Annotated in this window: 52 protein-coding genes (1 of these 52 running past the window's edge); 25 read left to right on the top strand and 27 right to left on the bottom strand. The window is 39.2% G+C overall.

Annotated features, from left to right (window positions below):
- Positions 1-31: 31 nt before the first annotated feature.
- Both CXF76_RS19120 and CXF76_RS19125 read right to left on the bottom strand, forming a co-directional pair.
- A complete protein-coding gene (locus tag CXF76_RS19120; protein WP_007583576.1) occupies positions 32-775 on the bottom strand; it encodes a zinc-dependent metalloprotease family protein in 744 nt (247 codons plus the stop codon).
- A 126-nt stretch (positions 776-901) separates the two neighbouring features.
- Positions 902-1,606: a hypothetical protein gene (locus tag CXF76_RS19125; protein WP_024591510.1), complete on the bottom strand. Its 705-nt coding sequence runs from the start codon at positions 1,604-1,606 to the stop codon at positions 902-904.
- A 379-nt stretch (positions 1,607-1,985) separates the two neighbouring features.
- Between CXF76_RS19125 and CXF76_RS19130 the strand changes: the two genes are divergently transcribed.
- Positions 1,986-3,143 carry a benzoate/H(+) symporter BenE family transporter gene (locus tag CXF76_RS19130; RefSeq protein ID WP_024591511.1) on the top strand — a complete coding sequence of 386 codons (1,158 nt, stop codon included), beginning with the start codon at positions 1,986-1,988 and terminating at the stop codon, positions 3,141-3,143.
- Between the two features lie 137 nt (positions 3,144-3,280).
- Here the strand turns inward: CXF76_RS19130 and CXF76_RS19135 are convergent, their stop codons facing one another.
- The 5 genes from CXF76_RS19135 to CXF76_RS19155 all read right to left on the bottom strand — a co-directional run bounded on the left by CXF76_RS19135 (position 3,281) and on the right by CXF76_RS19155 (position 7,515).
- Positions 3,281-4,330: a DUF2955 domain-containing protein gene (locus tag CXF76_RS19135; RefSeq protein ID WP_024591512.1), complete on the bottom strand. Its 1,050-nt coding sequence runs from the start codon at positions 4,328-4,330 to the stop codon at positions 3,281-3,283.
- Between the two features lie 10 nt (positions 4,331-4,340).
- A complete protein-coding gene (locus CXF76_RS19140) occupies positions 4,341-5,405 on the bottom strand; it encodes an HlyD family secretion protein (protein WP_024591513.1) in 1,065 nt (354 codons plus the stop codon).
- A gap of 8 nt (positions 5,406-5,413) precedes the next feature.
- Positions 5,414-5,881 carry a MarR family transcriptional regulator gene (locus CXF76_RS19145; RefSeq protein WP_101164380.1) on the bottom strand — a complete coding sequence of 156 codons (468 nt, stop codon included), beginning with the start codon at positions 5,879-5,881 and terminating at the stop codon, positions 5,414-5,416.
- A gap of 133 nt (positions 5,882-6,014) precedes the next feature.
- Positions 6,015-6,899: a spermidine synthase gene (locus CXF76_RS19150; RefSeq protein WP_101164381.1), complete on the bottom strand. Its 885-nt coding sequence runs from the start codon at positions 6,897-6,899 to the stop codon at positions 6,015-6,017.
- Positions 6,892-7,515 carry a fused MFS/spermidine synthase gene (locus CXF76_RS19155; protein ID WP_010555216.1) on the bottom strand — a complete coding sequence of 208 codons (624 nt, stop codon included), beginning with the start codon at positions 7,513-7,515 and terminating at the stop codon, positions 6,892-6,894. The genes CXF76_RS19150 and CXF76_RS19155 overlap by 8 nt, the downstream gene beginning before the upstream one ends.
- Positions 7,516-7,790: 275 nt before the next feature.
- On the opposite strand from CXF76_RS19155, the gene CXF76_RS19160 reads away from it, so the two are divergent.
- The 11 genes from CXF76_RS19160 to CXF76_RS19210 all read left to right on the top strand — a co-directional run bounded on the left by CXF76_RS19160 (position 7,791) and on the right by CXF76_RS19210 (position 16,266).
- Positions 7,791-8,444, top strand: coding sequence for a thermostable hemolysin (locus CXF76_RS19160; RefSeq protein ID WP_024591515.1), 654 nt, complete (start codon positions 7,791-7,793; stop codon positions 8,442-8,444).
- Positions 8,441-9,910, top strand: coding sequence for an AMP-binding protein (locus CXF76_RS19165; protein ID WP_101164382.1), 1,470 nt, complete (start codon positions 8,441-8,443; stop codon positions 9,908-9,910). The genes CXF76_RS19160 and CXF76_RS19165 overlap by 4 nt, the downstream gene beginning before the upstream one ends.
- Positions 9,903-10,592 (top strand): TenA family transcriptional regulator, encoded by a 690-nt coding sequence (locus CXF76_RS19170; protein WP_024591517.1) that lies wholly within the window; start codon positions 9,903-9,905, stop codon positions 10,590-10,592. The genes CXF76_RS19165 and CXF76_RS19170 overlap by 8 nt, the downstream gene beginning before the upstream one ends.
- Positions 10,589-11,359, top strand: coding sequence for an SDR family oxidoreductase (locus CXF76_RS19175; RefSeq protein ID WP_024591518.1), 771 nt, complete (start codon positions 10,589-10,591; stop codon positions 11,357-11,359). Before CXF76_RS19170 ends, CXF76_RS19175 begins: the two co-directional genes overlap by 4 nt.
- 21 nt (positions 11,360-11,380) lie before the next feature.
- Positions 11,381-12,028 (top strand): tetratricopeptide repeat protein, encoded by a 648-nt coding sequence (locus CXF76_RS19180; RefSeq protein WP_024591519.1) that lies wholly within the window; start codon positions 11,381-11,383, stop codon positions 12,026-12,028.
- Positions 12,029-12,035: 7 nt separating this feature from the next.
- A complete protein-coding gene (locus tag CXF76_RS19185) occupies positions 12,036-12,695 on the top strand; it encodes a response regulator (RefSeq protein WP_007376647.1) in 660 nt (219 codons plus the stop codon).
- Between the two features lie 26 nt (positions 12,696-12,721).
- Entirely contained in the window at positions 12,722-14,035 is a 1,314-nt protein-coding gene (locus CXF76_RS19190) for an ATP-binding protein (RefSeq protein WP_101164383.1), read from the top strand.
- A complete protein-coding gene (locus CXF76_RS19195; protein WP_024591521.1) occupies positions 14,028-14,381 on the top strand; it encodes a cupredoxin domain-containing protein in 354 nt (117 codons plus the stop codon). The genes CXF76_RS19190 and CXF76_RS19195 overlap by 8 nt, the downstream gene beginning before the upstream one ends.
- The gene (locus CXF76_RS19200; RefSeq protein WP_024591522.1) at positions 14,368-15,108 is read left to right on the top strand and encodes a hypothetical protein; all 741 of its coding nucleotides are present in this window, start codon (positions 14,368-14,370) and stop codon (positions 15,106-15,108) included. The genes CXF76_RS19195 and CXF76_RS19200 overlap by 14 nt, the downstream gene beginning before the upstream one ends.
- Positions 15,105-15,821 (top strand): hypothetical protein, encoded by a 717-nt coding sequence (locus CXF76_RS19205; protein WP_024591523.1) that lies wholly within the window; start codon positions 15,105-15,107, stop codon positions 15,819-15,821. Before CXF76_RS19200 ends, CXF76_RS19205 begins: the two co-directional genes overlap by 4 nt.
- A gap of 235 nt (positions 15,822-16,056) precedes the next feature.
- Positions 16,057-16,266 (top strand): cold-shock protein, encoded by a 210-nt coding sequence (locus CXF76_RS19210; protein ID WP_002959120.1) that lies wholly within the window; start codon positions 16,057-16,059, stop codon positions 16,264-16,266.
- Between the two features lie 866 nt (positions 16,267-17,132).
- On the opposite strand, the gene CXF76_RS19215 is transcribed toward CXF76_RS19210, so the two are convergent.
- The 3 genes from CXF76_RS19215 to udk all read right to left on the bottom strand — a co-directional run bounded on the left by CXF76_RS19215 (position 17,133) and on the right by udk (position 20,026).
- Positions 17,133-17,843, bottom strand: a complete 711-nt coding sequence (locus CXF76_RS19215; protein ID WP_024591524.1) for a substrate-binding periplasmic protein — start codon at positions 17,841-17,843, stop codon at positions 17,133-17,135.
- 306 nt (positions 17,844-18,149) lie between these two features.
- On the bottom strand, positions 18,150-19,376 hold the full coding sequence (locus tag CXF76_RS19220; protein WP_101164384.1) for a NupC/NupG family nucleoside CNT transporter: 1,227 nt from the start codon (positions 19,374-19,376) through the stop codon (positions 18,150-18,152).
- A gap of 17 nt (positions 19,377-19,393) precedes the next feature.
- On the bottom strand, positions 19,394-20,026 hold the full coding sequence (gene udk / locus CXF76_RS19225; protein WP_007583533.1) for a uridine kinase: 633 nt from the start codon (positions 20,024-20,026) through the stop codon (positions 19,394-19,396).
- Between the two features lie 192 nt (positions 20,027-20,218).
- On the opposite strand from udk, the gene CXF76_RS19230 reads away from it, so the two are divergent.
- Positions 20,219-21,451, top strand: a complete 1,233-nt coding sequence (locus CXF76_RS19230) for a phosphopentomutase (protein WP_010555228.1) — start codon at positions 20,219-20,221, stop codon at positions 21,449-21,451.
- Positions 21,451-22,155 (top strand): purine-nucleoside phosphorylase, encoded by a 705-nt coding sequence (deoD, locus tag CXF76_RS19235; protein ID WP_002959109.1) that lies wholly within the window; start codon positions 21,451-21,453, stop codon positions 22,153-22,155. Before CXF76_RS19230 ends, deoD begins: the two co-directional genes overlap by 1 nt.
- Before the next feature lie 922 nt (positions 22,156-23,077).
- On the opposite strand, the gene CXF76_RS19240 is transcribed toward deoD, so the two are convergent.
- A complete protein-coding gene (locus CXF76_RS19240) occupies positions 23,078-23,968 on the bottom strand; it encodes a tetratricopeptide repeat protein (RefSeq protein WP_007583526.1) in 891 nt (296 codons plus the stop codon).
- Positions 23,969-25,139: 1,171 nt separating this feature from the next.
- Between CXF76_RS19240 and katG the strand changes: the two genes are divergently transcribed.
- Complete coding sequence (gene katG, locus CXF76_RS19250; RefSeq protein WP_101164385.1) at positions 25,140-27,320, top strand: catalase/peroxidase HPI; 2,181 nt, start codon at positions 25,140-25,142, stop codon at positions 27,318-27,320.
- Between the two features lie 162 nt (positions 27,321-27,482).
- Here katG and CXF76_RS19255 read toward each other — a convergent pair whose 3' ends face one another.
- A complete protein-coding gene (locus CXF76_RS19255) occupies positions 27,483-28,055 on the bottom strand; it encodes a hypothetical protein (RefSeq protein ID WP_010555231.1) in 573 nt (190 codons plus the stop codon).
- Between the two features lie 192 nt (positions 28,056-28,247).
- On the opposite strand from CXF76_RS19255, the gene arfB reads away from it, so the two are divergent.
- Complete coding sequence (arfB, locus tag CXF76_RS19260; RefSeq protein WP_007583522.1) at positions 28,248-28,661, top strand: alternative ribosome rescue aminoacyl-tRNA hydrolase ArfB; 414 nt, start codon at positions 28,248-28,250, stop codon at positions 28,659-28,661.
- Positions 28,662-28,790: 129 nt separating this feature from the next.
- Here arfB and eat read toward each other — a convergent pair whose 3' ends face one another.
- From eat to CXF76_RS19275, 3 genes are read right to left on the bottom strand one after another with little or no spacing between them, the layout of a single operon-like run.
- Positions 28,791-30,197, bottom strand: coding sequence for an ethanolamine permease (gene eat, locus CXF76_RS19265; RefSeq protein ID WP_101164386.1), 1,407 nt, complete (start codon positions 30,195-30,197; stop codon positions 28,791-28,793).
- Between the two features lie 59 nt (positions 30,198-30,256).
- Positions 30,257-31,144, bottom strand: coding sequence for an ethanolamine ammonia-lyase subunit EutC (gene eutC, locus CXF76_RS19270; protein ID WP_101164387.1), 888 nt, complete (start codon positions 31,142-31,144; stop codon positions 30,257-30,259).
- Complete coding sequence (locus CXF76_RS19275) at positions 31,141-32,547, bottom strand: ethanolamine ammonia-lyase subunit EutB (RefSeq protein ID WP_101164388.1); 1,407 nt, start codon at positions 32,545-32,547, stop codon at positions 31,141-31,143. Before CXF76_RS19275 ends, eutC begins: the two co-directional genes overlap by 4 nt.
- A 220-nt stretch (positions 32,548-32,767) precedes the next feature.
- Between CXF76_RS19275 and CXF76_RS19280 the strand changes: the two genes are divergently transcribed.
- Positions 32,768-33,724: a helix-turn-helix domain-containing protein gene (locus CXF76_RS19280; RefSeq protein WP_101164389.1), complete on the top strand. Its 957-nt coding sequence runs from the start codon at positions 32,768-32,770 to the stop codon at positions 33,722-33,724.
- A 70-nt stretch (positions 33,725-33,794) separates the two neighbouring features.
- Here CXF76_RS19280 and CXF76_RS19285 read toward each other — a convergent pair whose 3' ends face one another.
- From CXF76_RS19285 to CXF76_RS19300, 4 genes are all read right to left on the bottom strand, one after another.
- A complete protein-coding gene (locus CXF76_RS19285) occupies positions 33,795-34,778 on the bottom strand; it encodes an IS110 family transposase (protein ID WP_101164390.1) in 984 nt (327 codons plus the stop codon).
- Positions 34,779-35,771: 993 nt separating this feature from the next.
- A complete protein-coding gene (gene arfA, locus CXF76_RS19290) occupies positions 35,772-35,972 on the bottom strand; it encodes a ribosome alternative rescue factor ArfA (RefSeq protein WP_024591136.1) in 201 nt (66 codons plus the stop codon).
- 205 nt (positions 35,973-36,177) lie between these two features.
- Positions 36,178-38,718: a TonB-dependent receptor plug domain-containing protein gene (locus tag CXF76_RS19295; RefSeq protein WP_101164391.1), complete on the bottom strand. Its 2,541-nt coding sequence runs from the start codon at positions 38,716-38,718 to the stop codon at positions 36,178-36,180.
- A gap of 253 nt (positions 38,719-38,971) precedes the next feature.
- Complete coding sequence (locus CXF76_RS19300) at positions 38,972-39,925, bottom strand: sensor histidine kinase (RefSeq protein ID WP_101164392.1); 954 nt, start codon at positions 39,923-39,925, stop codon at positions 38,972-38,974.
- Between the two features lie 200 nt (positions 39,926-40,125).
- On the opposite strand from CXF76_RS19300, the gene CXF76_RS19305 reads away from it, so the two are divergent.
- Together CXF76_RS19305 and hemH are read left to right on the top strand one after the other, a co-directional pair.
- On the top strand, positions 40,126-41,454 hold the full coding sequence (locus tag CXF76_RS19305; RefSeq protein WP_101164393.1) for an HD domain-containing phosphohydrolase: 1,329 nt from the start codon (positions 40,126-40,128) through the stop codon (positions 41,452-41,454).
- 74 nt (positions 41,455-41,528) lie between these two features.
- Positions 41,529-42,548, top strand: coding sequence for a ferrochelatase (gene hemH, locus CXF76_RS19310; RefSeq protein WP_007583511.1), 1,020 nt, complete (start codon positions 41,529-41,531; stop codon positions 42,546-42,548).
- 558 nt (positions 42,549-43,106) lie between these two features.
- On the opposite strand, the gene CXF76_RS19315 is transcribed toward hemH, so the two are convergent.
- The 6 genes from CXF76_RS19315 to CXF76_RS19340 form a co-directional block, all read right to left on the bottom strand.
- Positions 43,107-43,427, bottom strand: a complete 321-nt coding sequence (locus CXF76_RS19315) for a hypothetical protein (protein ID WP_010555512.1) — start codon at positions 43,425-43,427, stop codon at positions 43,107-43,109.
- 9 nt (positions 43,428-43,436) lie between these two features.
- Complete coding sequence (locus tag CXF76_RS19320) at positions 43,437-44,180, bottom strand: nuclear transport factor 2 family protein (RefSeq protein ID WP_101164394.1); 744 nt, start codon at positions 44,178-44,180, stop codon at positions 43,437-43,439.
- A gap of 251 nt (positions 44,181-44,431) precedes the next feature.
- A complete protein-coding gene (locus tag CXF76_RS19325) occupies positions 44,432-45,175 on the bottom strand; it encodes a ferredoxin--NADP reductase (RefSeq protein ID WP_101164395.1) in 744 nt (247 codons plus the stop codon).
- Between the two features lie 640 nt (positions 45,176-45,815).
- The gene (locus CXF76_RS19330) at positions 45,816-47,414 is read right to left on the bottom strand and encodes an ABC-F family ATPase (protein ID WP_010555514.1); all 1,599 of its coding nucleotides are present in this window, start codon (positions 47,412-47,414) and stop codon (positions 45,816-45,818) included.
- 292 nt (positions 47,415-47,706) lie between these two features.
- Positions 47,707-48,447: a substrate-binding periplasmic protein gene (locus tag CXF76_RS19335; RefSeq protein ID WP_101164396.1), complete on the bottom strand. Its 741-nt coding sequence runs from the start codon at positions 48,445-48,447 to the stop codon at positions 47,707-47,709.
- 13 nt (positions 48,448-48,460) lie between these two features.
- Positions 48,461-49,201 (bottom strand): substrate-binding periplasmic protein, encoded by a 741-nt coding sequence (locus CXF76_RS19340; RefSeq protein ID WP_101164397.1) that lies wholly within the window; start codon positions 49,199-49,201, stop codon positions 48,461-48,463.
- A gap of 196 nt (positions 49,202-49,397) precedes the next feature.
- Between CXF76_RS19340 and CXF76_RS19345 the strand changes: the two genes are divergently transcribed.
- Positions 49,398-50,642: a UPF0149 family protein gene (locus tag CXF76_RS19345; protein WP_024591147.1), complete on the top strand. Its 1,245-nt coding sequence runs from the start codon at positions 49,398-49,400 to the stop codon at positions 50,640-50,642.
- 196 nt (positions 50,643-50,838) lie between these two features.
- Here CXF76_RS19345 and CXF76_RS19350 read toward each other — a convergent pair whose 3' ends face one another.
- Positions 50,839-51,138, bottom strand: a complete 300-nt coding sequence (locus tag CXF76_RS19350; RefSeq protein WP_024591148.1) for a helix-turn-helix domain-containing protein — start codon at positions 51,136-51,138, stop codon at positions 50,839-50,841.
- A 32-nt stretch (positions 51,139-51,170) separates the two neighbouring features.
- On the opposite strand from CXF76_RS19350, the gene CXF76_RS20875 reads away from it, so the two are divergent.
- The 5 genes from CXF76_RS20875 to CXF76_RS19370 all read left to right on the top strand — a co-directional run bounded on the left by CXF76_RS20875 (position 51,171) and on the right by CXF76_RS19370 (position 57,407).
- Positions 51,171-51,293 carry a hypothetical protein gene (locus tag CXF76_RS20875; RefSeq protein WP_269801307.1) on the top strand — a complete coding sequence of 41 codons (123 nt, stop codon included), beginning with the start codon at positions 51,171-51,173 and terminating at the stop codon, positions 51,291-51,293.
- A 141-nt stretch (positions 51,294-51,434) separates the two neighbouring features.
- Positions 51,435-52,031 carry a class I SAM-dependent methyltransferase gene (locus CXF76_RS19355; RefSeq protein ID WP_101164398.1) on the top strand — a complete coding sequence of 199 codons (597 nt, stop codon included), beginning with the start codon at positions 51,435-51,437 and terminating at the stop codon, positions 52,029-52,031.
- Positions 51,992-53,176, top strand: coding sequence for an HNH endonuclease (locus tag CXF76_RS19360; RefSeq protein ID WP_232785139.1), 1,185 nt, complete (start codon positions 51,992-51,994; stop codon positions 53,174-53,176). Before CXF76_RS19355 ends, CXF76_RS19360 begins: the two co-directional genes overlap by 40 nt.
- 1,844 nt (positions 53,177-55,020) lie before the next feature.
- Complete coding sequence (locus CXF76_RS19365; RefSeq protein ID WP_101164399.1) at positions 55,021-56,520, top strand: ParB/Srx family N-terminal domain-containing protein; 1,500 nt, start codon at positions 55,021-55,023, stop codon at positions 56,518-56,520.
- Positions 56,520-57,407, top strand: a complete 888-nt coding sequence (locus tag CXF76_RS19370) for a DNA adenine methylase (protein WP_101164400.1) — start codon at positions 56,520-56,522, stop codon at positions 57,405-57,407. The genes CXF76_RS19365 and CXF76_RS19370 overlap by 1 nt, the downstream gene beginning before the upstream one ends.
- A gap of 70 nt (positions 57,408-57,477) precedes the next feature.
- Here the strand turns inward: CXF76_RS19370 and CXF76_RS19375 are convergent, their stop codons facing one another.
- A protein-coding gene (locus CXF76_RS19375; RefSeq protein WP_101164401.1) for an AAA family ATPase crosses the window boundary here: on the bottom strand, positions 57,478-57,671 show its 3' portion. The gene runs 1,372 nt beyond the window's last position; the window shows 194 of its 1,566 coding nt (coding positions 1,373-1,566); its start codon lies off the right edge, out of view; its stop codon occupies positions 57,478-57,480.

A 57,671-nucleotide genomic window follows, 5' to 3' on the forward strand; every position in this document is an offset into this window, starting at 1 on the left:
GGCTATTTAGCCCACTTTTTTATTGGGCAGCTTATTTAAAGTTAGCAATACTTGTTTTTGTAGCAGTAACTGTGCGAATTGCATGCGCTTGGTTTGTGATACCAAATGCAATACCGTTTACGCTCCAGCCAGGGTTAGAGAAGTAATCGTACTGAGTAGCGCTACCGTAAACGTGCGGGTAAGCCATTATACTTGCAAACTCGTTTTGTACGCCGTGACCCATGCCATCTACATATACACCGCCAGACGTATCACCTTGTTTGCGTGAATGCGCTAAACCTTGGTTATGACCAAGTTCGTGTACAAATGTAGTTGCACCACAATCAATTGCAGTGATTGAGTACATACGGCTGCTCATTGAGCTGTATAGATTGCCATTAGTGCCTTGGCCAACCCATGCTAAACCACATGAAATAAGCCCATTGCCAGCACTTTGACCAGTACCTAATACGGCAATCATGTCGGCTTTCCAATCGCTGCGTAAACCATCTACGTAGCTGCTATTTGTAACCGAATCTAACCAATCCTCAGACGGCGTTACTGCATAGTCACCTAAGTTTTGTTTGCCAGCTAAGCGTAGTGTTATATCAACGCCATTTTGGCTATATACCTGATTACTAAAAGCAATTAGTTGATTTATTTTAGTGTCAATATTGCTAGTTGCAGCAGCTGATTGGTCGGTATATAAAATACCGATATCGATTGTTTCTGCTTGTGCAACACTTGCTGCACATAATGCCGCAGCCAGTGCGGTTGTTGTGATTACTTTTTTCATTATTGTATTTCCTTACTCTTGTTGTGGTTGGAACTTGTTTTTAACTTGGTTGAGCTCATAAAAAGCAGACACACTAAAGTTGCCTTATAGTGCGGCTTTAGTTGTTTTTTATATTTTGATTATTGGTTAGCCATCAATTTTTGGTGCAAATATATCGATGCTTTTATCTGATTTGGGTTTTGGTGCGGTTACATCATGCTCTATGTGGCTTTTATATAAATCGCGTTTTGCTGCAATCCATCCGTACTTACCTTTACTTTCGAATACATAATTGCCAGAAGGCGCAGTAAATTGACCATATACGGCATCTTTACCTACCGTTAAAACGGTATTATGCATGCGGCCATCAACACCCACTATTTTGCCAAATATGCTCTTATCGCCATTTTCAGACTCAATCACATTAGTCACTTCTGCGGTGAATGTTTCGGCTGTTTGCGGAATAGCTAAATCAAAATTTTCGCCAGTTTCTAAAGCCTGTAAAGAATTTAAATCAAACTCAATGTAGGCTTCGTTATGTAAGTCGGTAGGTAAAACTTTTGCGTTTATAAGCACTTGCTTTGCTTTGTCGGATAGGCGATTTACGGCATCAAATTCTTCAAACGGTAAGCTGTTGTCAGGGGCAACAATAGGTTTAACGGTAATTGGATCTTTACTCATATCAATAGGTGCAGGGGGATGTGTATTGCGCGTTTTTTGTAAATCAATAGGAACAAAATCAATAGCAACAGGCGCGATAGGTTCGCCCGTTTCATCTGCATTAAAAAATAGCCCATAAACTGCAAATGCCGATAATGGTATAGCAATTAGTAAGACGACAGATCTCTTCATTTGTTTCTCTTTTAGTGTTTTTGGTTAACTGTTTGTTACGTTTTATATTATTAAATGGATTAGATCAAGATAATAAATGTAACCGAAAAGAATTAATTCTAAATTTCATAATTCCTTATAAAATATAAGGATATTTATTTTTGGTATGTTTTTCACTCTTTTTAGTATTGGTTTTTTGTAGGGTTTATGCGGCCTTTGGCGCGTTTGTGGGTACTTGTTTGTTTAGTTAAATACAATGGTTAAAAGTGACTTTTTGACGTTAATTACAATGAAAAATAAAAAGTGAATTTTTTTCACTCTTTGTAAACTAATCGCTAATTGCAATGCATTTATCGGGCACGTATGTTGTGTGCTGCATAAATGGCATTACGAGGGATTTATGAAGGTGTCTGATCAGTTGCTTAACCGAATTACAGCAGGGCTTGTGGCTGTAATTATTGGTTTTTCGAGTTCCATTGCATTGATTTATCAGGTGGTGATAACCCTTGGAGGCACGCCCGATTTAGTAGCTAGTTGGATTTTAATGCTTGGTTTAGTGATGGGCACAACGTCAATAGGTTTGTCGTACTATTACAAAGTGCCTGTTTTAATTGCGTGGTCTACCACGGGGGCTGCATTACTGATTTCAAGTGCACAAGGGTATAACTTAAACGAGGCTATTGGCGCGTTTATGCTCAGTGCATTGCTCGTTTTTTTGTCGGGGGTGACGGGCTGGTTTGAAAAAATAATGAACCGTATTCCAAGTGAGCTTGCGTGCGCCATGTTGGCCGGCGTACTTGTTACCTTTGGTATCGATGTGTTTAATTTTATGAACGACATGCCTTTAGTGATTGGCTTAATGGTTGTTATGTACTTTATTGGTAAACGCTTTTTTGCCCGTTTTGCTATGTTAAGTGTGCTTATTATAGGTGTACTACTCGCTTGGCAAATGGGCCATATTGATACCAGCGCACTGCACTGGAAAATGAGCGAATTTGCTTATATTGAACCCGTTTTTCACTTGCAAGCATGCATTAGCATAGGTTTACCACTTTATATAGTTACCATGACCTCGCAAAATTTACCGGGTATTGCTGTTTTAAAAGCGCATAAATATAAAGCGCCTATATCTGCATCTCTTAATGTGACTGGTTTTGTAAATATGCTTACCGCCCCGTTTGGAGCTTATTCTATTAATTTAGCCGCTATTACTGCTGCTATTTGTATGAGTGATGAAGCGGATGAAAATCATGATAAACGTTATTGGGCGAGTATAGCGGCGGGCGCATTTTATATTTTAATGGCGCTGTGCGCGGCTACATTAGTTGGGTTGGTAGCAAGTTTACCGCAGGCACTTATTTTAGCTTTGGCGGGCATTGCGCTATTTGGCACCATTGCTAATAGTTTGCAGCAAGCCCTTAGTAGTACTAAATATACGGAGGCCGCAATTGTTACTTTTTTAGTAACTGCATCTAACTTAACATTGCTCTCAGTGGGGTCTGCCTTTTGGGGGATTATAGCAGGTGTGCTTACGCTCCTTATCACCCAAAAAGACTAAAAGCTTTATTGTGTACAAAGAGCCGCTGGTGAGTATTTAAAACAAAATTATAGTTTATTTATATCATTAAAATAGCTTAACTAAGCTTATAAAAAAGGCTGCAATTGCAGCCTTTAGTTTTATAAAACAAGATTTACCTAATCAAAAGTATGATGGCGAGTTACACTAAACCGATTAAGTATATGGTGCATAACATATACAACGCACAAACTTAATATTATAGCCACCGATACCGAGCTAAACCGGTACATTGCGCTATAAACAAGATCTTGGCCTGGCCCGAGTGAGTTCCCAAATAAAATACCGAATGTAGTCAGCACACCAAAACCAATACCAGGTATGCCTCCGCCTAAAATATGAAAACGCGCAAAAAGAAACGAAAGTATCCATAAAATAGCCATCGGAAAAAGTAAAAAATCAGAGTGACTATACAAAAATAGTTGCGATAGTAACGCTGCATTACACCCTATAAGCGTTCCAATTGCTCGCTGCCAACCAGCCATACCTGCGGCTTTCCAGCACAATGAAAACAAAATAAGCACAGAAGCTGCCTGCGCAGATATTGAGTCTTGTAAATCAAGAACCTGAAAAACCACAAAAGAGAGCGTAGCCACGGTTGAGCATAACAATACCTCATGGCGAATACTTTCTTTTGCTTTAGCTGGCATTACTCGCCCGGGCCTTGCGGTTACATCAGGAAATAGGCCATGCATTAATGCTCCAATAACAACGGTTAAAAATATAGCCAAACCATTAGTTAAAATTAACGGATAAATACTACTTCCTTCATCAACATAGCTCGAAAAATGTAGCTGAATAGAAAGGCTGATCACGCCTAAAGCGCCAAATAAAAAGGCGCTGCCGCTACTCATTTGGTGAAATAAAAAGCAGAAAACACCAAACACTAACAATGTCATAACGACTGGCAAGTGAGAAAATAATCCCTGCATTATTAGCACTATAAGCGCGCTAAATGCAGCAGATGCTATAAATTGATTTATAAGCCCACGACTTAACGTAGGTACCATGCCCAATATCAACATAGGATAAACGGTAAAAAATATACCATTTGGCCAGTTCATTAATTTACTAATAGTAAAGCCAAGGGTGCATCCACCTGCAATGCGTAGTGCTTGGCGAAGGCCATTAGAGTCTAATTGTGGGCCTTGGCTAACAATTTGAGTCATAAAACCTCCATTAATAAATGTAGTGTAACCAGCTAATAAACCTAATTTGTGCAGAGCCAAACCATTGCCCAATTGTCGATTCGGGTAATAATTGTACTGTTGCACGTGACCCGCTTGGCATGTTTGCTATTAAGTCTTGATGATTTACGAGCTTTAAATGAATGCGTTGACGTTGTGCATCGCGTACCCAACGATTGCTGGTTTCTGTTGTACTTAGTAAACCATTTGCACTAAGTTGACCATTGCTAACACCTGCTTCAAATGTTTCTAGTATTGCGTCGTAAACTTCACCTGGGCGGCTATCAAATACTACGCGCGCTTGAGTGCCTTGCTTCATATTTGAGAGTGACTTTTCTCTAAAGTCAGCAACTAAATCGGCTTTCTTAGCGACAATAGCTAATAATGGGCTGCCTGCAACAGCGTACGCGCCGTCTAATAATTGTAAGTTAGCAACTACGCCGTCACTTAGTGCACGTACTTGCGTGTAGGATAAATTTAACTCAGCTTGCGCTAACTGGTTAGCAGCATGACGCATAGCTAAGTTTTTATTACCTGAGTCACCTCTAGCTAAAACTGCTTCAGCTAACTGCGCTTCTAGAGCCGCAACATTTGCTTTACTGGCTTCAAAATTAGCACGAATGCTTTCAAGCTCTTGCTCCGATATAGACTTTTGAGTATAGAGTTTTTCGCCTCTGCTTTTTAATAGCTTTTGCTCATGCTGCTTAGCATTTGCGGCACTAATTTGTGCTTCAAGGGCTTTAACATTGGTATCAAGACGCTTATTTTGTAATTTGGCATCATCAAGCGCGAGTTGAGCTTGCTCTTTGGCTAAATTATATGGGCCTTCATCGATACTAAATAATATATCGCCCGCTTTAACTGATTGGTTATTATTAACTTGCACACTAGTGACTCGGCCACTAATTTGCGGTGATATTTGCACAACAGGGTGGTATACACGTGCCTGTGGTGTCACAGGCAAAACCATATCGGCCACTAAATAGTAAATAAATACTAAGATAAACCCTATGAGAGAAAACCTTACATAGCGTGCAAACTTTTGATCCGGTGTCATTTTTAGCCTTACTTATTAACTTGAATACATTTAAGGGCGTTTTGCTCTATTTTGATCAAACCAAATGCAATGGCATCTAGCTGCTCAACAGATAAACCGTTGTATAACTGATTTTTTATATCGGAAATGGTCTCTTGCAATGAGTGTAAAATGGCATCACTTTGCTCAGTAAAATAGAGTCTTTTACTGCGTTTATCATGTTTGTCTACACGGCGAACGATTAACGATTGCTCCTCTAATTGCTTAAGCGTGCGAGTCAGTGAAGGCATTTCTATCCCTAAGCTATTAGCAAGTTCAAGTTGTGTTAGTCCCTCACCACGCATATTTATATGCATTAGTGCAGTCCAGCGCGACTGAGTAAGTCCCAAAGGCTCAACAGCAATGGTTACTGCTTCGCGGCATAAGCGATGAACTCGGCCCATATTACCGATAACTGTTAAATCGAGCGTCTCGTGAAAAGGTTTTTGTGTAGGCATAGCCATCCCAACATAGTTAGCAAGCTAACTATTTTATCATTACTTAGCTTGCTAAGTAAATATGCGTAGGTGCGGGAAGTGGCAAAATATTTGCTAAACCTCACCTGTAAAAAATGGTGAGGTTTAGGGGATTTTAAAAGTTAAGTAAATTAGCTGGGGAGTATTGATCGGTAAGTACTTTTGTATCTGCAGGCCAATCTTGGCCGTCTTTAGTAAAGTGCATAAGCTGGCTAATCGCTTTTATATCTACACCGTATTTTACTAATTTAGGGGCGAGAGCATTAACACGCGTGTTAATTTGCGCTTCGCTCGGTATTGATTTAAGCCCCGCTAAAATAATACGGTTGCTGCTATTTTCGCGGCTTACATTTATAAAGTCGCCAAATACAGCGTGGTAAGTTGCCGACTCATGCTCATAAAGTTTACTACTTGAAAACGTATTTGCGGCAATAACGCCACCATCGGCTAATACGCTTTGTACTTCTTCAAAAAACTCTTTAGTGAGCAAATGCTCCGGAATATAGTCACCGTTAAACGCATCCAAAATAATCCAATCGTACTTTTGCTTTTTAATAGCGGCGCGCTTTATAAAAATACGGCCATCTTGCACGCTTGATGTCACTAAGTCGTTTTCTATAAAGTTAAAGTAATCGCGTGCAACTTTAGTTACTGCAGGATCTATTTCAACATTATGAATTTTTGCAGTGGGGTATAGCTCATGAATAACGTTAGAAAGCGTACCGCCACCCAATCCTATAATAAGTACACTTTTAGGGTTGTCGGCTACTAAAAGACTCGCAAACGTCAATTTTGTGTAATTAAAAACAAGTTTGTCGGGATTGCTTTTATACATGCAACTTTGGCTTGTTTGGCTACTTTTAGTATTAAATTTAAGGCAACGTAAGTCGCTCGTTTCTTCAACAATAATATTGCGATAAAGCGAGCGTTCTTCATGAATAACCTTACTAAACGCAGAACCTGACAATACAATTAATGGCAGTAGCAAATATTTAAGCATGAGCAAGCCCCTTATTATTAGCCAAGGTATTAATAGCAATCGCTACTAAACCCAGTGACCCAAGCGTTAAAGCAAAGGCGCTAATAATTGTATTTACGTCAAACGCGAGTACAAAGTAAAAAGAGGTAATTATAGTACCCAGGGCACTGCCAAGCGTACTTACAAAGTATAAACGCCCAGCCACTTGGCCGCTTTTATCGCTATCTGTTACCAGTAAGCGCACAGAGTAGGGCGAGATCATGCCTAAAATAACGGTAGGTATAAAAAATAAAGCAGTTGACGCTAAGAGCGAGCCGTAGCGGCTATCTTCAATATGGGTAAATATAAATTCCATTATAGGCTGCGAAAATAATGTAATAGGAACAACCATAATGCTGGCAATTAAAAATATTAAACCATATTTGGTAAGGGATGCATTTTTAGTGCTGAGTTTACCACCAAGTAAATACCCAAAAGATAAACTAAGCATAAACACAGTAATTATACTGCCCCAAATATGCACGCTACTGCCAAAAAAGGGGGCAAGAATTCTCCCACCTAAAAGCTCAATGCCCATTATGCAAAAGCCGCTGCAAAAAGCTAAAAAGTAAATTAACGCGTTTGTTTTTATGCTCATGTAATTATCGTTATGTAACTTAAGTAGAACACTATACTAACGTGATGAATACAAAGCTGCTAGGGTAATAATTAACCTAAGTTTAATTTTAAAAAAGAAGTTTTGTTATAGCAATTTGTTAGTTAGTTGAATTCTGATCTATTTAGCCTGCCTAGGCCCTCGCGATTTAACACTTAAGACGCTTTTTCATTTAAATTAAATTTCTTAAGTTTTCTTTAAGTTTCACTCGTTAAGTTTAAACCCTGAAATATAAACAGGTTTAAATGAGCGAGCTTATGCAATTAGCCCACACTTCTACATCATTAGGTTTAACACAAAATAACAGTCAGTTTATTAGTGCTCGTATTGATGATGTGCATCGAAAAAATCTCGAAAATACAGTGAAAGAAGGTTTTTTAGTTGCGTATAACGCTAAGCTTACTTCTTTTATGCCACTACTTTGCCAATACGTTACCGAGCAAGGAAAGTGCACGTTAGGGCTAAGGCAAGCAACTTCGCCATTGTTTATTGAGCAATATTTAGCATCACCCGTTGAAGATTTTTTAGATGAGAGCATTTCTCGCAATAAAATTTTTGAACTTGGTAATCTCTGCTCTACAAATCGAAGAGCAACACTTGCACATTTTATTATTGTTAACGAAGCTCTGCAAAGTGTGGGGGCAAAACATTTAGTGTTTTGTGCAACCAACAAAGTGCGTGCTTTATTGCGCTTACTTGGTGTTACGTGTACTGAAATTGCACTTGCGAGCAGTTTTGTAGTTGAGAACCCATTAAAGTGGGGCAGCTATTACGCCAACCAACCAACAGTATGCATTGTGAGCCTAGAGCAAGCTCACCAACAAGTACTAAATACCCCAATGCTTTATAGTTTGATGCAGCAAAACCACTCAAATATCAATTCTTTGGTAAATGCATTGGTGAACGTATGAATTACTATAATACACATTCAGTATCGCCATTAATTATTGCCCATAATAAAGAGCAAACACTTGAAATTAACGGTGATGAGTTTAACCAGCAAATACAAAAAGTAGTAAAAATACTACAAAGCTTTAACGGCAAATGTGTCGCTTATAAGCTCGATAATACGCCAGCTTGGCTTGTTATTGATGCCGCTACTGCAGTTTCTAATAAAGTGGCTGTGCCAATTGCTCACTTTTTTAGTGAACAACAAACTCAATATGTACTAGCGCAATGCGGCGCACATTTATTTATTAGCGACACGCTAAACCCTTTACTTGGGGAGCCGACTGCATCGATTACTATGTTTGAGTTTTACACGTTATATATTTACGAAATTGTTGTAGTTAAACCCGTCAGTTATTTTCCAGAAACTCAAAAAGTAACGTTTACATCAGGATCGACTGGGCAACCAAAAGGCGTGTGTTTATCTGCAAAGAGCCAAATGCAGGTAGCTCAATCTCTGTGCGATAAGATTAATATTAAAAAGCCTGTTCATTTATGTTTATTGCCGCTTGCTGTATTGCTTGAAAATATAGCCGGTGTGTATGCCCCCTTAAAAAGTGGCGGTACAGTGCATTTAATGCCGTTAAATGAATTAGGATTTGTTGGAACTGTATTAAAACAACCCGCACAGCTTATAGCTGCTATTGATAAAGTTAAGCCAAATACGCTTATTTTAGTGCCTGAACTATTAGCATGCTTAGTTGCTTTTGCAGAAGATGGGTGGCAACCGCCTAGTTCGTTACAGTTTATTGCAGTAGGTGGTGCGCTTGTCAGCGAAATGCTATTAACCAAAGCGCGTAGCTTAAATTTACCGGTATACCAAGGTTATGGGCTTTCTGAGGCGGCATCTGTAGTTAGTTTAAATACGCCCACAAACGATAACCTTCACAGTGCAGGCTCTGTGTTACCTCATATTCAAACCAAAATTGAAAATGGCCAGCTTTTTATAAAAGGCGATTTGTTTTTAGGTTACTTAAATCATCAACCTCACGACAAAAACCAGTGGTATGCAACCGGTGATCTGGTCGATCAGCATCAAAATACCTTATTTATTAAAGGCCGCCTAAAAAACCTAATTATTACCAGCATGGGGCGAAATATCAGTGCCGAGTGGCCTGAATCACTATTACTAAGTCAAAGCGGTATTTTACAAGCGGTTGTGTTTGGTGAAGGTCGACCTTTTTTAACCGCCATTATTTATGCCGATTCAAAGCTAAGTAACCCGGTGTTAGAGCAATACATTAACGCAATTAATAAACAACTACCCGACTATGCACGAATTCAAAAATGGCATCGTTTAACTGCCCCATTAAGTGTGCAACAAGGATTATTAACCACAAATAATCGTCCAAAACGAGATGCCATAAGTAAGCAGTACCATGCTGTGTTTGATCAATTTTACCGACTTGGAGAAGTAATTAATGAGTGATTTTTTTAACACCCTCAAAGAGCAAACTAAACAAGAGCAAAACTACTTGCTTGCAGCGCCTATTATTCAGCGTGTTTTTAAAGGCGAAGCATCACTTGAAGAATACGCCTCGTTTTTAGCGCAAGCATACCACCATGTTAAACACACAGTGCCATTAATGATGTCGGTTGGTGCACGATTAACCGACAATCAAGAATGGCTGCGCGAAGCAGTCGCAGAATACATTGAAGAAGAGATAGGTCATCAAGAGTGGGTACTTAATGATATTGCAGCCTGTGGTTTTGACAAAGAAACAGTTCGTCGCAGTCAGCCGCAATATGCTACGGAAATGATGGTGTCGTATGCGTACGACTCCATTACACGTAAAAATCCATTGAGCTTTTTTGGCATGGTGCATGTGCTTGAAGGCACTTCTATAGCGCTTGCTGATGGTGCGGCTTCAAACATTGCAAATGCTGTGGGCTTACCTAAAAAAGCATTTAGTTATTTAACCTCTCACGGCGCACTTGACATAGAGCATGTAAAGTTTTTTGAAAACCTAATGAACCAAATAACAGATGAGGCGGATCAGCAAGCCATACTACATGGTGCAAAGCGCTTTTATCGTTTATACGGCGATATATTTCGTGGACTCGATGACGAACCGTTTTTTAAAGCAAGTGCACAAGGTAAATTGGCATGAGTAGCGCTTTATGTGTGTTAACCGGCGCAACAGGCGGAATAGGGCAAGCTATTGCTAAAGCTCTACATGCAAAAGGGTGGAAGTTACTGCTTGTAGGGCGAAATACGCAAGCCCTTGAGGAGCTCAGTAGTGCATGCTCAGACAGTGAAATATTTGCTGGCGATTTAACCGACGATACAACACGCATTAACTTAGCAATAAAAGCCAAGCAACTCGGTGGCGTTAAGTTACTTATTAACAATGCCGGTATAAATACAATGCAAAGCTTAGAGCACACAAGTAATGAGCAAATAGATAATATGCTCGTTACTAATTTGTCGGTGCCTATTAAATTATGCCAGCTATTTTTAGGGCAGTTACACTATACCAAAGGCACCATTGTTAACGTGGGCTCATCGTTTGGCAGCATTGGTTACCCGTTTCAAACACTTTATTGCGCCAGTAAATTTGGTTTACGTGGTTTTACAGAAGCATTATCACGTGAGTTGAATGGTTCAGGCGTTAAAGTGACCTATTTAGCGCCTAGAGCAACAGATACATCCATTAATAGCAGTAAAGCGCGTGCAATGAATAAAGAACTCGGTAATAAAATGGACTCACCAGAATTAGTTGCTCAAGAGTTATTAGTGCTTATAAATTCGAATCAAACAAGGCGTTTTATTGGTTTTCCTGAAAAATTATTTGCACGCATAAATGGCGCATTCCCAAGCGTTGTTGATAACGCTATTGCAAAACAACTTCCTAAAATTAAACGTTTTTTAGGTTAACAAACACACAAGGGCAAAATTATGTATAAATTTACACTCGCATTTTATTTAGTACTAACAACTGTATTTGCAACCGCAGTACACGCAGATGAAACACAAGACTTAACCTCTATTCAACAAAAGTGGGCAATTGCTAACTACGAACTTGAAGATGATGCGCAAATAGATGCGTTTACACAGCTAAGTGAGCAAAGTGCATTGTTTGTTAAAAACTACCCAAACTCGGCACAAACACATATTTGGAATGGTATTGTGTTAGCCAGTTTTGCAGGCGCAAAAGGCGGGTTGGGTGCACTTGGTTTAGCAAAAGAGGCAAAAACGTCACTCGAAAATGCACTCTCAATTGATGGCACTGCACTAAATGGCTCAGCTTACGCAAGCCTTGCAACGCTTTACAGTAAAGTACCTGGTTGGCCAATTGGTTTTGGTGATGACGACAAAGCTGAAAAATTATTTAAACAAGCGCTCGCTTTTAATCTCGAAGGCATTGATACTAATTACTTATACGGTGAATACTTGTATGACGAAGGCGATTATAAACAAGCTAAAGCACGACTACTTGTAGCACAAGCCGCGGGCATTCGTGATACTCGTGCAAAAGCAGATAAATATCGCCAACAAGCAATAAGCCAGCTATTGGTAAAAGTAGATAAAAAACTAAAAAGATAAACACATAATGCATTTATTACTCGTTGAGGACGATCATTTAGTGGCGCAAGGGCTTATTCGCTCTTTGCGTCAAGAGGGCTACAGCGTAGAGCATAGTGGCACAGTAAAACACGCCTTAGAGTGCCTTTCTAGTGGTGAAATTGAGCTTGTTATTCTCGATTTAGGATTACCTGATGGCGACGGTTCGCAAGTTTTAAAGCATATTAAAGCGCAAAAAAAAGTTATTCCGGTGGTTATTTTAACTGCTCGCGGCAGTATTGATGACAAAGTCCAAGGGCTTGACATGGGCGCTGACGATTACCTTGCGAAGCCGTTTGATCCTGCTGAGTTATTTGCTCGACTACGTGTAGCAAGTCGACGTGTTAATCAAACTCAATCTAGTTTGTTACAATACGGAGAAGTCGTAATAGACAGCTCAGCGCATACGGTGACAGTTAGTGGGAAATCACTTACATTGCCGCGTAAAGAATACATGCTTTTAAAAGCGCTGATGGAAAATCAGGGAAGGGTGCAATCAAAACAACAACTCGAAAACAAACTTTACCAATGGGGTGAAGAAGTTGGCTCTAATGCCATAGAGGTGCATATTCATCATCTTCGTAAAAAATTCCCTAGCGATTTTATTAAAACCTTACGTGGCATTGGCTACGTGGTTGGTAAGCGTTAGGGTGTGTTTATCTTTCGGGGTTGAAAATGTCTATTCGTAAACGTCTGACCTTAATTTTACTTTCAATGATGGTGCTTACTTGCTTTTTGGCATTAGTAAAAGGCTATCAAAAAAGCATGCACCACGGCGAAAACTTGCTTGATAATGAACTTAAAATAGTCGCTGGCGTTTTAATTGAACAACCATTAGCACTAAGCACAAATGCAGTACAAGTAAGCAATAATAGTGCTCAGTTGTTGTATCAAATTTGGCAAAATAATAGTTTACTTAGTGGCTCATCGAGTTTATCAAATAACCAAATTAGTTTTAGCGAGGGCTTTCAAACTGCCAATGTAGCCGGGCAGCGCATGCGAGTGTTTGTGATGAGAAAAAATACCCGTAAAGTCATCGTTGCTGAGCCTATGTCAAAGCGGTTTGAATTAGCTGAAGCCGTTATTTTATCTGCAATGTTACCTATGTTATGGGCTGTCCCTCTGCTTGCTATTTTTATAAGTTTTTTTGTTAAATACGCATTAGCCCCTCTTACCCGACTATCTAAGCAGTTGGCTACTCGCCAAGCAAACGACTTTACGCCAATTAACTGGCAGGTAACCGACGAAGAAATTAAACCTGTTATTAATCGTTTAAACGATTTATTTAAACGAGTAGAAACCGCTTACTTACGAGAGCGCTTTTTTGCTTCAGATGCAGCTCACGAATTACGTACCCCGCTCAGTAGCTTAAAAATTAATGTACACAATTTAGCTAGTAAGCAAAGCAACTCGCAAAACCATCAAGAACTCCAAGCAATGTCACAAGGCATTAATCGCTTAAGTAATATTGTTGAACAAATGCTAATTTTAGGGCGCACTCAGCCTGAGCAATGGCAGAGGCAGTTTAGCGAGCAGTCATTGCTAGCGATTACTCAGCAAGTTGTATCGGAGCAATACGACAAAATAGACGGAAAAAATCAAACGATTAGCCTCGAAGGTGATGATTTTGTAATTAATGGTGATGAATTTACATTAACCACACTCATCGCTAATTTACTTAGCAATGCCATAAAATACACACCTGATAATGGTCAAATTATAATTAAATTAGCGTCAAGTAATAACGGCTTTAGTTGGCAAATTGATGATTCTGGTGCGGGCATGACCGAAGAGCAAAAAGAGCGAATATTTAATCGCTTTTATCGCGTGGGTGGCGATCAACATCCATCAGGCGAGCAAGGTGCGGGTTTAGGTATGGCGATTGTTCAACACATAATTGCTATTTATGGCGCAAGTATTCATTTAGCGAATAGCCCTTTAGGCGGACTAACCGTTAAGGTTACTTTTACAGGAGTAAAAAGTGACTAAACGTTTATTTAATCAATGTCTTTGTTGTTTGCTATTTTTGTCGTTTAACGCGGCGAGTAAAGAGTACCTTATTATTTTAAAAGATCATTTGTTTTATCCCTCGCAAATAATTATTCCCGCAAATAAAAAAGTAAAACTATTGATAGAAAACCAAGATAGTACACCAGAAGAGTTTGATAGCTTTGATCTAAACAGAGAAAAAGTACTCTACCCAAATCGTAAAAGTATTATTTATATAGGACCGCTAAGTAAAGGGCATTACGAGTTTTTTGGTGAGTTTTCGCCAAATACAGCAAGGGGCGTTGTTATAGTTAGCGATGAAGGGGCGCAGCATGCTAATAACTAGTTTAGTCATGAGCCTTAATCAATTACTACCTGTGGCTATTTTATTAGTGCTACTGCAAGTAGTTAAAAAACAAAGCTCTTTAAAAATAGGGTCTGCTTTAGTAATAGGCGCGGTAATGTCGTTTTTGTACATGCAAAGTGCGTCGTGGGTGAGCCAGTGGTTTGAACACCAAGGGTTAGAGTACTCACAAATAGGGCTATGTATCACTATATTTATTGCTGTATTGGTATTTGCACTAAAGCAAAAGTCAGCGGCATTTTATATCGCAGTTATAAGCACAATAACGCTCTATTTAAGCCACTATATTATTTACCTCACCAGTTTTTGGCAAAATAATGATGCAGGGCAAAGCTTATTTATTGGCACTTTATTAGGTGTTGGAATTTGTTTAAGTTTTAGCGTATTGCTGTACTTTTTAATGAATGCAATTAAGCACCGTTTTGGTATGTATCCGCTTTTTACTTTGCTTGCTTTTAACAGCGCGGCTAAATTATTAGTTGCACTGGATTTAGCGAGTCAAATAGATTTAATTACAAACACCTCAACAGTGTGGGATTTACGTGATTTGTTAAACGAAAACTCTGAGCTCGGCCGTGTACTGCGTGCTCTTGTTGGTTACGAGGCCACTCCTGATTTAATGAGTGTACTTATATATAGTACAAGCAGCGTGTTATTTTTATTACTTTGTTATGTTATTTCGGCTTCAATAACTAAGGAACGTGTATGAAAGCACTCAACCTATATTTAGCGCTTAGTTTTACCGCTCTTTGTTTGTTGGTATTCTCAATCCAAGCAAAGGCCGATGGTATTGTTGTTGATAAGGTATATCACCCCTATGTTTTGCCTTTTGAGCGTGAATTTGAGTGGCGATTAGTGTCGCACCAAACAGATAGTGGCAACATACTAGCGCAGCGTTTGGGTGGCGGTGGTGCTATTAACGATACAATGGCACTCGAAGGCTATTTAGTTGGTGAGCGAGACGACAACGGCGACTTTGGATTAGAAGCTTATGAGCTTGAGCTACGTTGGCAATTAATTGAACAAGGTAAATTATGGGCTGATTGGGGCGCGTTATTTGAGCTTGAAAAAAAACATAACGAAGATGTGTATGAGGCAACTTCGGGTTTTGTGATCGAAAAAGAGTTTGGTAAAACAAGCTTAACTATGAATGCCTTTTTAGTGTACGAGTGGGGGCAAGACATTAAAAATGAATGGGAAAGTGAGTTTAGAGCACAATATCGCTATCGATATCGCTCTGCTTTCCAGCCTTCTATAGAGGTTTACGTAGGTGAAGACTTTATTGGTATAGGGCCTGGCTTTATAGGTTTACAGCGCTTTGATGGGCAAAAGCAATTAAAATGGGAAGCGGGTTTCATCACTGAGATAAGCCAATCAGAAAAAAACCATAGTTTTAGGCTCGCATTAGAATTTGAATTTTAATAACAACTAAAAGTAGTTTTGGTTGTTTATTATTCTGATTATAGATAGGTACTTGACATATTATTTAAACTCTATATAGTGGGCCGCAGCTAGAAAGAAAGCATGTAAGCTATAAATCTCCATTTCGATATAAGTAATACTTGTAGTACCGTCCTGAAGTTTTTAAAGTACCATCTCATTTTTTGCTACACCCGCTCTTATGAGCATATTTTTATTTTTATTTCAGGATATTACAATGTCTAACATCGTATCAGGTACAGTTAAGTGGTTTAACGAGTCTAAAGGTTTTGGTTTCATCGAGCAAGAAAATGGCCCAGACGTTTTCGCACATTTCTCAGCAATCAAAAGCGAAGGTTTCAAAACTTTAGCTGAAGGCCAACGTGTAGAGTTTACTCTTTCACAAGGTCAAAAAGGTCCACAAGCTGATAACATCACAGCTGTATAATTTTACTTTTTAAGTAAAATGAAAAAAAAGCGCTTAAGGCGCTTTTTTTGTGTCTGAAATTTGACTCAAACCAAGCAACGCCCATTATCAATGTAAATTAACTAAATGATATTGCTATTATTTAGCCCCTCCTAATATTCGTTTTTCTATTCTTCTAAGTCATTGCGCTAATGCAAGTGAGTTTAAGCTTGTAATTTATACCGAACATTTCTCCCTTATAATTTCAAAACAACAAATTCAAAACGACAAAGATCAGCTTGTTGGTATTACTCTCGATATCGTAAAAGATATTTGCACAGCTATTAATATAACCTGCGAGTTTAAATTGCTTCCTTGGAAGCGTGCTTATAACTTAGTTTAAAAGCCCCTTACTTTGGCATTGTTTCAATAATTAAAAACATCGAACGTGACCCACCAATTTTATTGGGCTGGGCCGCTGGCGCGAGTCAAACTTTCTTTTATAAGCTCAAAGCTGATAAGTAAGTTATACCAATTCCATTAAGTATGCGGTCTAAATTTTACGCCGAAAAAACAATTCAGCTCTAGGCGTAAATAAAATTGGTTTTAAAGCGGGCGAAAACTTACTAATGTTTAGAGGCGAAAACAATATATGGATTTGTTTTTAAGAAGAAAAATAGATCTAATTTAGGTTCAAAAGTTACAATAAAGTATAGCTAGAACTCTTTGGATATAAAGCAACTGACGCAGTGAAGTGCAAGAATTACCTCTTCCTAAGCTTGTGAGCAATTACATTGCATTTAATAAATCAGTACCAGAGCATGTCATAAAGTAATTTTATGAAGAATATAAAAAGTTAAAAATGAAAGATGATTTTGTCGCCCATAAGCATACTTATCTTCAATGATTTATCTTTCGTAAGGCAGCCCTTTCTTTTGCTTTATTTTTAAAAATGCAGCTTGCAGTGCTTCTATTAAATGCATATCTGTTTTTTTATTTGCAGCTAAATAAGCATCAATTGTTAGCTCATCTATTTTATAAATAAACTTTAAGTGTGCTGGTTTGAGCTTTAGATAATCACTCATCTGCTGCATGAATAAAGGATCGTCTACAATTAAATCTACTTTTTTAGCTAATAGTAAAGAGTATGATTTTTGAATATCAGAGGTTAAAACAACTTCAAAGCCAAGTTTCGTGAGGGTTTGTGTTGAAAAGTCATTGCGTTGCATTGCAATTTTATACACTTTTGCTTGTTCAGTATTATTTATAATAAGATCATTTCGCTCTGATAGGCCGATAAAGCCCAGCTCAAATCGTCCAACTGGTCCAATCCAATAAAATTTATTTTCTCGCTCTACAGTGCGTGCAAGGCTGTATATAAAGGTGTTTTTTAACTCATCTGCAATTTTATAAGCACGTGCCCAAGGATACATTTGAATGTTAGGTGTGAGATCAGCCTCAGCAAATATATCTCTAATAAACTGAGTACCTTCACCTGCTACCTCGCCATTAATCAATACTTGGTTTGGTGGTGCTAACTCTGTAACAACAAGCAGGGCTTCCTTTGCTTGAACATACACAGAACAAATTAAAAAAAGAGAATAAAGAATATATTTCACAATAGCGAATCGTCATTCGGTTAGCTTAAGTAATAATAAGTGTGGCTGAAAATATGAAAAACACAAAAATTATTTATGTGAACTTGTTACTAAGATATTGGTTTATTTGAGTTATGTATAACTATAAAGGGGGCTAGATAGATAAGTGGCTTGAGGTTTGAAGTAGTTGAGGCTAAAAATTAAGGCCTAAAACGATAAAAGGGCCTTGCGGCCCTTGGTGAAGTATCGTTCAAGTCAGATAGAGCTTTAACCCCTTAAAGCGCTATCCTCTTGTTTTGCAACACCGGTGTTCATCTCAATAAGTTTCTAAGCTAGCGAGAGGAAAAACCCAGCAATTGCTGCGCTCATAAGGTTAGCCATAGATCCTGCTAACACTGCTCTGAGCCCTAAGCGTGCGATATCCTTCCGCCGACTAGGCGCCATACCGCCTAACCCACCTAGTAAAATGGCTATCGATGATAAGTTAGCAAACCCACATAAAGCAAAAGTAACGATTGCTTGTGTGTGCGCGCTTAACGTATCGCGATAATTTATAAAGTCTAAGTAAGCAACAAACTCGTTCACTACTATCTTTTGACCAATAAAGCTGCCGGCTATAATCGCTTCATTCCATGGCACACCTAGTAACCATGCAACTGGAGCAAATACATAACCTAATATTTCTTGAAGCGTTAATGTTGGGTAATCAAACCACCCGCCAATACCGCCTAATAAACCGTTTAATAATGCAATTAGCGCTACAAAAGCAAGTAACATTGCACCTACATTAAGTGCTAAATGCATACCGTTTGCAGCACCTGATGCAGCTGCATCAATTACATTTACAGGCTTATCTTCGTCATCTAAATCTAAATCAGCTAAGTTATCTCTAGGCGTTTCAGTTTCTGGCACAATCATCTTGGCCATTAAGAAACCACCTGGTGCAGCCATAAAGCTCGCAGCAATAAGATACTTAAGATCTACGCCAATAATTACGTAACCGGCCATTACAGAGCCTGCTACAGTGGCTAAGCCACCTACCATTACTGCAAACAATTCCGACTTTGTCATCGTTGCTATAAATGGCTTAACTATTAACGGTGCTTCAGTTTGGCCTACAAAAATATTTGCAGTTGCTGAAAGCGATTCTGTGCGAGAGGTCTTCAATAATTTTTGTAAACCGCCGCCTAAAATCCTAATTATCCAATCCATAATGCCAAGGTGATATAACACAGCAACAAGCGCTGAGAAAAACACGATAACTGGCAAAACTTGAATTGCAAAAATAAAACCTAATGTGTCTTGTGAGGCGAGTGGACCAAATAAAAACCCAATACCATCATTAGCATAACCAATAACCGACGAGACGGCTGATGACATGCTAGTTAACACATTTTTTCCTGCTTCGAAAAACAGAACAAAACCGCCTATAACAATTTGCATCGCAAATGCTATACCAACGGTTCTTAAATTAATTGCCTTGCGATTAGTTGACGCAGCAAAGGCAATGCTTAGTAGCACACACATGCCTACTAAGCTCATAAATGTTGTCATACAAATGTTTCCCGTTGTTATTCTTGTAGTAAATATTTAATTTTACTTTTTATTATATCAATCGCAACGCGGTTCATGCCGCCTCGAGTCACAACTAAATCAGCGTTATGCTTAGAAGGCTCAATGAATTGATAAAACATCGGTCTAACAGTTGCCTGATATTGCTCAACAACAGATTGTAATGTTCTGCCTCGTTGCTCCATATCACGTTGCATACGACGCATTAAACAAATATCTAAAGGTGTGTCTATAAACACCTTAATATCAAATTCTTTATTAAGCGCTTTATCACTCAATAGTAAAATACCTTCAACAATGAGTATTTTAGCAGCTGGCACTCGTCGTGTGGTTGCGCTACGCGTGTGCTGTGCATAATCATACGTTGGTACTTCTACTGAGTTACCACAACGAAGTTGCGTTAAATGCTCAAGCATTAATGCGTGTTCAAATGCATCTGGATGGTCGTAATTTGTTTGCGTACGATGAGCCATCGGCAAATGCGACTGATCCTTGTAATAAGCATCTTCTTCAATAATGGCGATAGCGCCTGGTTCAAGCTCATTAACCAATTCATTGTAAATTGTTTGGCTAAAAAGAGATTTGCCCGACGCTGATGCGCCTGCAATGGCTATAATAGTAGTTCGTGTCACTAAAGTTCTCATCCACACAGAAAGATATATTGTTGGTAGATCACAATAGCAAAAAAGACACGATTAATCTCTTTTGCTTCGCTCAAGGGTGCAAATTTATAATGTTTAGGTTTTATGAAACAGGACTTTTGTCCTGTACGGAAAATTCGATCAGCGGATAAAGTAACCACCTAGAATCAAAGTGAGGTCAAAATGGCAAGAGCAATTATTTTAATGGCAGATAGCCTAGGAATCGGTGCAGCACCAGATGCAGATAAATTCGGCGATCTTGGGGCTAATACATTCGCTCACTTACTAAAAGCATATTACGACGAAACAGGCAGTGCACTGTCTCTTCCTAACCTATCAAAACTTGGGTTAGTGGATGCATGTGAAGCTGCCGGTGGCGAACCGTGTTTAATTTCAGACCGCCAAGCTCCTCAAGGTGCATGGGGTTACGCTAAAGAAATCTCTAGCGGAAAAGACACGCCATCAGGTCATTGGGAAATGGCAGGCGTACCTGTGTTATTTGATTGGGGATATTTCCCAAAAACACAGCCAAGTTTCCCACAAGAATTTATAGACGAGTTTATTGCTCGTACAGGTATTCCAGGCATTTTAGGCAATTGCCATGCATCAGGAACTACCATTTTAGAACAGCTAGGTGAAGAGCACGTAAAAACAGGTAAACCAATCTGTTACACCTCAGCTGATAGCGTGTTTCAAATAGCCGCGCATGAAGAGTCATTCGGCCTAGAGAAGCTTTATCAAGTTTGCGAAATCGCACGGGCGCTACTTGATGAAATGAACATAGGACGAGTGATTGCGCGGCCATTTTTGGGTTCAAATAGCCAAGACTTTGCTCGAACGGGTAATCGTCGTGACTATTCAGTACTTCCGCCAGCACCAACATTGCTAGATGTACTAGCAAAAGACGGCGGCGAAGTAATTAGTATTGGTAAAATTTCAGATATTTACGCGCATCAGGGCATAACCCAAAAGCATAAAGCACCTGGGCTTATGAACTTGCTAGAAAAAACCAGTGAAGTAATGGAAAGTGCGCCAGATCGTAGCTTAATCTTTACTAACCTAGTTGATTTTGATGAAAAATTTGGTCATCGTCGTAATCCAGTAGGATACGCAAAAGCATTAAAAGAATTTGATGACTATTTACCAACTATACTAAATCAGTTAAAAGCAGATGACGTATTAATGATCACTGCAGATCATGGCTGTGACCCAACCTTTCCAGGTTCTGAGCACACTCGTGAATACGTACCTGTTATTGCATACCAACCAGGTATGAGTAACACACCATTAGGTGAACGCAACAGCTTTGCAGATATAGGTCAAACACTGGCACAGTGGTTTAGCTTATCTGCGCTTGATTACGGCGACAGCTTTTTAAATGAGCTAAAAACGCCAAATAAAAAGGAAAACAATTAATGAGTACTCCGCATATCAGTGCAAACGTTGGTGATTTCGCCGAAACAGTATTAATGCCAGGCGATCCGCTACGTGCGCAATATATTGCTGAAAACTTTTTAGATGATGCAGTACAAGTTACAGGCGTTCGTAACATGTACGGTTTCACTGGTACTTACAAAGGTAAGCCAGTAAGTATCATGGGTTCAGGCATGGGCATTCCATCAATGTCTATTTATGCACGTGAGCTAATTGTAAGCTTTGGCGTTAAAAATATTATACGTATTGGTACGTGTGGCGGTATTGGCACAGATATCAAAATTCGTGACGTAATTTTTGCACAAGGTGCAAGCACAGATTCAAACGTAAACCGTGCACGCGTACGTGGCTACGATTTTGCTGCTATTGCTAACTTTGACCTACTTTTAAACGGCGTAAACGCTGCTAAAGAGCTAGGAATTAAAGCAAAAGTAGGTAACGTATTTACGACAGACACATTCTATCAAGCAGATGACTCGTTCTATAAAGACTTAGACAAGTTAGGCATGCTAGCAGTAGATATGGAAACAGCAGGTTTATACGGCGTTGCAGCTGAATACGGCGCAAACGCAATGGCATTATTTACAGTAAGTGACCACGTAATCACTGGCGAAGCAACACCTGCTGATGAGCGTCAAAGCACGTTTAACGAAATGGTTAAAATTGCATTAGAGTCAATAGCTTAAATAATACATAACAGTTCCTTGGTAACGTATTCACTAAGTTTTGGAGACACGCCCAAAGTGAAGTGAGACTAAACCTCCAAAGCCGCATTTTATGCGGCTTTTTTTATGCCTGAAGAAAATAAGCCACCATACAATATTGCATCGGATTTTGACGTGATTTGCTGTGTTGTAGGCGCTAAGCTTGCTCGCGCGCGAAGCACAGCTTCTAATTACTTAAGCTAACTACTCTAAAAGCGCAGTATCTCTAAACCTATTTGTGTATAACAGCCCTAAAAAACAATATGCACGCAGAGAAGAAAAGGAGGAGCAAATGAGAAGAGCAAAACCAATGCTGACTCGGCATTATAAAAGTACAAGCGTTGCTTTAAAAGCTTGTAACCTGCGCGAATAGAAGTGTTTATACCAAGTTTAGAGTATGACTTGTTGCTCATGTTAGAAGCACAGTTTCTGATTGTTTTTATTATTTTAACTTCTAAGCTCTTCTCTAAAAGCGCAGCGTCTCTAAACCTATTTGTGTATAACAGCCCTAAAAAATAGTATGCACGCAGAGAAGAAAAAGAGGAGCAAATGAGAAGAGCAAAACCAATGCTGACTCGGCATTATAAAAGTACAAGCGTTGCTTTAAAAGCTTGTAACCTGCGCGAATAGCAGTGTTTATACCAAGTTTAGAGTATGACTTGTTGCTCATGTTAGAAGCACAACTTCTGATTATTTTAACTTCTAAGCTCTCCTCTAAAAGCGCAGCGTCTCTAAACCTCTTTGTGAATTAATCACTTTAGGTCTTAACTCTACGGTAGAGCAGAGTTTGTAGAGCGCAGTAAAGCTTCTAATTACACAACAAACTTAACCTTTAAAAACAAAAAAGGGCCAAGGCCCTTTTTTATGATGTTGCGCCTAATCATACAGGCCAAATACTGAGTGCTTAAACAACTTCACCAGCTACTATCGTATTAAAGCTGTCGTTGTCATGTAAGCTTGCAAATGCGCTCTCATGTAATAGCTCATTACGTAAGTTTGGAGAGTATTCAAGTGCCATTTTAATGTCGGCTAATGCATCAGCATGCTTATGTGTTAGTGCATAAGCACATGCTCGTTGCCAATAGGCATAACCATAGACACTATCTATATCAATGGCTTGATTACACAACTCAATGGCTTGTGCTGTTTCATTTATTTCTAATAATGCATCGGCCTTATAAGCAATGGCTTCAACATCCTCTGGTTTACGTTTTAAAATCTCATCAAATATTTCAATTTTATTCGCAAAATCACTTTCTAAATTGGCGCGCATCCATAACGAATGAACCTCGTTGGTAACTGATATGCGCTCTTGGTTACTGAGTATTTCTTCTGAGCGTACGCGTAGTTTTTCTTCAAGAATTTTTAATCGGTCTTCATACTCGTCGGTAATTACACTTACACGTGTATTTACAATATCTTCTACTTTGTTTTTAACATCGCGTAGTGAGTTCCAGCCCACTAAAACCAAAATAGAAGCCGTAGCGGTAATTATAAAAAATACATTATTAATAGTATCGGTAGTGTATGTTAATGCGCGATCTGCAGTATCAAGCTGTGCATGAGTAACTTGCTTAGTTACATCCTCACGGAGTTTTTGTTGATCTTGCCTTACGGCTTTTAGTTCGTCGAGTATGTAGCGCTCCATTAGCGGTTTAAACATAGACTCTTTAAGTTGTTTGAGGGCTTGTTGCTCTTGTTGTGCTGTAGGGGCTGCTGGTTTTTGTTCAGCAGAATTTACTATGCCCGAAAAAAAAGTTAAACAAACAAAAAGTGTAGATAGGTAATAACGCATCGGTACGCCTAATTAAATTAATTACTGTAATAACTTTAACATGCAGGGCTGAATGGCACTAGGGCGTGTTGAACTTTGGTGGGGGAATTTGCAACAGTATGTTTGGTTTTTAGGCAAGGTAGAGCCTATGTAGTGTGGTTACTCCCCATAAATAGGCGATAACGCAGCATTAATACCAAACATGCGCTGCCCTTTGGGTTCTTTCTAGGGACGATTAACTCTTTGTTGCTCGGTTTTTACTTAGCCCACTAGGTTACAAACCTCGCGCCGTGATTTAATCGCCCCTAGATTGAACAAATTTCAATCCACAAAGAACAACACGCCCTAGGGCGCGTTGACTTTTCAGGATTAAAATTGACCTAATTTAGATAGGAGCAATAGTTGTAAGAATTTTTTAGCCCAGTGAGCTTAGCAATAATAGGGTAAAGCATGAGCATTTTGCTAATACTTAGGTGGTTTTAGGAAAAAATAGGCAAAAAAAACCAGCTCAATATGAGCTGGCAAAAACTGCTTAAAACAACAATATGTCGTAGGGATTCACAGGAGAACAACTTCATACTAACTGAATCTTTATGAACAAATACTTAATTCAATTCAATTAGTTAAAAATATAAGAATACTCAAAGTATTCGGTTTATAAAGTAAAGGTGCATTGGGCTTAAGTAATGCACCTTTATAATTATAACTATATAACTACAATTTCATGGTGAAGGGGGGTATTCCAATGTGCGCTTTAAATAAATTAAAGCCACTTTCAAACCCTTCACATACCATTACGCCGAAATTTTTCAATTCGATCACAGGTCTAGTAAAAAGGTTAAGGTTAATTCACTAATTTGTTTTTTATCTTACGTAATACCTTACACGAGCGTCATCAGATTTATTTTTACTATTATTTTGAACGTAATTACAAAGCTATTGTTAAATACATCATTAGCAAAAGGCCAATCAAAAATATAAATTGGAGCAATCGTTTTAAATAGTATGTTGAGGCTGGCGTAGCATAATTTATGCGCCTATATTAAGGATACGTAAGTGTTTAGGCAGGCACACTAAATAATAAGTAAGCCGATTAAATAAAAATAACCGTTACTTTTTAAAAAGTTATAAATACATAAACAACAATACTGATTGATTAAGTATTTTACTTTTCTATTATAAGGATTCCAGAATGAGCAACCCTAAAGCAGGCCAATGTCCGGTCATGCACGGCAGTAATACTAAAACGTCTAATCCCAATACTGATTGGTGGCCAAATGCCCTAAACTTAGACATTCTTCATCAGCACGACACCAAATCAAATCCATACAATAGCGACTTTAATTACGCTGAAGCATTTAAATCAATCGATCTTGACGCGCTAAAAACAGACGTAAAAAGCTTAATGACCGATAGCCAAGATTGGTGGCCAGCCGATTGGGGACATTACGGCGGTTTAATGATTCGTTTAGCATGGCACTCAGCGGGTTCATACCGTTTAGCCGATGGTAGAGGGGGCGGTGGTACAGGTAATCAACGTTTTGCGCCACTAAATTCATGGCCAGATAACGGTAACCTCGACAAAGCGCGCCGTTTACTTTGGCCAATAAAGAAAAAATACGGTAACAAGCTTTCATGGGCCGACTTAATTATTTTAGCGGGCAACATGGCATACGAATCAATGGGCTTAAAAACCTTTGGTTTTGCCGGCGGCCGAGAAGATATTTGGCATCCTGAAAAAGACGTTTACTGGGGAGCCGAAAAAGAATGGTTAGCGCCAAGTGACGGCCGTTACGAAAGTGTAGATAAACCAGACACCATGGAAAATCCATTAGCCGCAGTACAAATGGGCTTAATTTATGTCAACCCTGAAGGTGTAAATGGTATTCCTGATCCGCTTAAAACAGCGGCCCAAATTCGCGAAACTTTTGCACGTATGGCAATGGATGACGAAGAAACCGCCGCATTAACGGTAGGCGGACACACAGTAGGTAAAGCGCACGGTAATGGCAAAGCAGAAAACTTAGGACCAGAACCAGAAGCAGCTGACGTACACGAGCAAGGCCTTGGTTGGAATAACACTACAACCCGTGGGATTGGCCGCGATACAGTTACATCAGGTGTAGAGGGCGCATGGACTACGCACCCAACACAATGGGATAACGAATACTGTAAGCTTTTATTAACCTACGAATGGGAACTCACTAAAAGCCCTGCAGGCGCTCATCAGTGGGAGCCTATTAATATTAAAGAAGAAGACAAACCTGTCGATGTAGAAGATTCATCAATTCGTTTAAACCCAATGATGACAGATGCTGATATGGCCATGAAAGTGGACCCAACGTACCGTAAAATTATTGAGCGTTTTTATAACGACTTTGACTACTTTTCAGACGTGTTTGCACGTGCCTGGTTTAAACTAACTCACCGCGATTTAGGCCCTAAATCATGTTACTTAGGTGCTGACGTACCAAGCGAAGACTTAATTTGGCAAGATCCAATTCCAACCGTTGATTACACATTAACAGACGACGAAATTAGCAATTTAAAAACGACATTATTAAATTGTGGTGTTAGTGCCGCTGATTTAATAAATACAGCTTGGGATAGCGCACGTACTTATCGTGGTTCTGATAAACGTGGCGGCGCAAATGGTGCACGCATTCGTTTAGCACCGCAAAAAGATTGGCAAGGTAATGAGCCAGAACGTTTAGCATCAGTACTTAGTGCGCTTGAAAAAGTGCAGGCTGGCTTGAGTAAACCTGTTAGCATCGCCGACTTAATTGTTTTAGGTGGTACAGCAGCCGTAGAACAAGCTGCAAAACAAGCCGGTGTTGATGTAAACGTGCCGTTTGCTCCAGGACGTGGAGATGCAACAGACGAAATGACTGATGCAGAATCGTTTGATGTACTAGAACCCATTCACGATGGTTTTAGAAACTGGCTGAAAAAAGATTACGCAGTATCAGCGGAGGAGTTATTACTAGAGCGCAGCCAACTAATGGGATTAAGTGCACCAGAAATGTCGGTACTTATTGGTGGGATGCGAGTACTAGGTACTAACTATGCTGGCAGCGAGCATGGTGTATTTACAAATAGCGTAGGCTCATTAACCAACGACTTCTTTGTAAACTTAACTGACATGTCAAACCGTTGGGAGCCAACTCAAAAAGGTTTATACAATATAGTAGACCGTAAAAGTGGCACTACTAAATGGACTGCAACACGCGTTGATTTAGTATTTGGATCAAACTCTATATTGCGCGCACTTGCTGAGTTTTATGCACAAGACGACAACAAAGAGCGCTTTGTACATGACTTTGTAAATGCATGGGTAAAAGTAATGAACGCAGACAGATTCGATATTAAATAATCTGTACGCTAAATAAAAACGGGGGAGTAATAATTTACTCCCCCGTTTTTGCATATAGTCCCGGTCAGTATTACTTATAAAATATTGTAATTTATCTAAGTCATATAAAAATTAGGCATTAAAAAAGGCGGCAAAAGCCACCTTCTTATAAAACAATAAAACTTATAGAAGTGCAAAAAGCTTTTGTAGTTGTGGCATGTATTCGCTCACAAGTTCAAGGTTGCTTTCGCTTACTAAAGACTCTGTAGACTCCTCAGCTGCGCTTGACGATTTACCAAACGAACCCATTAACGAACTAGCGCCTTTATCTTTAGCACTTTTCATACTTTGAAAACCGCCCATTACTTTATTCGCTGTTTCTTGATTATCAGCAGATAAACCCGATTTAAGGTTTTCGATATAAGCCATTGATACTTCAGAACCTACAGTTACTAGTTGCTCTGGTGTAAAGCCGTAGCGCCCTGTAACACCCGCGAAGCTTTTGTATAGGTCTTGCTCTTTAATCATGCTTAGTGCGCTATTAGCTAGAGAGCTTTGCTCGTCAACACTTTGATCTGCAGAACCACCTAACATACTTGCTAAGTCTAAGTCTTTTAAAGACTCTTGGCTGCTTGCCCAGCTCGTTACAGCTGGCAGTGCTTTCATATAGCTTTGAAGTTGACCTTCGTTAATATCTACTGCAAGGCTTGAGAAACTCATTGCTAATAAGCTAAGTGATACAAGTATTTTTTTCATTGAGCATTTCCTAGTATTAAAGTTGTGCCAATTAGAAACTAATAAGCAACACTTGCCAACACAAAATAATATATTGGCTGATTTTATAGTACAATTTATGAGAATTTATTTAAGTTCTAAGAATTTAGTTCATTCACCACAAGCTAATGTACTGATGATATAATACATTTTTGACAAATAGAGCTGAACACAATGTTAACAATTTCAAATACTGTCACTATCGATGAATGGGAACTAGAGCTAACGGCTATTCGTTCGCAAGGTGCCGGTGGTCAAAATGTTAACAAAGTCGCAAGTGCAATTCATTTACGCTTTGATATTAACCGCTCTAAATTACCTGATTTTTATAAAGAGCGTTTGCTAGCCTTAAATGATACAAGAATTACCAAAGAGGGCGTTTTAATAATTAAAGCGCAAAGCCATCGTACTCAAGAGCTAAACCGAGAAGATGCCCTTAAGCGCTTAAAAGATTTAATTCTTAGTGCTACCGTTGTTAATAAAGCGCGTCGTGCCACCAAGCCTAGCCGTAATTCACAGCGAAAGCGCATGGACAAAAAAACTAAACACGGGCAAAACAAAGCGCTACGCGGCAACATAAAGTTTTAGTTTTAAACGGTATTAATAAAGTAGATAAGGGACTTGATGCCTACATGCAGGCACCATTTTTACATCGTATTGTACGTATAAAAATATAAGTGAGGGGTAGCCTCACTTATATTTAATAACTATTAATACCTACTTAGCCATTTCTAAATCAGATTCTGCATTTGCCAACATTGCAAACTCTTCATCAGCGCTTTTAGCAACTAAGTGTTTTGAGCTATAGCCAAAGTAATATGCGGCGCCCACAATAAACAGCACCATAGTGTATAAAAATGCAGGAGGGTCAAACGCATACACACCCGTTAATGCTATAAGCGAAAGTACTAAAGCAATACTTGACGTAACTACGCCACCTGGAGTTTTGTACGGGCGAGGCAAATCAGGTTGTTTAACGCGAAGTAAAATATGGCTTAGCGCCATTAATGCATATGAGAGCGTTGCACCTACTACAGCCATTGCAAGTATTAAATCACCCTCACCACTGAGTGATACTAAAAAGCCAAATACTGCCGGTACAATCAACGCACGTGCTGGCACTTTGCGATTAGTCGTAATAGACAACGAACGAGGTAAATAACCGGCTCTAGATAGAGCAAACACTAAGCGACTATAACCATAAATAATAGAGAAAAACGAAGCAACTAAACCCGCAAGCCCTAATATATTTACAACGGTTGCTAAGCCCTCACTACCGGATGCATTTAATGCATCAACTAAAGGTACAGCACTTGCCCCCATTGCAGCAGCACCGCCAGCACCAGGTACTAAAACAACAACTAAAAAAGCAGTAAATAACAAAAAGATCATTGCACCAATAATGCCTTTTGGCACATCTTTAGCGGGATCTTTTGCTTCTTCAGCAGCAAGCGGTACACCTTCAACCGCTAAAAATAACCACATGGCAAACGGTAATGCAGCCCAAACCCCGTACCAACCTAAAGGTAAAAACTCACTGGCTCCCACCGCATCGGTTACGGGGACGTCAAATAAGCGCGATGCATCAAAATTTGTGATTAAAACAAAAGCCGTTGCAATAATAGCTAATACCGCTAAACCACTTATTACCATCATTACTTTAAGCGCTTCTCCTACGCCTGCTAAATGAATTCCCACAAATAGTAAGTAAAATAATGCATATACCCATGGGCCATTAAACCCGGTGAGGGCTTCAACTGCCGAACCAATAAAAATAACAATAGCAGCGGGTGCTAAGGCATATTCAATTAATACGGCAAGCCCGGTTAAATAGCCTCCCGCTGGCCCCATAGCTTGACGCGCAAAACTATAACCACCGCCTGCAGCAGGTATTGCAGCTGACATTTCAGCAAGCGATAGTACAAGCGCTAAATACATAACCGCCATTAATACTGCAGCAATGGCAAAACCACCCCAACCGGCTTCGGCGATACCAAAGTTCCAGCCTGCAAAGTCACCCGATATTACATACGACACACCCAAACCTGCGAGCAATAACCACCCCGCAGTACCACGTTTTAACTGTCTTTTAGCAAGGTACTCTGTATTATTATTAGTAGACATAACCTTTCTCCGTTGATGTTTAGTTTTTATTTTTTTATTTCATGTGTTTTTAATTAAAATTACTCAGCAATTAAAAAGTTAGTGGTTGAAACCTGATGCTCAATTACATCATCTTGTGTGCGGTCTTTTAAATTAACCCCAGTTAGTTTCAGTTTTTTAGCTTCACGTAATAAGTACAGTGCGCGTCTCGCCGCTTCTGTATAAGGTAGGCCTGCAGGGCGAATATTCGATATGCAATTACGACATGCATCGTTAAGTCCTGTTTTGGGCTCCCATGTTAAATACAAGCCAAGGCTATCTGGCGAACTAAGTCCTGGGCGCTCTCCTATTAACACCATAACCACCTGCGCATTTAGCAGCTCACCTATATCGTCGCCAATCGCTACTCGCCCTTGCTCAACCAAAGTAATGGGAGCAATTTTAAATTGCTTGTCTGTTGTAAGGTGCGTTAATAGCTCTGTTATAAATGGGTATGCATTTTTTTGTACCGCCAACGACGAAAGTCCATCAACCACTACAATCGCTAAATCGTATTTAACCTGCGTAGTGTGTTTTTGTTTATTCATATAGCTGAGAAGTACTTGCCTACCATTTTCATCAAGTTTGCGGCCTAAATCGGGTCGCTGAAGGTAAGTAACCCTGTCAACGGCTTGGCTGTGTAAATGCAGGGGAGGGGCAACCTCTTTTAGAGCACTAATACTGCCTAGTTGCTCAGTCATTTCGTTAATATCAAGCGGAAAACTCACCGCATCACGCGCTTGTGCATGAGATAGCTGAAAAGCCAGCATTTCTGAGGTTGGCAAACTTATACCAGCGCGACCAAGCCCAATACGGGCGTCGGTGAAACGCCGTAAATCACTCCAAGGGTTGTGCACTACATTACCGTTATTTTTATGCTCATTTACTGAGTTATCTAATGGAGTGGTCGGTTTTGAACGTGATTTCATGAGCCACCTCCAGCAATTGCACCCAGAGGTTTAGCAAAAGCGGGGGGCAAGGTATCTGAAAGTGTGATGTCGGTAGTGCTTTGCATAATTTTCATTTTGCTTAGCCATGCTTCAAACTCAGGGGCGGGTCTAGAGCCAAGAACTCGACGCACATATAATGCATCATGAAACGACGTAGTTTGGTAGTTAAGCATAATATCGTCAGAGCCAGGTATTCCCATTACAAACGAGCAACCTGCAACACCTAATAGCGTTAGCAAATTATCCATATCGTTTTGATCGGCCTCTGCATGATTGGTGTAACACACGTCGCACCCCATCGGTATGCCTAGTAACTTAGCGCAAAAGTGATCCTCAAGTCCTGCTCGGGTAATTTCTTTACCATCAAACAAATATTCAGGGCCAATAAACCCCACCACGGTATTAACCAGTAACGGATCAAACTTACGAGCAACTGCATAAGCGCGAGCTTCACACGTTTGCTGATCAAGCCCATGATGCGCATTTGCTGAAAGCGAACTGCCTTGCCCAGTTTCAAAATACATTACATTATTGCCAACAGTGCCGCGCTTTAAACTCAAAGCGGCATCTTGCGCTTCAGCTAAGGTATTTAAATTAAAACCAAAACTTGAGTTAGTAGCCTCCGTGCCGCCAATCGACTGAAATACCAAATCAACCGGTGCGCCAGCTTCTATACATTCAATAGTGTTAGTAACATGGGTAAGCACACAGCTTTGCGTCGGTATGGCGTATTTTTGAATAACATCATCCATTAATGTCATTAATTTAATGGCCTGGGCAACGTTGTCGGTTGCTGGGTTTATACCTATTACGGCATCGCCATTACCGTATAGCAGTCCATCAAGCATGCATGCAGCAATACCGTTAATATCGTCAGTTGGATGATTTGGTTGTAAACGTGTAGATAAATGCCCAGGAAGGCCAATAGTGTTTCTAAAAGCACTTGTAACATGGCACTTTTTAGCAATTAATATGAGATCTTGATTGCGCATTATTTTGCTAACAGCAGCAGCCATTTCAGGCGTAATACCTTGCCTTATACTTGCAAGTACAGCGGGTGTTGCAAAGTCGCTTAAAAGCCAATTACGAAAATCACCTACGGTTAAATGTGCAATAGCTATAAAGGCATTGGCATCGTGCTCGTCAATAATTAAGCGTGTAATTTCGTCATCTTCGTAGGGAATAAGTACCTCATTTAAAAATGTTTTAAGAGGTACATCGGCCAATGTCATTTGTGCCACAGCACGTTCTTGTGCTGATTGTGCAATTACGCCCGCTAAGCGATCACCTGAACGCTGTGGCGTTGCTTTAGCCATTAACTGGGCTAAGTTATTGAATTTATAAGTATGTGTACCTAAAGTGTAACTGTACGCTTGCCCCATGATTTACTCCACATAACTAATATGATAAACCTTGGTATAGGTTTTGCTGCATCTTTAGCTATAAATCAATTTTCAATAGTTACAAGACAGCTTATTTTGTACCAAGTAACTATCGAATTTCGGCAAAAGATTATTTATTAATCCAATTCAATTGGTTACATACGCAAAGCGGTGTTAACTTAACCATAATAAAAGTGTAACGAAAAAGAGCATCCCCTATATGGCGCAGCAAAGTAGCTATAACGCACCACTAAAGAGCAAGGTGCAAACACACGATATAGACGAGCAAGCGCATAGCCTTACTCAATGGCAGCAAAAATACGATCAAATGAGCGACGGCAGCTTTTATGGTTTTATTGAAGAAACAGATTACGTCAATATTCATGTGTTTAAAGAATACACCGAGCGAGCGCTTCGTCAGCAATGTAACATCGCCCCCAATTCTGTTTGGCTTGGCATTCCTTGTCAGTCGCAGCAAAGTAAGATTAATGGTCTAAGTGTGGCAAGTAATCAATTTATGTGCCGTACAAGTGATAATGACTTTGAGCTGATAACCCCTGAGCAATTTAATATTTATGGTTTGGTAATCGATTGGAATTCAATTGAATATATGGCGCAGCTACAAGGCGTAACATTGAAAAACCTATCATCTGCCCAATCAGCTCGCTTATCGGTAAGCAACTCATCATTGCAAACGGCAAGGCAAATAATTAATAGCATGGTTGTAGGCAAGGGCTTTGGACTTAAAACCGAATCGCAACAAGATATGCTAAACATGTTGGCACTACACTTATTACAGGCAGATAATCCACAACAAAATATTGCGCCAAGTTATAAACATAGAAAAGCCGTAGTAGATAAAGTAAAAGATTACGTGGCCACAAATCCACAAAACCCAATAACCATAACCGAGCTGTGCGAGCTTGCCTTTGTAAGTAGGCGCACACTTCAATATAGTTTTGAGAGTATTTTAGGAATTAACCCTTTGCGGTTTTTACGTTTAACACGTTTAAATAATGTAAGGCGGGAACTAAAAAAATTAAACCAAGATAAGCCAATTTCAGTAATAGCAGCCAATTGGGGATTTTGGCATGCGGGACAATTTGCTAAAGATTACACGCAACTATTTGGTGAAAACCCATCACAAACAGTTAAAAATAATAGTTTCAAAGGTTAGAAACTACACTTCTAACTTGAGTATAAGCACCTGTAGATACCATCTCTCATTTTAAGCTTCAAGGTCGTATTTAACTTTCTTGGAGCTTAAACGCTTCCTGGTTTTTTATTACACCAAAACATATATGAATTAGCTTTCGCATATTTGCACACACAGCTTGCATCGGTGTTTTACCATTATTTATTAACGTTAACTTGTGTCTCTTTATTGTTTTATTCCATTGCCCGGCGACAATGGCTGCCATATAAAGTTTGCATCGAATTCTGGCTGGCCCAAGTTTACTGATTGATGTTCGCCCTTTTAATTTACCCGATTCATTATGCCGTGGGATTAATCCACAATAAGCCGCCGCTTCTTTGGCTTTATTAAATTTTTTAGCGGCGAATAAATACGTCAGCTCTCTCGATAATACGGGCCCTATGCCAGGGATAGACTCAAGTAGTTTCCTGTTTCTTTTTAAATCAGGTTCATTATCTATGTGGTTATCAATGTCAGATTTAAGCTGTTTAATTTCATCGTCTAAAAACGCGATAGTCACTTTTATCGATTGGCAAACACGTGCTGAAACGTTGCTGAATTCACTTGCTTCTAATCGGTTAGCTTCTCGTTGTCGGTTACTCTCAAGCGCATCTAAACGACGGATAAGGGCTTTAAGCTCTCTAACTTCTAATGCATCAGGTTGCCAATAACTAACGACTGCGTGCTTAGCACAGCCGTAATGAGCAAGCATCGTTGCATCAGATTTGTCTGTTTTGTGAATTATGTTTAAAGCGTCTGCATACTTTTTAGCTTTACCTGGGTTCGCTAAAATAATATTAAAGCCTTGCTCGTGTAAAAAATACATCAGCGCTTCATGATAAACACCCGTTGGTTCGAGGGTGATAACGAGCTCACTAGCAGCGCTTTTAGTTGTATTTAAAAGCCATTTTTCTATTATTACAAAGTCTTGGCGCTTGTTTTTAAAGACTTTTGTTTTAATTTTATTTGTAAGCTGGTCTCTCAACCACGATAAATCAATCTTCTCTTTACTAATATCAATGCCGATAAACATCATCTCTACTTACTCCCCTTGTACATACAGCATCTACTTAAAAAAAGTGTGCTTAGATACCATTCAGTTTCTGAGAATAGAAAGTCAGGGCCTTATCTACGGAGCAGTATTAAATACTAGACGCACAGGCAAGCTCACTGACTTCGATGTGATAAATGATAGCTAATCATTTATCAATGAGAGATACAAGACGCGCAGCTTGCTGGCGTTTAAAAGCACCGCTTTTACATTTAGTCGGATGCATTAGTAAACAAGTAATTAAATCACCACCGAGAAGTGAAGGAGAAAACAAGGAGCAGTGACTAACCATTACTCGTGCTTTCTCTGTGTAGCGCACAGCGCCTCGGTGAGCTCGGTGGTGAAATATCATATAACTTAAACCAATTGATTTTGTCTTCTCATTTACTCCTCTTTTTCTTCTCTTTGTGCATGCATATTTTTAAGGGCTGTTATTCACAAGGAGGTTTAGAGGCGCTGCGCTTTTAGAGAATAGCTTTCGAGTTAAAATAATAAAATATCATGAGACGCTTTGCTTTTACATTTAGTCGGATGCATTAGTAAACAAGTAATTAAATCACCACCGATAAGTGAAGGAGAAAACAAGGAGCAGTGACTAACCATTACTCGTGTTTTCTCTGTGTAGCGCACAGCGCCTCGGTGAGCTCGGTGGTGAAATATCATATAACTTAAACAAATGGACTTTGTCTTCTCATTTACTCCTCTTTTTCTTCTCTTTGTGCATGCATATTTTTAAGGGCTGTTATTCACAAAGAGGTTTAGAGGCGCTGCGCTTTTAGAGGATAGCTTGGGAGTTAAAGTAATAAAGAACTAAAAGTGAACGCGAGGTATAAAACCTCACCTACATCTTGCAAACACCAAACCCGTAGGTGCGAATTTATTTCGCGCTTATGTAACGTGGCTTGTATGCTTTAAAAGTAAAAACGAGGTGTAAAACCTCGCTTACTATATTCAAAAGCCCTATTTGATCGGTGCTATTTAAGCCGCGATTAAATAGGACTCTTGTCCTGAATGTTTGTTGCTGCGTTTAAACGAGCCTTTGCCTTTTTTAGCTTTAACCACTTGTGGTTTAAATAATTTAGAGGTGACCAACGCTGCTAGTGCATTGTGGTTTATAACGCCTCGCCCTGTATCTACCGCGCTGTTGCTTGCGGTTTTTGCTTTAGATTTTTTAGTCATATATTTCCTATCAACTAATGGTTATTTTAAGTTAAATAATAAAGAGGCTTTTATGTTGGCCTATTTTAGAGATGGCGATTGTAGGCTTAATTTTCAACCGCGCAAGTATTTTTAATGCCCAAAAGGTACTTTTTTAATAATAAAAAAGCATAAAAAAAGCGCAGTTAATAACTGCGCTTAATATTACTTTAGTTTGCTTTATAAATTAAAAACTAAAGCTTACTTTTGCGTAGTACGTTCTGCCGTCAAAACCGTATGGTAATGCGCGTACAGGGTATTTAAATGCACCGTTGGTGATAAAGTTAAGTACTTCGTCGTCGCCTAGCTCGTCTGGCGTTTCGTCAAATACGTTATCGGCACCTACCGAAAGCGCAAACATGTCGTTAATTTGGTAGCTCACGTTTAAGTCAACTAACACAGCAGATTCAACCGTACTTGTTGGTTTAAACGAACCGGTAGGCGAAAGCTCACCTGGTAATGAAATATGGTCGTTACCAAAGTATTTTACGTCTGTTTCGCCAAAGTAGTTAAAGCGAATGGTTGATGTGTAGGCATCGCGTTCGTAGTCAAACGTAAGCGTTGCACGTTCACTAGGTTGTCCGTCGGTAAAAAAGCTACGTTGTAAATCATCAAAAGCAACCGCTTCAGGAATACCGTCTTCAGCATTTACGCCGTCAATTTTAGTATCGTTTAGGTTACCCGCAAAGGTTACTCCTAAATTGCCGCCTTCAACTTCAGTGCGGTACGATGCAATAATATCAACACCTTGCGTAGTAGAATCAACCGAGTTTGAGAAGTAGTTAGCTTGCACTGCTCCTGTTGCTTGTAGCGCTGCTACAGCGTCTGAGCTAAACGATACGTCGTCAGCCGTAAGTAAGCTGCCAAGCGTAATACGGTCTTCAATTTCTACGCGGTAAAAATCAACCGTTAGTGAAAGCTCGCTTGTTACATCGTAAACAAAACCAGCACTGTAGTTTGTTGAAGTTTCAAGCTCTAAGCTATCTACGCCTAACGCACTTGGGAAGGCTGTACCGGTGTTTGCAGTGAACGATTGCGTTAATGTGCCGTCTGAACCTAAGTTAGTTGTAAAGGCTGTATAACCACTTTGTTGAAGTGATGGCGCTCTAAAACCAGTAGATACCGCACCACGAACTGCAAAGTCATCTGAAAATTCATAACGTGTTGCTAATTTACCAATTAAATCATCCCCAGCATCTGAGAAATCTTCATAACGTAGCGCACCACTTACGTTCCATGCGTCGGTGATCATTGTTTCTACGTCTACATAAACTGCGTAGCTGTTACGGTCGCTGTCGTTAGCCGCTTCAGGGCGTAGGCCGTTATAAGCCTGAAAACCACACTGTGCAAATTGGTCTGGATCGTTTACTGATGGGTACGAGGTATCCATATTTGCTAGTCCACAGGCGTATGATGCTTCATCGCCAGGTACTATTTCGTAGTTTTCTTTACGATATTCAGCGCCTACTGTTACATATAAAGGTTCACCACGGCCAATATCTACAATACCGTTTACATCAAGGTTAAGCGTTGTTTGATCAAACCTAAAACCACCTGAGTAACCGCCACTAGGGCCTGAGTTTGCTGCAATATCGGCATCGCTTGCACTTGGGTTGTTAAATAAATACTCAGCCGCGTAAGAAGCGTTTAATGTATTACGTGATGTAAAGTCGTATTGGTTTTCACCATAAACGGCCGATACATCGTAATTCCAATCTGTGTTTATATCGCCTTTAAAACCAAGCGCGACTGAAATATCTTGTGCTTCGTTATATATGCGCGGTAAAAAACCATCGCTATATACTTGGGTTACGTTTTTAGACGCTTCGTTAAAATTACGGTAAAAACCATTACCCAGCGCCGTGCGCTCAGAGTAGCCACCAAACGAGTAAAGCTCGCCGTCGCCCATTGGTAATGCCATGTTGTAAAATAACGACGTAAATTCACTTTCTGAGTTACCTTGGCCCCAGCGTACGTCTTCACTTAACGTACCTGGTTCAACATTAAGCGAACCACCCGTATCACGCTCGGCGCGGTTAGTGCCATCGGCATCACGGTACTCAAGCGATAGGTTAATAAAGCCGCCTTCGTTGCCTAATTCAAAACCACGGTTTAAACCTGCTGAAATAGTGTCGCCGTCACCTTCACTTGTGCCGCCGTATTGTACAAAACCCGTTGTAATACCGGTTGAGTTATTAAGAGATAAGTTAATTACGCCTGCAATAGCATCAGAGCCATATTGCGCCGCTGCGCCATCGCGTAATACTTCAACGCCTTTAAGGGCCGTTAGCGGAATGGCATTCATATCGGTACCCGCAGCGCCTGCGCCAACCGTACCGTTAAGGCCAAAAATTGATTGGTTATGGCGACGTTTACCATTTACTAATACAAGGGTTTGATCTGGCTGTAAGCCACGAAGTGTGGCGGGTCTAAATAAATCAGAACCGTCAGATACTTGTGTACGCGAAAAGTTAAATGAAGGCGCTGTCGCTTGCAGGCTTTGGCCAAGCTCGGTAAAGCCACCTTTGGTTAAATCATCTGCGTCAATTAAATCAATAGGAGAAGAAGACTCAGTAGAAGTACGGTTAGATACACGCGATCCTAATACAGATATTTGCTCAATGTTTTTAGCAGCTTGCACTGGTGCTTCTTCTGCGTTAACAATGCTTGGTGCGCTAAACGCGAAAGCAACGGCTACAGCAAGTGTGTTTAAACGGTATGTTGGCATAGTGACGACCCTGTTTTTTTGTGTTCTTATAATATGTGTGTGGTTATGATGCTCATAACCTGTTGCAAACATCCTAGCAACATATGCAAACAAAAAGAAATGAAAAAAACTAAATATTTGGTCTAAGTATGCAAATAAATTTCAAGATAAGAAAAAACCACCTTTAATCGATTAAAATACATGCTGCAAGGGCATTAAACTTCAAAAAAAGATCTATTAACTTTTTATTTACATTGTGGTTTTGCTCGTTTGTTTACGCTTTTAAAGGTAATAGGCAGCGGATGGTCGTACCTGTCCCTAATGTGCTGTTAACTTCTATTTTTCCACCATGATCGCTCACCATAGCGTATACAAGTGTCATACCCATACCGGTACCTTCACCAACTTCTTTTGTTGTATAAAAAGGGTCAAACATATGTGCTATTGTGTCTTCACTCATTCCACAGCCATTATCTTTTACCTCAATACATATATTTGTGCCTTGTTCAAAAATACTCACCTCAATAATGCAGCCTTTTTCTAAATCAAGCTCGCATGCTTGCCAAGCGTTCATTAATAAATTTACAAAAATTTGATTAATTGACGATAAATTGCACCAAATAAGTGGTAGTGGTTCAAATCGCGTTTTTATCTCGCATAGTTTGAGTTTGTTACTTAATAATCTTAAAGCATTATTAGCACCCGTTGTTACATCGGTTAGTTGCTTATCTTGCGAGGAGGAGGGGTGGGCAAAGTTTAATAAGTCATGCACAATTTGTTTTATTCGTTTGAGTCCTTCAACGCTGTCGTTAACTTGTCCCTGCAAATTGTTATAAAGCCACGCATACGGATACTGTAAATTGAGTATGTCGATTTCGTGTTTAAAACGGCTCTCTTTAATTTCGTTATTTAAGTATTGCTCGTTAAGTTTTAGCAGCGTGATGAGCAAAGGGGTAGAGTTTTGTAAGCTTTCAATATTACTCATTGCATAGGCAAGCGGGGTATTTATTTCGTGGGCTACGCCTGCACAAAGCGTTCCTAAGGTCGCCATTTTTTCGGTTTGCACAAACAGCATTTGCTGGTGTTCTAAATCGGCTACTTTTTTTTGTAATTCATTATTTATGGCAACTAAAACGGTGCTTTTATCTTTGAGTAATTGTTCTGCGGCCAAGCGCAGCTTTTGTTCGTTTAAAAAAGCACGTTCAAAATTACCATCTGATCCATTCATTCCTTTCATCCATATAGATAACTTTATACTTAACGTTTAGTCGTCTACATGCAAATTTGCAACTTTAGTGTGAGCATTTATCTACTTATAGATAATAACCACATTAGGTGACTCCTACTCTATATAAAAGGTAAGCATAAACAGGTCACGGATGTTTTTTTAAGCTATTATTTAGCCAGAAGTAATTTAAAGGCGGCGCAATGACTCAAGCAACACCAAACACACAAATGAATCAGATTGATGTACTTTGTATTGATGATGACGAAATAGTACTACGTACGTTAACACGACTACTTGAAGTAAATGGCTTAACGGTTATTGTTTGCGATAATCCGCAAAACGCATTAACACTTTTTAAAAATCATGAATTTGGTTTAATTATTAGCGACATGCGGATGCCAGTAATGAACGGTGCCGAGTTTTTAGAAAAAGCGCGTGCTCTGGCACCCGACACTCAACGCATTTTATTAACCGGTTACGCCGATATACAAACAACCCTAGCGGCTGTTAACCAAGGGCAAATAAATGGTTATATTCAAAAACCATGGCAAAACGACTTATTACTTCGAAGCATTAAAGATAGCCTAGAAAAATTTGCGCTAAAAAAGCAAAACAAAAAATTAGAAACACAAGTTAAGGCGCAAAACCAAGAACTACTTGAGCTAAATAACACGTTAGAGCAACGAGTAGAAAAACGCACCTTACAAATTAAACAAGTTTTAAAAAAGCTTGAAGACGCCAACGAACGCGAAAAACAAGAGCACAAATCAACCGTTGAGCTGCTATATAATTTTGTTAACGCAAACCCTTATCTTGATGGCAACAAAGCACAAAATATTGCAAATACCTGCACACAAATAGCGCTTTACTTAAACCTGTCGCAAAAAAGCATCGATCTTGCCCCAATGGCTGGTTATTTAGCACAAATAGGTTTGCTTGCTATGGACCCTGAACTTTATAAAAAACCGCTAAATCGGTTAAATGAGCAACAACGTAAGACCTTTTATACTCATCCAAGTACAGCACAATTAATGCTAATGCCAGCAATACATTTACACGATTTATCGGATGCTATTTATTATCAGTTTGAACGTTTTAACGGAAATGGAATGCCCAAAGGCCTTGCTGGAAACGACATACCGATAGGGGCTATGGTATTAGGGTTAGCGCGCGATTACTGGGATGCGTTTGAGCAGAGCAATGCAAGCGATGAAAAGCAGCGCCATGAGGATGCACTCGAAAGTGTAAAACTTTATAGTGGTTCGTTTTACCACCCTAAAATAGTTCGTGCGCTTGAAGCAAGCCATGCAAAACTACACGAACAAAAAAGTTCAGCAGGATCAGTACTAATTTGTAATGCCCATGAGCTTAAAGATCAAATGATACTCGGCCATGCTCTGCACAGCCATTCGGGTATAATGTTGCTGCCTAAAGGTCATGTATTTAGCCGCAAATCAATAGAAAAACTGCAACAACTAGAATCTAAAAAACCAGCCCCATTTAGAATTATGGTTAAAACTGCTAAATGATTGATCTAAACGGCAGTTTTTTTCGTTACAATGTGCATAAAATACATTATTGAATTTGCTTGAAGGAGCACTCTGTGTCGCGATTTTCTGCGGTTACTGACAATCCCCATGATGGGCGTTTTAACCAAAAAACGGGAATACTGCTTACTAACCTAGGTAGCCCTGATGCACCAACAGCTGCTGCGCTTCGTATATACTTACGTGAGTTTTTATCAGATCCACGCATTGTAGAAATACCACGCCTAGTATGGATGATAATTTTACATGGCATTATTTTGCGTGTGCGCCCTAAGCGTTCGGCTAAATTATACGAAAGTATATGGACCGAAAATGGCTCACCGCTTACTCACATCACTCGCCAACAAAGCGTAAAGCTAAATACCTTATTAAAAGAGCAAGGTTATACCAATACCGAAGTAGTAATGGCTATGCGCTATGGTAATCCCTCAATAGAGGCCGGCCTTGAGGAGCTTCGTGATAAAGGCTTAACGCGTATTATTATATTGCCAATGTATCCGCAATATTCTAGCCCAACCACGGGTTCAACGTTCGATGCTGTATCGAGCGTACTGCGTAAATGGCGCTGGGTGCCAGAGCTGCATTTTATTAATGGCTATCATAAAAACACCCGTTATATTGAGTCACTTGCTAATAGTATTAGTGAGGATTTAGAAGCGAATGGTATGCCACAAAAAATTGTTTTTTCGTATCACGGTATGCCTAAACTATTTTTAGAGCGCGGCGATCCGTACCATTGCCTATGTTTACAAACCACGCGCTTAGTTGTAGAAAAACTAGGTCTTGATAAAGACAAAGTAATTAGTACTTTTCAAAGTCGATTTGGTAAAGCCGAGTGGTTAAAGCCATATACCGATGCAACGCTTGAAGCCCTGCCTGATGAGGGTATTACCGATGTAGCCATTATCAGTCCTGCTTTTAGCGCCGACTGCCTAGAAACACTTGAAGAGCTAGAAGGCGAAAATCGTGAAATATTCGAAAACGCAGGCGGCAAAAAGTACCGTTACATAGCGGCACTAAACGACAGAGACGACCATATAGAAGCTGTGTTTGATGTTATAAAACCTATGTTGTAACCCAAGCTTACTAAAGTATATAGCTAAATATATTTCGCATTAAGCGGTGTTAAAATTAACACCGCTTTTTTTGTTTTTAGGGCTTTTAAAATATTTAGTTAATTAATTCACAAAGAGCTTAAGAGACGCTGCGCTTTTAGAGTAGTGATAAAACATAAATATACTGGTTTTTGTTTTTAGCTTTTCTCATTTACTCCTCTTTTACTTCTCATTGTGCAAATAAAAGCTTTTAAAGAGCTAATTAATTCACAAAGAGGTTAAGAGGCGCTGCGCTTTTAGAGTAGTTATAAAACATAAAAATACTGTTTTTGGCTTTCTCATTTACTCCTCTTTTACTTCTCATTGTGCAAATAAAAGCTTTTAAAGGGCGAATTATCCACAAAGAGGTTAAGAGGCGCTGCGCTTTTAAAGTAAGTGATACATATTGGCTGATCTGGTTTTTCTCAGTTATTACTGATTACTTTATCTTTGTGAAAGAAATTACTTATATTTTTAATAATAATTAAAATAAAAACGTATTGCGGAGGGGGAGAATACCTAAGCAACAGCAATTAAACGCTATCGCTTAAAGTATAAATCAATCGCTTTAGTGAGGAGCTCGTCGAGTTGTTCTTCAAATTCTTCAATATTAATATCAAAGTGCTTTAAGTAAGCTCGAGCCTGCACAAGGGATAAATTACGGCTGTTAACGCTATATTGTCGCTCGTCTATGGCTTTATCGTAACGAGGTAAAAATACAAATTGGCCATAAAATGGTGACTTAATATGTTTATTTGCAAAACGACAAAAATCTTCAACATGCTCAGCACCCTTAGGGCCAAGGCAACCGGGCTCGATGCGATACATTAAGCGAATTTTTTTGTCGTCATTTATTTGCATATAAAGCCTTTATCTAAAAAACAGTACGCGTACTATTTTTCCATCTTTAATTTGGTAACTCGAAATAAGTTCTGAGCGTTTATCAACTACCTTTTCGTCAGTTGAGCAGGTTTCTGATAGTTCGTGATCAATCACTATATCACCGTGGACTATGCGCTTAATTGGTGATGAGTGAATACACTTTAACTTTTTAAACATTAGCCCATAACGTTCTATTAGTTTTTCTTTACCTTTAAATAATAGCTCATTAGGGAAAATATAAAACTCAACATCTTCGGCATATACCCGAAGAAACTCTTCAATGTTACGCGCGTTATACGCTTTAACTAACTGCTCTACTACCGCAAGTGATTCGCGCGATTGCTTAGCTTTAGTTTGTTGCTTAACTGTCAGCGCTTCTTTTGCTTGCGTAACTGCTTTTTCAGCTTCGGCTACAGCCACTGCTTTTTCTATTTTATTTTTAGGTTTTTCAGTAGGTTTAATCTGCTCGTTACCCAATACCTTTGAATCGTCTGGTTTAGTCGCATCAATTGTTGGCTTTTTAAGCTCAGGTGCTTTGTATTCAAGCGTATTTACTTTGTCGTCAGCTTTGGCTTGAGTTACTGATTGCTCATCTTCAACTTTTGGTTTTTCAGCGTTTGCTTGAGCTTCAACTTGCTGCTCTTTTTGCTCAGGCTCGCTTTGTTCTGCGGCGTAAGTAATAAGCGCAACGGTGGTAATTAACGAGGCAAAAATAATAGATAACGGTTTCATAACTTTCCTAAAATGAACACTAAACACGTGTAATACCAATTACATTAAATAAGTGATCTATTATAACGTCAAGAAAATAGCACAATAACAAGGCGAAAATTGTGACATATAGTTACACTATATGAATAATTTTTAACGCAGTTAGTGAGTTATTTAATGCGATAGAATGATCATATTTTTGATAATATTGGTATAAGGGTGCAACATAGCAAATTTTAACGTTATCGGGTAGTTAATACCACCACTGTAGCCTACCAGTACTGCTCTACAGTAATGTTACCGGGTGCTTTACGGCGGTTACGCGTAAAGTTTTTATCGAGAAGTAGCGCGGTGGTGTCTTTTACCATTTGTGGGTTTCCGCAAATCATAAATTGTGCATTACTAGGCTCAGGGTTTAATTTTACATGTTCAAACAAGCCGTTGCTCTCAATTGCGTTAGTAATCCGCCCACTTAAGCCTTGTAATGGCTCTTCTCTACTTACAACAGGAATATAGTTGAGTTGCTCGGGGTACACTCTTAATAACTCGTTAATAAGTGCTTGATAGCTTAAATCGTTATTAAAACGTACACCATGCACTAAGTTTATGCTTTTGTATTTTTTCCACACATCGGGCTGTTGCAATATTGATAAAAAAGGCCCTATGGCAGTGCCAGTACCTAACATCCAAAGCTGATCGCTTTGTGGTATTTCATCAAGGGTAAAAAAGCCAGTTGCGTGTTGTTCTATTAATACGGTTTCGCCAGGTTGTAATGTAGCTAAACGAGGAGAAAGCAAACCGTCAATAACGTTAATAAGGTAAAATTCAAGATCGGGATTTTCAGGGGCATTCACATATGAATAAGCCCGAGCAATACGCTTGTCGCCATCCATTATAGAAAGCTTTGTAAATTGCCCTGCTTTAAACGGCTCTACATTAGCATTAACGGTTAAGCTAAAGAGCGTTTCGCTCCACCATGTTACGCTTTTTACTGTTGCTTCAACCCAATTAGACATAGTTACCTCTTGGTTTAGCCATTAAAGTTTTAAATAACTCACTCCATAAACATTAGCATTAAGCGACAAAGACTTACAGGAGAATATGACTAGATTTAAAGCAGTGATGTATGCAGTATTTACCAATAAAATAATGTGAATAATTAGCTCTGCGATAAGAGCCATTAATTGCATAAGGAAAAGCGAAGCAGCAGTAACTAAGAAAAATAAAGTCAAAAAAACAGTGCTTTTTTATTTTATCACTCACTTTAAAAGCGCTGCGTCTTATATCACCATTAGTGAATTATTTACTTGAAAAACTATTGCACTAGGAGAAGCCAAAGAGGAGCAAATGAGAAGAGCCAAGCCTGAAAACGAGTATTTTATCATTTACTTTAAAAGCGCTGCGTCTTATATCATCATTAGTGAATTATTTACTTGAAAAACTATTGCACTAGGAGAAGCCAAAGAGGAGTAAATGAGAAGAACCAAGCCAGAAACGAGTATTTTATCACTGACTCTAAAAGCGTAGCGTCTCTTAACCTCTTAGTGAATTATTTATTTAAGCCTTTATTAATTAATTTTATAGTTAAACTCAAATTCCACACATAAAAAAACGGTGCTAAATTTAGCACCGTTTTTATAAGCAATTAGAAAAAGTTTATGCTTTTTTCTCTTCACAACTTGCTAGGTATTCGTCAAACGTACCTTGGAAGTCGATTACTTTTTTATCTTTAATATCAATGATACGCGTAGCTAATGACGATACAAACTCGCGGTCATGGCTTACAAAAATAAGCGTACCTTCAAAGTCTTTAAGCGCATTGTTAAGCGCTTCAATGGCTTCCATATCCATGTGGTTAGTTGGTTCGTCCATAACAAGCACATTAACGTCTTGCATCATTAACTTACCAAATAACAGACGGTTTTTTTCACCACCAGAACAGTTACGCGCTTTTTTGTTTGAATCGTCTGCTGTAAACAACAAACGGCCTAACATGCCACGAACCATTAAATCGTTGTGCTTAGCTGTACGCCATTGCGACATCCAATCAAACAACGTTAAATCGTTTTCAAAATCTTTAGTGCTGTCTTGCGGGCAATAACCAAAGGTCGCATTTTCAGACCATTTAATTTCGCCTTCATTACTTTTAAGCTCGTCTACTAAACAGCGTAAAAATGTAGTTTTACCCACACCATTTTCGCCAATTACAGCAAGCTTAGCGCCAGCTTCTAGTAGTAAGTCGCCACCAGTAAATAATGTTTCGCCATCAAAACCATGGCCAAGCTTATTAACTTCAAGCGCTTGGCGGTACATTTTTTTACCTTCGTCAAACGAAAGTGATGGGCTCATACGGCTTGAAGATTTAACTTCATCAAGCTTAATTTTATCCATTTTTTTAGCGCGCGAACTTGCTTGTTTAGCTTTAGAAGCGTTAGCACCAAAACGGTTAACAAAGTCTTGTAGCTCGTCAATTTCAGCACTCTTTTTAGCATTTTCAGCTAAAAGTTGCTCGCGTTGTAGGCCCGCAGCATCTAAAAACTTCTCGTAGTTACCAGGATAAATACGCAGCTCGCCGTAATCAATGTCGGCCATGTGTGTACATACCGAGTTTAAAAAGTGACGGTCATGCGAAATAATAATCATCGTACATTTACGTTTGTTAAGCTCGTTAGCAAGCCACGTAATTGTATGAATGTCCAAGTTATTGGTAGGCTCATCCAGTAGCAAAATGTCAGGGTTTGCAAATAACGCCTGAGCTAAAAGCACACGTAGTTTCCAACCTGGAGCAACGTTTGCCATTAACCCGTAATGAAATTCTTTATCGATACCCGCTTCAAGCAAAATTTCTTCAGCGCGGCTTTCTGCCGTGTAACCGTCCATTTCAGCAAATACACTTTCAAGATCGGCTACTTTCATGCCGTCGTCTTCGCTCATTTCTGGTAACGAGTAAATACGTTCGCGCTCTTGCTTTACTTTCCAAAGCTCCACGTCGCCCATAATTACCGCGTCTACAACGCTGTATTGCTCAAAAGCAAACTGGTCTTGGCTTAGGTTACCTAATTTCAACCCTGGAGTAATAGATACATTACCCGCACTTGGAACAAGCGCACCGCTTAAAATTTTCATGAAAGTCGACTTGCCGCAGCCGTTAGCGCCAATTAAACCGTAACGGTTACCGTTACCAAATTTAGCTGAAATGTTTTCAAACAACGGCTCTGCGCCAAACTGCATCGTAATATTTGCGGTGGAGATCAAAAAAGGTAATCCTAGATTAGTACTGACAGGAGTAAGCTGCAGCAAAACGCCACAAACAAGAACCAGACAATAGGGTAAATTAGCTGGCGAATTATACAGATCAGCCACAACGAATGAAAGATAAAAGGCAGCTAATTTATAACCAAGCGAAAATAACGGCAATTCTCGATTTTAAGCCACTATTTTTAGCGTGAGCGGTGTTGCTTACTTACAGCGGGGAATATAAATAACCACTACCGCCAATAACATTAAATAAGTGTTGTAGCCAAATAACCACGTTATTGCCCATGCTTTAATGCACAGGCTGATAAATTAACTTTATAGCGGCCGCATTTTTGATAATTAGTTGATTAACCGTCGCCACGTCATCAAGAGTTAGCGATTCTTTACTTAGCATAAAATGCACGTTGTTAACGTTAATTGGTGTAATAGACTTTACCTGCGTAATTGAGGGGTGTTTTTTTACAAAGTACTGTGCAACAGCAGAGTCTTCAATAACATAGTCAATTCGTTTTTTATCTAGCATACTAAATCGATTATTTGCTTGGGCAGTAAGCACCACCTGTGTTGGATACTTAGTTTTTAGTTGTTCAAGCTCGTTACCAAAAAAGCTTCCTCGGTTAATACCAGCTGTAAACTCTTTACTAAAAAGCTCAGGTAAGCTTGTTACATCAGGCGAATCTTTATGTTTATAAAGATGCATAACTTCTGCGCGGTAGGGCAAACTAAAGTGCGCATATTGAGCGCGTTTTTTTGTGTAACTTGCCGCGTAGGTTATATCTACTCGGCCATTTTTAAGCTCAGCTTGAACACGCGAAAAACTCGGGAAATAAGTCCATTTAATACAAAATTTTGAATCTTTAAAAATAGCGTTTGCAGCATCCACTTCTGCGCCTAAAAATGTATCACCTTGCTTAACAAGGTAAGGCGGCCAATTAGTTTCGTTAGTGCCCATTACTAATGTTTTTGAACACGCAAGGGCATTAAAGTGAGTAAATAGCAGTGTAGTAAATGCTAAAAATAAAGTTTTCATTACACTCCTTAAATTAGTGTTCAAACAACGCTTTAAGTGCTGTTTTATTTTTGTTTATATATTCATTAATTACCGCAAGCTCAGTAACCGACACCGTTTGTTTGCTAAACATTAAATAAATATCGTCTTTATTTACATGCTCAATATTGGTTACTAATTTTATATTTGAGCCTTTTTTGCCAAAATAAGCCCCCACTAACTCGTCTTCAATAGCAAAATCAATACGTTGTTTATTAAGCATTTCAAAGCGTTTACTGGTTGCACTGGTGTATTCAATCTGCTTTTTATATTTAGTTTTATATTGCTCAAACTCCTCGCCGTAATAGCTTCCAAAGTTAGCGCCAACAATAAAGCCTTGTTTAAAAATGTCTTCGAGGTTTTTAACACTATGCTGATTATTTTTGTTTTCGTATAAGCGCATAACCTCAGTTCGGTAGTTATCACTAAAGTGCACATATTTAGCGCGCTCGTCTGTATAACTTGCAGCCCATCCTAAATCAATACGGCCGTATTTAAGCTCAATAAAAGCCCGCTTAGAATTTGGCAGTAACTTAACTTCAAAACAAAAAGGGGAGTCAGCAAATATAATGTTAAGCGCATCAACCTCCGAGCCTTGCAGTTTACCGTTAATACCCATTACATAAGGCGGCCAAAAAGCATCGTGCGATGCCACGCTAAAGGTTCTCTCACAAGCAAATACATTAAATGGAGCCGTAAACAGCAAACATAAAAATATAGTAATTAATTTATTCATTGCGCCTCATAGTTATTATTTTTGCTTATTATTACAACAGTATAAACCAGCTTTTGTATTTTAGCGGCGCGGGCTTGTTAAATTTGTAAATATTCCGTTAAAAATTCATTTTTAGGATAAAACAACTAAACTAGCGTTGTTGGTAGCTTTATCTATGGGTACACTAATAATAAATTTATACATAGCAGGGCACGTTATGTCACCAGCCAAAATACGCAGTGATGTTATAAAACTCAGTGAATTAAGCACTAAAAAACCAGATTATTACTTTATCCAAGGCTACTTAATGGGATTAGGTGTATTACCTCAACTACTTGTTCCCAGTGAGTGGCACCCAGATCTATTTGGAGAGTTTAATATTCAAAACGAGACTGAGCTAAAATACCTCGAAAGCTTAATGGCTCTGTATAACCAAAGCATGGATAAAATAATTCAAAACGAATTAAAAATGCCAGCAAAATGCAGCCTATCTAAACAAGACTACCGTGAGTCACTAAAGCCGAATATGCCCCTACCAAATTACTGTAAAGGGGTTTTACAGGCGCTTAAAAATATAAATAAACGCATGCTCAATACAGAGCAAAAACGTTCTATAAACAGCTTTACTACAGTGTTAAAAGCATTTACAAGCCCCAAAATCGCCGCAAAAGAGTTTGGTGAATTTGCCCAATACAACGCCCAAGAATATAAACGTAATTATGTTTATTTTATGGCCGACGCTATTTTTGAACTTCGATTTAGTAACGAGCGAGCAGTATTTGATGAAAACGAAGCCGAATTTAACAACCACTTTTTAGACGAAGAGCCAAATGAATTAGATGAATTTGATGAACTACTTGAACTAGTACTTGCCGATACCGAGCTAAAAGCACTTGAGCCAATGCAAATGCTTTTAGAAATAATGGAAAGTGGGCTCATAACAAAGCAGTTTATTAAAGACAACACCGGGTACTTTTGGGGTTTGCACGAAACCCGACCTTATATGATGCTTCGCGCGCATCGAGCAAAAATACACGCACTGCATGGTTATACCCAAAAAGCGCAATCAGAACTCGAAGAGTTATTAAAGCTAAACCCAAACGACAATCAAGCAAACCGCTTTTTATTAATGAACTGCCTAATTATTAATAAACAATGGGAAAAGTTAGAAGCGCTATTGGCCGACTTTGATTTTCAAGAACTACACACAACAGCAAGCCGTGCGCTAAGTGCTTTTGTAATGCATGGTGATTCAAAACCCGCTAACGAATACAAAAAAATGCTCCAGCAGCAAAATAAACACTTTAGCAAAATACTCACCGGACAAGAAAAACTAAAAGAACAACAGCCGTCATATTTCAGCCCAGGCAGTAAAGAAGAAGTAGCTGTTTACCTTGATTCGTTAGGTAAGCAGGCGTGGATTTCGGTGCCTGCGAGTCTTTTTTGGCTAAGAAAAAAGTAACAAAAAACGTTTAGCGTGATTTATATCGCGCTAAACATAACGCAGATTCAATTTTGAAGTGCATAACCGCTTTTTGAGTTTTTTATTCAATAGTAGAAATCACGCTTGTTAAGCGTGCAGCATCAATGTCGCTTGTGTTCGTAAAGCGCCATACTTGAAATAATAAATTTCAAACCCGTCAATAAACACATAACATTCAGAAGTCATCGTTAATAACCTGCGCTTTATTGGTTTTACGTTGCCGTGCATTGTAGCCACCTACATCGGCGGCTAATTCATTAATTTCATCAAGGAGCGATCCTTGTAATTGCAGCACGACTAAAGCTTCAAATAAAATATCGCTTTTAACTGTCTCGCCTTGCTCAAGTTTTTGCACAGTAGAGCGCGACACACCAATCATTTTTGCAAAGGTGCTTTGCGTGTAATGCAAAGTGCGGTGCTGGCGTATTAAATCCCCTAATCGCTGCGCCATTTTTAAAGCTTGTTCAGATCTCATTAATGAGTGCCTACTCGGTCATTAAGGTGTTAATGATTACTTTAGCGGTATTTGGCTTGTTTGCAAATAAAAGTGATGATTTAAAAGTTATTGGTAATTTGTTTGTTGGTGTTTTAAATTTTATACAGCGTGTGTCACTCAGCATCAGTGCTTAATAACAACGGCGTATTAATTTAAAAATTTCTACTTATTAAGCCTATATTTAATGCGCTTGTTCCTGTAGATTAAACAAATAATGAATGCAGTATTAACAGCGCCTTAGCTGTTAAACGATTAGCCAAGGAGCGGTGAGTCTCGTGTCAAACACCACACTTACTTATTACAACCAAAACGCCAAAGCTTTTAGCGACTCAACACTTAACGTTGATATGTCGGCGCTTTATGCTGAGTTTTTACCGCACGTTGCACAACGCGGGAGTATTTTAGATGCCGGTTGTGGCAGTGCGCGCGATGCCGCATTTTTTAAAGCGCAGGGTTTCACTGTAAGTGCGTTTGATGCAAGCCCAGAGCTGGCAGAGTTGGCAAGCAGTTACTTACAGCAACCTGTGGCGGTTAAAACATTCCAAGAGCTAAATAGTGTAAATCAATACGACGGGATTTGGTGCTGCGCTAGTTTATTGCACGTTCCAAAGGCTGAGTTACCGCAGGTGTTTTTAAACCTACAAAATGCGCTTAAACCGAATGGCGTTTTGTATATATCGTTTAAATATGGCGATACAGAGCGTGTGCACAATGGTCGTGAATTTACCGATTTAAACGAAAATGCTTTAACGCATTTACTTAGCCATACGCAGTTAAAAGCTATTAAACAATGGCAAAGTGTTGACAAGCGACCAGAGCGCGAAAGTGAAGTATGGCTAAATGCGCTTATAAAAGTAGTGCACGTTTTATGATTGGAGCAATGCAGCAACAGCTCGACTTTATTGCATATATTCAGCGAATGTTGGTCGAAGGTGAATTTACAGCTACTTATAAATATGCATTGTTACATGCAATCGCTGATGTGTGTGTAGAGCATAAAAATAGTAATCCCGAAGCTCCAATGGAAATTGAAATCGACACATTGGTTGATAAGTTTATTCAACTGTATTGGAATCATTCAGTGCCCTATGCGTTGGGTACAACAGATATAATAACCAATGCCGAAGATATGTTACTTAAGCAAAATAGCTTAGGCCAAGCAAAGTTCATTACCGAGATATTTAAGCTGCAAAATGCAGGTATTAAAAGTTATAACGCATTCAAAAATCATCAGCAATACAGCAAAGTAATAAGCTCATTACGGCGTACATTTATTGATGGGCCTCTTTGGCGCTTGCAGTTACTTTCGGGAAAAGAAGAGTGCTTTTTATATCCTCATACACTTTTAGGTAAAGGCAGAGAGCCAAAGCGAATTGTTTTAAATGTAGGTATTGCTCAGTGTTTTAGGCGTTTCTATGATTTGGTTGTGCATCTTAGTGTTACTGAATGGGTAGAAAAAGTACAAACAATAAAAGCGAACCAAACGCTATTAGGATCGCAAAGCCAGCTACAAGAATTTTTGTTTGGTACTAATAGAACTGCTTTAAAAGTAGTTGCGCCGCTGCTTATTGATATTCAAAAAGGGCTTTGCTTTTATTGCCAAAAGCCAATGAATCTAAAAAACGAAAAAGAAACTAAAAAAACACCAGAGGTCGATCATTTTATCCCGTTTAAGCGTTATCCAAACGACTTAGCACATAACTTTGTTGCTGCGCATGCTGATTGTAATAACAATAAGCGAGACCACCTTGCAGCATTCGCTCACCGCGACCGCTGGCTAGAACAAAACCTCGATACTCATAAAGCCGAAATCGCCAATAAACTCCAACCTTACTTTTATTGTGATTCAGATAAGTCACTTGCAGTAAGTAATTGGGCATATCAGGTTGCGCAGGTTAACAGTGCAAAGTTATGGGTAAAAAAAGGTTATTTTGAAGAAGCGGCTAGTTTTAAATATCAGCAACTAAGTGTAGGGCTGGATTTAGTAGCGGAAGAAAAGCCAAGGTATGACGTGTAATACAGAATTTGTAGCTCGTGCTGTAGGTGGGAGTTTATCTCGCGCTTTTGGGTTGTAGGCGCAAAGCTTGCTCGCGCGAAAAGCGAAGCTTTTAAACTTCGGTGTAATTAATGTGTAGGTGCGATTTTATATCGCGCTCATCAGTTGTTTTTTTGCTTGGGATTCAAGGGATTTAAGGGATTCAAGGGATTCAAGGGATTCAAGGGCTTCAAGGGATTCAAAAACCTCTATTCGAGGTTATATCGCGTTGGCGATGGCAACCAAAGGGCGACTGCCGCCGACCGCCCTTTGGAATCCCACGGCGCACCCGAGGATCACACTTTATCTTCAACTTACGTTAATGATGTGAACGTAACCAGCGTAGATAGGCCATCCATGGCCAAGCTACGCTTTGTACAGCATCCATGCTGTAAATTACTCATCATTAACTAAGTTTCAGGTGTGATCACGGGGAGTTGGAGTATGTTGGTAAATTGGTGTTTATGAATGTAGTCACGGTTTTACATCGCGCTTTTAGTTGTAGGCGCAAAGCTTGCTCGCGCGAAAAGCGAAGCTTTTAAATGTTGATTAAATTTGCGGCGTTTATGAATGATGTTTTGGCGTGGGATTTAGAGATTTAAAAAACCTCTATTCGAGGTTATATCGCGTTGGCGATGGCAACCAAAGGGCGGCATTTGAGAGATATTTTGACATTGTACGAGGTAATTCGTCCATGAAGCTGGGTTCCTGTCAGCATCCATGCTTCCACTTCCTCGTGCTGCGAAGCTTCGCTTCGGTCACTCGTCACCCACGGCGCACCCGAGGATCACACTGTATCTTCAACTTACGTTAATAATGTGAACGTAACCAGCGTAGATAGGCCATCCATGGCCAAGCTACGCTTTGTACAGCATTGCCTAAAGGGATTTAGGTACTTGGAATTTGTCGGGAACAAAATTCCGCCATGCTGTAAATTACTCATCATTAACTCAGTTTCGGTGTGATCACGGGGAGTTGGAGTGTGTTGGTAGATTGGTGTTTATGAATGTAGTCGCGATTTTATATCGCGCTCATAAATTGGTGTTTTGGCGTATGGATTTAGAGATTTAAAAACCTCTATTCGAGGTTATATCGCGTTGGCGATGGCAACCAAAGGGCGGCTGCCGCCGACCGCCCTTTGGAATCCCACGGCGCACCCGAGGATCACACTTTATCTTCAACTTACGTTAATGATGTGAACGTAACCAGCTTAGATAGGCCATCCATGGCCAAGCTACGCTTTGTACAGCATCCATGCTGTAAATTACTCATCATTAACTCAGTTTCAGGTGTGATCACGGGGAATTGGAGTGTGTTGGTCGATTGGTGTTTATGAATATAGGCGGGAGTTTACATCGCGCTTTGGGTTGTAGGCGCTGAGCTTGCTCGCGCGAAAAGCGAAGCTTTTAAACTTCGATGTAATTAATGTGTAGGTGCGATTTTATATCGCGCTCATAAATTGGTGTTTTGGCGTATGGATTTAGAGATTTAAAAACCTCTATTCGAGGTTATATCGCGTTGGCGATGGCAATTAAAGGGCGGCTGCCGCCGACTGCCCTTTGGAATCCCACGGCGCACCCGAGGATCACACTTGGTCTTCAACATTGTTAATGATGTGAACGTAATCAGCGTAGATAGGCCATCCATGGGCAAGCTACGCTTTTTACAGCATCCATACTCATGCTGTAAATTACTCATCATTAACTCAGTTTCAGGTGTGAACACGGGGGAATTGGAGTGCTTAGAAGCTCTTATTATTGAGAGTTGAGGTAGTCTTGTTAAATCAAAAGTAATTAATTTAAGAATTTAAAGTTGAAGGTAAAATTATGGGAAAAGAAAATTGGTGGGAAAAAAGGGTATTACGTTCAGTGGATAATTTAAAACTCTGGGTTGATAACCCTCGATTAGATCCAGCTGATCAGCACCTAAGATTAAATGACTTTATTGATGATTTAATGAGCGACGAATCTGAAAAGAAAGAATTTATGCAGCTAATTAAATCAATTTCTGAACGTGGTTTTAGATCATTTGATCCTATTGTCGTTTGGAAAGATGCAAGTGACAAGTATGTGGTTGCTGAAGGTAATAGAAGGGTTTTGGCGCTAAAATTATTACGAAACCCTGAAAAGGCCCCAAAATCAATTCGACGTTTTGTAATAGAGCAAGCTAGAGATATTGAGCGTGACACCATAGAGAAAATTAGAGTGTGTGTATCTCCATCATATGATGAAACTCGATGGTATATTTTGCAACGTCATTCTACAGGCTCACTCTTAAAAAAATGGCAGCGTTTACAGCAACAGCGTTTTATTCTTAATATTTATGAAGAAACGAACCAAAGTATCGATAAAACAATTGAAATTACAAACCTTAAAAGAGGAGAAATTATTGAGGCATTGAGGTATGTAGGGTTAAGAGATTTAGCTACTAAATATGAGGTAGCTAAGCATCTAACAATTGAAGAGAAAGAGGCTGTATATAGCCATAGAATAAGCATGACTGTTTTAGAGCGCTGGTTCAATAAGTTCATTAGAACTGAGTGGGGCATCGAGTTCGATGAAATGTCTATTTTAATAAAGTCAAATTTAGAAAGCTTTTGTAATGCATATGCTAAGTTCTTAAAACTTATGCTAAATCCAAGTGATAATGAGTTGGGCTATGCCATAACTACAAGAACCATTGATAATCGCTTTGATGAAATTTACTCTAAATTACCCAAAGTAGAGTTTCCTGATAATGAAACTAATCTTGTAATCGATACTAACGAGCTCGACTCCGATAAAGTAGACAGCATTGAGGAAACGAAAGAAAATGAGCAAAAAGAAGATGCTGTTGCACAAAATGGGTCCACACCAAGAGAGTTGAAAGCTAATCCAGATAGGAACCAACTTACGTCAGATTATTATCAGATATCAGTGTCTAGCTATAAGTTATCAGCTTTATTCAAAGAATTTAAGAAGTTACCTGTTGAACGTTATAAAAATGTCACAGCGGCTTCTCTAAGAGTTTTCCTTGATTTGTCTGTCGATGAATATATTACTACTCAAAATTTACAGGCAGAGGTTACTAATGCATACAAACAAGATTATAATGAGGTTAGTTTAATCCGACGTATCAAGTATCTTCAATCTGAACATATAAAAGATAAAGCTGCTAACAAGGTAATCAAAGAGCTTTTGACGCACAGTAACGATCATAGTCTAAATACTTTAAATGATTACGTGCATGGAACAAAAACTCATAAAGTAAATCGTAAATTTTTAAATGGCTTTTGGGATATGCTTTCTCCCTTACTTAGTGTGCTTATTGAATTAAAGGAAAAGTAATGTTTTATTCTCCATTAAGATACCCTGGCGGGAAATCAAAGCTGACAGCATATGTCGTGGAAACACTTAAATTAAATAACCTGCAAGGTGGTACTTACGTTGAACCATTTGCAGGTGGCTGCGCAATTGCTTGGTATTTATTATTGGAGGGGCACGTAAAAAAAGTATGGATAAATGATCTTGATCCATCTATTTATGCGTTTTGGTACTGTGTGCTTTATAAGACAGAAGATCTTTGTAAATTGATTACTGGGACTGAAGTAACAATTTCAGAATGGCACAGGCAAAAAGCAATTCAAGGTTGTGGAAATTCAAATATTCTGGAATTAGGTTTCTCTACTTTTTTCTTAAATAGAACTAACCGGTCGGGTATAATTAAAGCAGGTGTCATAGGTGGCTTAGAACAAGACGGGGACTATTTATTGGATTGCCGTTTTAACAAAGAAAAGCTCATTGCTAAAATAAAGGCTATTGCAGAGCGTCAAAGCGATATACTTTTAGGTAATGTTGATGCTGTAAGATTCATAGAAGAGTACTTACCTAATATAGAAGGTAAATGCCTAGTAAATATTGATCCTCCATATTATGTTAAGGGTAAAGGGCTCTATCAAAACTTCTTTGAGCACGAAGATCATTATAGGCTTTACGAGAGTGTAAAGAAAATTCAGCAGCCTTGGATTGTTACTTATGATGATGCCCCTGAAATATGTGGAATTTACTCTGAGTTTGAGCCTCAGCATTTTGGGTTGACATATACAGCTCAGATAAAGCGAAAGGGCTCTGAAGTCATAATTCACAATCCAGATATAGCAAAAGTTATGTTTAAACCAGATATTAGCTTTAAAGAGTTAAGAAAACTGCAAAGACTCGGTAAAGCAGTTCTATGAAATTATTAATTTGATTCGATCACATTTCAAACAGGACCAAAAGTTAAGTTAACTTTTAGTCCTGTATTTACTATTTATCAAAAAAATCTTTATGCAACTTTGAAAAAGCGTTTAAAAATAAATCCAATTCATCAGGAATCGTTTTTAAGTAAAGTTTATAAAGCGCAGTCCCATTTTGTCCCCAGGCGTTCGTTTCTAGTTGCTCTCTATACCACTTTTTAGCTTTAACCCTATCAGATATAATATCTTGCAGCTTATAGTTGG

This window comes from Pseudoalteromonas sp. 78C3 (genome assembly GCF_002836695.1).
GTDB classification, from domain to species: domain Bacteria; phylum Pseudomonadota; class Gammaproteobacteria; order Enterobacterales; family Alteromonadaceae; genus Pseudoalteromonas; species Pseudoalteromonas arctica.

Bases quoted from the DNA above. Each gene is read 5' to 3' on its own strand.
- CXF76_RS19120 (WP_007583576.1), bottom strand. From the start codon at position 775: ATGAAAAAAGTAATCACAACAACCGCACTGGCTGCGGCATTATGTGCA.
- CXF76_RS19125 (WP_024591510.1), bottom strand. From the start codon at position 1,606: ATGAAGAGATCTGTCGTCTTACTAATTGCTATACCATTATCGGCATTT.
- CXF76_RS19130 (WP_024591511.1), top strand. From the start codon at position 1,986: ATGAAGGTGTCTGATCAGTTGCTTAACCGAATTACAGCAGGGCTTGTG.
- CXF76_RS19135 (WP_024591512.1), bottom strand. From the start codon at position 4,330: ATGACTCAAATTGTTAGCCAAGGCCCACAATTAGACTCTAATGGCCTT.
- CXF76_RS19140 (WP_024591513.1), bottom strand. From the start codon at position 5,405: ATGACACCGGATCAAAAGTTTGCACGCTATGTAAGGTTTTCTCTCATA.
- CXF76_RS19145 (WP_101164380.1), bottom strand. From the start codon at position 5,881: ATGCCTACACAAAAACCTTTTCACGAGACGCTCGATTTAACAGTTATC.
- CXF76_RS19150 (WP_101164381.1), bottom strand. From the start codon at position 6,899: ATGCTTAAATATTTGCTACTGCCATTAATTGTATTGTCAGGTTCTGCG.
- CXF76_RS19155 (WP_010555216.1), bottom strand. From the start codon at position 7,515: ATGAGCATAAAAACAAACGCGTTAATTTACTTTTTAGCTTTTTGCAGC.
- CXF76_RS19160 (WP_024591515.1), top strand. From the start codon at position 7,791: ATGCAATTAGCCCACACTTCTACATCATTAGGTTTAACACAAAATAAC.
- CXF76_RS19165 (WP_101164382.1), top strand. From the start codon at position 8,441: ATGAATTACTATAATACACATTCAGTATCGCCATTAATTATTGCCCAT.
- CXF76_RS19170 (WP_024591517.1), top strand. From the start codon at position 9,903: ATGAGTGATTTTTTTAACACCCTCAAAGAGCAAACTAAACAAGAGCAA.
- CXF76_RS19175 (WP_024591518.1), top strand. From the start codon at position 10,589: ATGAGTAGCGCTTTATGTGTGTTAACCGGCGCAACAGGCGGAATAGGG.
- CXF76_RS19180 (WP_024591519.1), top strand. From the start codon at position 11,381: ATGTATAAATTTACACTCGCATTTTATTTAGTACTAACAACTGTATTT.
- CXF76_RS19185 (WP_007376647.1), top strand. From the start codon at position 12,036: ATGCATTTATTACTCGTTGAGGACGATCATTTAGTGGCGCAAGGGCTT.
- CXF76_RS19190 (WP_101164383.1), top strand. From the start codon at position 12,722: ATGTCTATTCGTAAACGTCTGACCTTAATTTTACTTTCAATGATGGTG.
- CXF76_RS19200 (WP_024591522.1), top strand. From the start codon at position 14,368: ATGCTAATAACTAGTTTAGTCATGAGCCTTAATCAATTACTACCTGTG.
- CXF76_RS19205 (WP_024591523.1), top strand. From the start codon at position 15,105: ATGAAAGCACTCAACCTATATTTAGCGCTTAGTTTTACCGCTCTTTGT.
- CXF76_RS19210 (WP_002959120.1), top strand. From the start codon at position 16,057: ATGTCTAACATCGTATCAGGTACAGTTAAGTGGTTTAACGAGTCTAAA.
- CXF76_RS19220 (WP_101164384.1), bottom strand. From the start codon at position 19,376: ATGACAACATTTATGAGCTTAGTAGGCATGTGTGTGCTACTAAGCATT.
- CXF76_RS19230 (WP_010555228.1), top strand. From the start codon at position 20,219: ATGGCAAGAGCAATTATTTTAATGGCAGATAGCCTAGGAATCGGTGCA.
- deoD (WP_002959109.1), top strand. From the start codon at position 21,451: ATGAGTACTCCGCATATCAGTGCAAACGTTGGTGATTTCGCCGAAACA.
- CXF76_RS19240 (WP_007583526.1), bottom strand. From the start codon at position 23,968: ATGCGTTATTACCTATCTACACTTTTTGTTTGTTTAACTTTTTTTTCG.
- katG (WP_101164385.1), top strand. From the start codon at position 25,140: ATGAGCAACCCTAAAGCAGGCCAATGTCCGGTCATGCACGGCAGTAAT.
- CXF76_RS19255 (WP_010555231.1), bottom strand. From the start codon at position 28,055: ATGAAAAAAATACTTGTATCACTTAGCTTATTAGCAATGAGTTTCTCA.
- arfB (WP_007583522.1), top strand. From the start codon at position 28,248: ATGTTAACAATTTCAAATACTGTCACTATCGATGAATGGGAACTAGAG.
- eat (WP_101164386.1), bottom strand. From the start codon at position 30,197: ATGTCTACTAATAATAATACAGAGTACCTTGCTAAAAGACAGTTAAAA.
- eutC (WP_101164387.1), bottom strand. From the start codon at position 31,144: ATGAAATCACGTTCAAAACCGACCACTCCATTAGATAACTCAGTAAAT.
- CXF76_RS19275 (WP_101164388.1), bottom strand. From the start codon at position 32,547: ATGGGGCAAGCGTACAGTTACACTTTAGGTACACATACTTATAAATTC.
- CXF76_RS19280 (WP_101164389.1), top strand. From the start codon at position 32,768: ATGGCGCAGCAAAGTAGCTATAACGCACCACTAAAGAGCAAGGTGCAA.
- CXF76_RS19285 (WP_101164390.1), bottom strand. From the start codon at position 34,778: ATGATGTTTATCGGCATTGATATTAGTAAAGAGAAGATTGATTTATCG.
- arfA (WP_024591136.1), bottom strand. From the start codon at position 35,972: ATGACTAAAAAATCTAAAGCAAAAACCGCAAGCAACAGCGCGGTAGAT.
- CXF76_RS19295 (WP_101164391.1), bottom strand. From the start codon at position 38,718: ATGCCAACATACCGTTTAAACACACTTGCTGTAGCCGTTGCTTTCGCG.
- CXF76_RS19300 (WP_101164392.1), bottom strand. From the start codon at position 39,925: ATGAATGGATCAGATGGTAATTTTGAACGTGCTTTTTTAAACGAACAA.
- CXF76_RS19305 (WP_101164393.1), top strand. From the start codon at position 40,126: ATGACTCAAGCAACACCAAACACACAAATGAATCAGATTGATGTACTT.
- CXF76_RS19315 (WP_010555512.1), bottom strand. From the start codon at position 43,427: ATGCAAATAAATGACGACAAAAAAATTCGCTTAATGTATCGCATCGAG.
- CXF76_RS19320 (WP_101164394.1), bottom strand. From the start codon at position 44,180: ATGAAACCGTTATCTATTATTTTTGCCTCGTTAATTACCACCGTTGCG.
- CXF76_RS19325 (WP_101164395.1), bottom strand. From the start codon at position 45,175: ATGTCTAATTGGGTTGAAGCAACAGTAAAAAGCGTAACATGGTGGAGC.
- CXF76_RS19335 (WP_101164396.1), bottom strand. From the start codon at position 48,447: ATGAAAACTTTATTTTTAGCATTTACTACACTGCTATTTACTCACTTT.
- CXF76_RS19340 (WP_101164397.1), bottom strand. From the start codon at position 49,201: ATGAATAAATTAATTACTATATTTTTATGTTTGCTGTTTACGGCTCCA.
- CXF76_RS19345 (WP_024591147.1), top strand. From the start codon at position 49,398: ATGTCACCAGCCAAAATACGCAGTGATGTTATAAAACTCAGTGAATTA.
- CXF76_RS19350 (WP_024591148.1), bottom strand. From the start codon at position 51,138: ATGAGATCTGAACAAGCTTTAAAAATGGCGCAGCGATTAGGGGATTTA.
- CXF76_RS20875 (WP_269801307.1), top strand. From the start codon at position 51,171: ATGATTACTTTAGCGGTATTTGGCTTGTTTGCAAATAAAAGTGATGAT.
- CXF76_RS19360 (WP_232785139.1), top strand. From the start codon at position 51,992: ATGGCTAAATGCGCTTATAAAAGTAGTGCACGTTTTATGATTGGAGCA.
- CXF76_RS19365 (WP_101164399.1), top strand. From the start codon at position 55,021: ATGGGAAAAGAAAATTGGTGGGAAAAAAGGGTATTACGTTCAGTGGAT.
- CXF76_RS19370 (WP_101164400.1), top strand. From the start codon at position 56,520: ATGTTTTATTCTCCATTAAGATACCCTGGCGGGAAATCAAAGCTGACA.